This is a genomic window from Lacinutrix sp. C3R15, from assembly GCF_018860825.1.
Classification (GTDB): Bacteria; Bacteroidota; Bacteroidia; order Flavobacteriales; family Flavobacteriaceae; genus Oceanihabitans.
In genome coordinates this window covers 57,672-115,342 of sequence record NZ_JAHKPZ010000036.1, presented here as the reverse complement: position 1 = coordinate 115,342, position 57,671 = coordinate 57,672, and the positions used below count along the sequence as shown (strand labels likewise).

Genomic DNA, 57,671 nt, shown 5'->3' with positions numbered 1-57,671 from the left:
CTTACAATTGTAACTAATTCATTTCCTCTATAACCAACTGGACCTACGTTATCTTCAGATTCATTATGCATTCTTTCATCAAATATTAGGCAACAAATATTGTTTGCCTGAATCCATTCAAAATATTCAGTAAAATCCTGAGTATCAAAAGGAAAAATATCAATTACTTCTAGAGTAGACTCTCTATTTTCTAAGTGAGCCTCTAGAGCAAGTTGTAATGTTTCTCTTTGATCTTTATTATCATCAATAATTCCTATTCTATTCATTTTTTTTCTCTATTGGCAGCCATACTTTAAAGCGAGCTCCTTTTAATATTGGGTCTTGATCAAAGGATATTTCTCCTTTTAAATCTCTAACTATAGAGCTAACAACAGTTAACCCTAAACCTGTTCCTATACTTTTACTTCCTTTTGAAGGATTAAGTTTGGTTGAAAATAAAGGTTCAAATACTCTATGACTAAATTCTTTTGATACACCTGGTCCAGAATCTGAAACCGTTATCATATAGCCTTCTATAATTGATTTTTTAGATTTTTTCTTATCTTTAAAAGATAGAGTAATAACAATTTTTCTATCACCAGATTTTTGAGTTGCAGCAGTATAAGAATTAGTTAATAGATTTATTAGAATAGTTTCTATATCCATTTGATATGTATTGGAAAACATATTCTTCAATATCGAATCAATAGAAATAGAAGCTGCTGAGAAAGCAGGTTTTAATTCATTAACCACAGATTCTATTGTTCGTTTTATATTAGTATTTTTTTTGTTTCTTTTTTCACGCTGAACTCTTGTTAAAGCATAGGCACCCCAAGCAGCTACTCTTTTAGAATAACGAATTGCTTTGTCAAGTTCTGAAAGTGCTTTCTCTATGTTAGGCTCTTTTCTTTTTAATAATAATTTTGCAGTTGAAACAGAGCCTTTAAACTGAGTAATAGATCCTTCTGTTTCGTGACCAAACACTGCAGATGATATACCTATTGTTGCTAAACCACTCAAAGTTCTATTCCAGTTAAGTAAATCTGTAATAGTCTTTTCGACTTTACTAGTTGTACGACTTAGATTTGTAATGTTTTTCTGTACTTTTATTTTTGTGTCTACATCAATATCTTTACTGTCTTGAATATCAGAATTAATATCATCTAAATCTTGCTCAATGTTTGATAAAGCTTTTATTAATTTATCTGTCTGTGTTTCTGTTGAAGACTTCTTAGTACCTGCTTTTGAACTTTTAATTTTTGGAATCAACTTTGTTCTATATGATTCAAGCATATTTATTGAACCTAAAGTTAGGCTACGTAAATCATAAAAGGCTTCTGATTCTACTAAACCTTCTCTTGCAGCACTATCTGCCAATTCAACATTTGAGTCTCTTGTAATGAAAACACCGCCAACTAATTGATTAGGAGTTACCCTATAATTTTCTGCTCTACTTAAACCAGCTGGATCTTTTGCTTTTCTATCTGCTAATTCCAACCAATCATAACCAAATTGTGAACTAGGAAAACCATAAGGTTTTACAACAATCTTATCTCTATAGACTTTTATACCTGCATTATTATCCAAGAACTCTCTAAGCGAACTAAGGTTAAAATCCATATCTCTAACAGATGCTGATTCCCTTAAAAAGAAATATAATTTAAGTGTAACTGGACCACATCTCAATGAATCAGATAAATCGTGTGAATCTTTTAAATTAGATTTAGAAATTAGATTTTGCCAATCAATTTTTTCGATTATTTCTTTTTTATTATACTTGTCCCAATATGTATAAACTATTTCTGAACCTTTTCCATCATAATAAGCTTCAATTTCTATTTCTGCAGCATTTAAATAGTTAGTATCTATTTTTTCAGAAATAGTTGGCTGGATATCATTAATTAATGAAATATCAAAATCAACAACATCTTCAAATGGTGGTGTTAAAGCTGATAATTCTTGATATAGATTTTCAATATTATTTTTACTCCAAGGTTGTCTTTGTTTAGATATAAGAATTTCAGTACCAGTTTTTGCATCCTCTCCTAAAAGCTTGGGTAAACTTATTGAATCAGGTTTAAATAATTGCACTCTAATATCAGATATATTTTTACCTTCAACATCGAAATCATCCCAATTTAATTTTATCCCAGTCAGTTCAGAATCTTTTGATTTTGTTCTTATTTCTAGTTGAGAACCTAGTCTATCAGTTGAAATTCTTCCAATACCTTTTTCTCCAGTTTTTCTTCTTCCTAATTTGCTTTTTTTCTGCTGACGTTTCTCTGAAAAACCAATTCTTAACCAATTATTTTTCAATTCATCTTCGGTCATACCGAAGCCATTATCTGCTACTCTTATTGAATCTGTGGTTATAGAGAATATTTCAATGTCTACATTTTTAGCATCTGCATCATAACTGTTCTTTACTAATTCTAGTAGCGCAGTAGAATGATCTTTAATACTATCTCTTCCTAAGTGTATTAGAGTTTTTGCATCAACAAAAAATCTTTGATGATCTGGATCTAGTTTAGCTAATTCATTAGAAAGAGATAAAATCTTACCAAAATCAGGAGGATTTTTAGATAGTAAAGCTGTAAGCTCTAATTTTACATTGTCAATTTTACTACTCATTAGTTTTCGTTGAATTAATTAATTCTCTTACGTCCACATCTATAACATTAGCTATATCAATAAGGGTTTCTAAAGATGGTTGACTTTCATTCGTACACCAATTTGAAATGGTAGATTGACTTTTACCAAGTTCTTGAGCTAACCATTTATTCTTTTTATTTTTTTCAGCTAAAACTACTTTTATACGATTTATAGTCATAGAAGTACAATTAATTAGTGTATTAGACAAATATATTGAGTTGAAACCGAATAGCAATGCAAGTTTATAATTCTTTTAAACTCTCTTATCAACACTTTCCTTATCAAAAGCAACTAAATTAAATAATTCTCGCATTCGAGAACGTACACGATTACCATATCTTTCTTCTAATTCTTGTGCATTTAGGTTGGTTGTAGCGTGTGTTCTTATTTTTCTTTTTAGGAATAAATCGTAACGAGATAAAAGAATTTCTCCCATTACATTACAATCTTTACCAAAATGACGACCAGTTGATTCAACACCTAAATCATCAAAACAATAAAAACTACTATTACCATATTCTTCAATAGTTTTGTAACCAATATTATTAAATGCGAATGTGATATTTCTAGCAGGAATTAGTTCATACGGTTTTTGATGTGGTACCATAAACCTTAATAATTTCATTAAACTTGTTTTACCACAGCCTACAGGTCCCGATAATAATATCCCTTTGTTTGGATCTATTTCTAATTTTTTGCAAGCCTCAAAATCACTTATAAAATAGACACATAGTTTATATAAAATAACCTCATCTTCTTCATAGATTTTAAAGTTTTTACCAAAGAGCAGCTTTCCTTTTGCATCAAGATAAATTAATATTTTTTTGAAATCGTATGAAATATTATTGTTATTAAATTCTCCTAATTGGTATTGAACACCTCCTTCTTTTATAATATGTGGTTGTATCTTATTCATAGTTTTAGATAGTGAGTTACTGAAATAAGCGCCGTATGACGCAAAGCGTTATAAAGGCTCATTGTAGTTTTTGTTTTTACTTGTCTTTAGGTTGTCTTGATTTTGGCTAACTGCTTTTTGATTTATTTTTGTTTTTATTTCTTCAGCTTTTAGCATCCAATTTTTAGCAGTAGCTTGCCAATTGACAATTTTTGTTTTTCCACCTACTTTCCAACCAATACCTTGATAATGATTAAAAAATTTTTGAGCTTCAATTATTGGCCATTTTTCATTTTTAAAAAAAGTAATAACATCATTTTCATTTTTTGGCTGGTCAAGTTTATTAATGTTTTTATTAGTTTGTATATGTTTATTATTAGATACCAGTGCTTGTCCGTTTATAGGATTGTATGAGTCCATAACTTGTTTATAACTTGTCTCAAAATTGAACATCTTAATTTTACTTCCCTTAAATGGATTGTGTGATGGATAGTAAATAATATATTTCCAATGATTTAGCTCTTTAATACATTTATGATATGTTGATTTAGAGCCTATCTTTGAAAAGCTCATTACTTCTTCTCGATTGATATAAAATTCGTCTAAAAACCGATTGTTATTCCAGATTTGGAATAATGCTATATATAAACTTATATGTGTTGGATTTAAACGGTTGTCTTTAGAGAATTGAATAAATACACCTTTTAGGTGTTTTATATAATTAACTTTTTGCATAGAATAGGTGTTTTAGCTGCACTTAAAGTGGCATTAAAACTTGTTGTGTATTCTATTGTCTTGCATTACTTTTTGAATATCATCATAATCGTAATAAATAACACCACCAACTTTAGTGTATGGTAACGTTCCGTTAATTCGTAAGTTTTGTAATGTACCTGGTGAAATACTTAACAGGTCGCGAACTTCTGGTGATTTTAACCATTTTTTAGTGGCTAAACCTGTTTTGTTATTGATGATTGTTTTAATACCTTCTAATAATTCTAATTTGAATTCGTGAAGATCTTCGGTTGTAATAATTGTTGCTGCCATAGTAAACGATTTAAGTTAAAAACAGCTACCACATCAAACTTTCGTTATCAATGGCAGCTATTAAATTGATTTAATTCACGAGTTAGAATGTTTTTTTCAAATAGGTATTCGTGAATCTGTGATTTGACTTTCGTTTAGCAAATATGAAGTGAATTATTGAGTGTTTTTCACAAGTTACACCCAACTTGGGTGTTTTTATACGCTCATATTTAATGAGTTACATTGATTTGTTTTAATGTTTTACTTGTAAAACATAGGCAATAAAAAAGAGCAAATACTATGATAATTATTTGCTCTTTAAAACACCCAAGTTGGGTGTTTATTCATCAGATTCTAGCATTTTATCTACTAAAGACTCTTTTAGTTTATCAATGAATTTTGTTTGATTTATTTTGCGTGAACGGATTTCTAAAAAAGTTCTGTAATAATCGCCCAAACTAACGTTAAACATTTGTTCGCAAATTAAGGCTACCTCTTTAATATCTGCTGTTCCACTATTTATTACTCCAGAACTATGAAGTGCATAAATGAGTTCTATTAAATCTGTTTTATTACCTGTCCAAAATAATTTTGATTGCTTTTGAAAAGCGTTATAATTTGCTTCCATACCATTGTTATTTTCAAGTTTATCAATTTCAGTTTTTAAATAAATTATTAGCATATCATAAGCAAGAATTGTGGCTACAGTAGAATCGTGGCTTGTAGAAAATTTATCATCTGCGAAAAAAGAAAGAGAATCTGGAAATAAACGAATATTAGCTTTTCCTCTTATAAAATATTCGTTATCCAAAAAAGTAGCACCTCGTCTATAATAATGATAAAACTCTAAATTATCATTAAAATAATTTTGCAACCTATCTATATGTTTGTTAAAATACTTTACTTGAGATTTGTTACTACTTCTTGGTCTTTTACTTTCAATACTAAATAATTTCACATAATAAATTAATTTACTAAAAACTTGAGGCTTAATATTTTTGAAAAAATAGATTTCATCAGAAGTTGATGCTGATTTTCGTTTTAACAAAAGTTCTCTTATTTGTTCAAGAGCTCTTTGAGTTACCTTAATACCCTCTTCAGACTTCTCTAAAACGCCTTCAATTTCTTTTTCTAAAAAATCTAAATTAGAATCTAATTTTTTTACTATTCTTTCAATTTTTTTCAACTTACAGTAGTTATGAGGACAATAAATCTGGTTTGTTTAAAAATACTTTACTTTAAAAAAATTAAAATAAATACAATGACTTTAATTATTTAACGCCATTGCATTCGTTGTAATCTTACAGCATTCAAAATTGCTAATAACGCAACACCTACATCAGCAAATACAGCTTCCCACATTGTTGCTAAACCACCTGCACCTAATATTAAAACAACTATTTTAACACCAAAAGCTAAAATGATATTCTGCCAAACAATTTTTCGAGTAGAACGACTAATTTTTATTGCTTTAACTACTTTTGAAGGTTGGTCTGTTTGGATAATGACATCAGCAGTTTCAATGGCAACATCACTTCCTAAACCTCCCATTGCAATACCTACATCACTTGCTGCTAAAACTGGTGCGTCATTAATACCATCGCCAATAAAGGCTATTTTATTTTTGGAATTTTGTTTTAAAGTTTCAACTTCATTCAATTTATCTTCGGGTAATAAACCACCTTTTGCTTTTTCAATGTTTAATTGAGAAGCTACTTTTTGAGTAATGGAATCTTTATCCCCGGAAAGCATCATTATTTTAGAAATACCGACTTTGTGCAAATTGGTTATGGTTTCTTTGGCATCTTCTTTCAATTCGTCTGCAATGACAACATAACCAGCAAACTTATTACCAATTGAAACTAAAACAATAGATTCTACAATAGTGTCGATTTCTTTTGCAACTTCAATATTATTGGCAGTCATTAATGCTTTGTTTCCAACTAAAACAGTTTTTCCGTTTACAATTCCTTTTAAACCTTTTCCTGCTATTTCTGAAACTTTGGTAGCATTAAAATCTGCTCCATTTGCTTTGTATTCTAAAATGGCTTTAGCAATTGGATGCGTAGATTGCTCTTCCATCGCCATTAAGTATTTCATAAATTCAGTTTCTTCCCAACTGATTGCTTTTACTTTTTTGATTTTAAAAACACCTTTGGTAACTGTACCCGTTTTATCCATAACCAACGTATTAATTTTGGTCATAGCATCAAGAAAAGAAGCACCTTTAAATAGAATACCGTTTTTTGAAGCTGCTCCTAAACCACCGAAATAACCCAATGGAATTGAAATAACTAAAGCACAAGGACAAGATATTACCAAGAAAATTAAAGCTCTATACAACCAATCTCTAAAGACATAACCATCGACAATAAAATAAGGTAATAATGTAACGCCTATGGCTAAAAACACAACAATTGGTGTGTAAATACGTGCAAACTTCCTTATGAATAATTCGGTTTTAGATTTACGAGCTGTTGCATTTTGAACCATATCGAGAATACGAGCAATGGAACTGTCTTTAAATTCTTTGGTGGTTTCAATTTCTATAACACCATTGAGATTGATACTTCCTGCAAATACTTTTTCACCTTTGGCAATGGTATCTGGTTTACTTTCACCAGTTAAAGCTGCTGTGTTAAATGATCCTTTTTCAGACAAAAAAACACCATCTAAAGGTACTTTTTCGCCAACACGTACTTGTATCTTTTCGCCAATATTTACGGCTTCAGGATTTACAGAAACATAATCTTTATTTCGATAAACTAACGCTTCCTTTGGTCTAACATCAAGCAATGCTTTAATGTTTGATTTTGCTCTATTAACTGCTGTGCTTTGAAATAATTCGCCTACTGCATAAAATAGCATTACTGCAACACCTTCAGGATATTCACCAATAATAAACGCACCAATGGTTGCGATTGACATTAAAAAAAATTCTGTAAAGACATCACCTTTTTTAATACTTTTCCATCCTTCTTTTACAACAGGAAATCCAACAGGTATATATGCTATGATATACCAAACAATGCGAATCCAATCTCTAAAAAAATTAATATCAAAATAATCTAAAGTAATACCAATGATTAGCATTACAAAACTTACTATCGCTGCACTATATGCTTTAAAATTATTGGAACCTTTACTGTGATTATGACCATCATCGTGACTGTGTTCTTTTTCAGAATTAGGTTTTATATCTCTTAAATTGAGTTTCTTTTTTTTCATTGATACTTAAATTTAATTCAAAGATGCTTTAAAATTGACTGCAATGGAAGTGCATTGTTAGCTACTACATTTATCACAAATACCTTTTACAACCAAGTTGACGTTTTCAGAAACAAAACCATCAGGCACTTTTATTTGAGGTATTTTATGTTCTGTTAAACATATAGTTTCGTTACAATTATTACAATGAAAGTGTAAATGTAAATCGGTTTCAATTTCACAACTGCATCCTTGCTCACAAAGGGCATATTTAGTAATACCTGTACCGTCGTCTATTTGATGAACAATTGCTTTTTCTTCAAATGTTTTAACTGTTCTGTATAAGGTGGTTCTATCTGCTTTTTCAAAAGCATTTTCAATATCGCTTAATGTAACTGCTATTTGTTTTTGTGCAAGAAACTTATATATAAGTAATCGCATTGCTGTAACACGTATCTCTTTTGACTCTAATAATTGTTCTATAGTTTGCATAATTTAATGTTCGTGTTCTGCTTCACCTTTTTTCATTTCTGCAATAAGGTAGTAGGCATTATTATAAGCGAATTTTGTACTCGTTTCGATTTCTTTAGTAAACTCTACAGCTATCCAATTACCATCTTTAGCTCCTAAAATGACTTCGACTGGTTTGAAACTCCAATCTTCATTTTCCTTTTCTACAGAAAACACAAAATAGGTATCGCCTTCTTTTATAATGGCACTTTCTGGTAATGCTCTTGTTTTTGTATTTTCAACTTGAATTTTACCTTGGATATACATTCCTGGAATTAAATTACCTTTTTTATTTTCAATTTCTGCGTGAACGTGTACTGCTTTAGGGTTATCTTCGAATGTTTTGCTTACCGAATAGATTTCTGCAATTAATTCTTCATTTTGAGTAGATTGAACATTAAAGGTTACTTTTTGACCTTTTTTTACTTTATAAACATCTTTTTCGAAGACCATTAAATCTGCGTGGACGTGATGTGTATTTACTATTTCAAAGAGTTCTGATTGAGGTTCAACATACTGACCAGTTTTTACTTCTACCTTTTGAACAAACCCTTCAATTGGGCTACGCAATGCTACTTGTTGAGCTATTGTGCCATTACGAACCGATGTTGTACTGATATTTAGTAATTGTAGTTGAGCTGCCATTCCATTAACCATAGCCTTTGACGCTTCGTATTCTGCTTCTGCTTTTTGAAAATTTGCACCAGAGCCTACGCCAGCATTATATAATTTTTGTTGACGTTCATAATTTTTCTTTAAAAAATTGCTATTGCTATACGCATTGAGATAATTGGTTTGCATTTGAATGATATTAGGATGTGATAAATAAGCAACAACCTGACCTTTGTTTACTTTATCTCCTTCAATTACTTTAATGGAAACTACATTAGCTCCAATTACGGAAGTTATTGCTGCTTCATTTTGTGGTGGTACTTCTAACGTTCCATTGGCTTCAACATAACCACTCATATTTCGCAACGCAATGGTGTCAATTTTCATTTTTAAGGCTTCAAATTGTTGTGCTGATAGCATCACTTCTTCGTTTTCGCTATGCCCTTCATTAGTTTCAATTTTGGTTTCTTTATTATGAGAATGCCCATCTTCTTCGTTGTGTTTTTCTTTATTGCCACAGGCAGTTATTAAAAAGGTCAACATTACTATTATTAGGATATTATATGATCTGTTTTTCATAGTGTTATTATTTAAAATATTGTAATTCAAAAATGCTTTGTAAATAGTTTACCAATGCTGTTTGAGCTTCTAACTCTGATTGAATGGCTTGATTTATAAGTTGCGTAAAGGCAGAATAATCAATTTCGCCTTCTTTATAAGCAAATAAAGCGCCAGTTTTCTGTTCTTTAATAAGTGGTAATACTTCATCTTTATAAAATAGCCAAGACGTTTTCCATTTTTGGTAATTTTCTTTTGCTTGATTAAATTTAGATTGCACTTCCTTTTGTTTAAATAACATATTTACTTCTGCAATTTCTTTATTGAATTTTGCAGTTCTAATTTGTTTTCTTGTTGTACCAGAAAGAAATGGTATAGAAATACCGGCTTGATAAGTATAATAGCCTGAACTACCGTTTACTTTTTGTAAACCACCTTGAAGGTTAAACTTTGGTAAATTCTCGGCTTTAGCAGCTTTGTAATTTGCTTCTGCTTCTGCTATTTTAAGTTGAGAAACACCATACAAAGGATGAGCTTCTGCACTAAAGGCTGTTAAATCTATGTTGTTAAGGGTTTTAAACTCGTTTGGAACTGTATAGATTTTTTCAGAAACTAACCATAAATTTAATTGCTGTAAAGCAATGAGGTATTCGCTATAAGCTTGCTTTGTTTTATTTTTAATTTGTAAAGCTTGATTTTTAGCTGCTGAATATTCTAATTTTGATATAGCTTCTACTTCATAATTTAACTCAACAGCTTTTTTAAAATTGGTGTAAATAGCATTCAATTCTTTATACAGATTATAATTCCGTTTACTTTTAAAGGCATTAGACCAGGCTTTTTTCACCTCTAATTCTAACTCCAATTCTGAAAGTTGATACGCCTTTTGCGCTAATTGAATACGTTGTTCTAATAATTTTTGCTTTGGTGCAATACCAAACACATCTATATTTGATTGGCCAACACCAATAGTTGTGTAAATACCTGAACCATCTTTAATTTCCTCACCACCTGTAAAAATTTGAGTTGAGCCAAAATCGAAAGCAGTCCCTTTTAATTGTTGCTGTTTATCAATTTCTAACTGTCTTTGTTTTAAACTAGGATAGTTCTCTTTTGACATTTTTATAGCTTCTTGTAATGAAACAATAGGCAAAGAGTCGCTAACTTGTTGTGCATTTCCTGTTATTGGAAACAAAAACATAAAAACTATAATAGCTGTTGCAGTTGCAAATTTTTTGTTTGCTTTAAATTTAAAAGACTTGTTCTCTACCCAATGGTATAAAATAGGAAGCACAAACAAGGTTAATAATGTAGAAGTTAACAGACCACCAATAACTACCGTTGCTAAAGGACGTTGTACTTCTGCACCTGCCGATGCAGAGATAGCCATTGGCAAAAAGCCTAATACATCAGTAAAAGCTGTAAGCATAATAGGTCTTATTCTTCGTTTTGTACCTTCAATAATTCTATCTTTTAAATTGGTAACGCCTTCTTCTTTTAATTCATTTAAACCACTAATCATTACTAAACCATTTAAAACTGCAACACCAAAAAGGACAATAAAACCTACACCTGCCGAAATACTAAAAGGCATATCACGAAGCCATAAGGCTATAACACCACCAATGGTTGCCATTGGAATAGCGATGTAAATCATTAAAGTTTGTGGTAGTGATTTTAGCGCAAAATATATTAACACAAAAATAAGTAGTAATGCTATTGGTACTACAGTTTGCAAGCGATTACTGGCACGTTCTAAATTTTCGAAAGCACCACCATATCTAATAAAATAACCTGAAGGCAATTGAAGATTTGCATCTAATTTTGATTTGATTTCTACTACTAACGATTTTACATCACGACCTCTTACATTAATACCTACATAAGTTCTTCTGTTAGTATTGTCTCTACTTATTTGCATAGGGCCAGCTTTGTAGCTTACGTCTGCAACTTCACGAAGTGGAATTTGTGCACCAGAAGGCAAGTTGACAAACAAGTTTTGAACATCAGTTATGTCTTTACGATTATGAGAACTTAACCTAACCACTAAATCAAATCGTTTTTCACCTTCAAAAATAACACCTGCTGTACCTCCTGCAAAGGCAGATTGTACAATTTGATTTAAAGTATTTACTTGAAGTCCGTATTGTGCTAATTTACTTCGGTTATAGGTGATTGTCATTTGTGGTAAACCTGTGGTAGCTTCCGCTTTCATATCACCAATACCTTCTGTACCTGCAATTATTTTAGATATTTCTTCTGCTTTTTGAGACAGTACATTTATATCTTCTCCATAAAGTTTAATAGCTATGTCTTCTCTAACACCTTCGAGTAGTTCGTTAAAACGCATTTCAATAGGTTGAGTAAATTCATAGTTAACACCAGGAATTATTTCAACCGCTTCTTTCATTTCTTCAATTAAATCATCTTTAGATTTAGCTGTTATCCATTCGCTTTTTGGTTTCAGAATCACAATAACATCTGCTAAATCCATAGGCATTGGGTCGGTTGGTATTTCGGCAACACCAATACGACTCACTACTTTTTCGACTTCAGAAAAATTAGCTTTTACAATTTGCTCAATTTTTGTGGTTGTTTCAATGGTTTCAGAAAGTGAACTGCCTGGTTTTAAAATAGCGTGAAACGCGATATCACCTTCATCAAGTTGTGGAATAAATTCACCACCCATTCTAGAAAACATAAAAGCGGTAATTCCGAATAAAATAACTGCGATTCCAACTATTAGTTTTCCTCTTTTTAAGGCTTTTTCTAATAAAGGTTGGTATTTACTTTCTACCCAATGCACGAACTTATCGCCATAGGATTTTTTGTCTGATTTTGGTGCTCTTAAAATAAGTGCAGACATCATAGGAACATACGTCAAACAAAGTACCATTGCACCAATCATTGCAAAAATGAAAGTCAATGCCATTGGTTTGAACATTTTGCCTTCAATCCCTTCTAAAGCTAAAATAGGAAGGAACACAATTAAGATAATTAGTTGACCGAAAAATGCCGCATTCATCATTTTTTTTGAAGCATTTGCTGCAACATTATCACGTTCTTTAGAGGTTAGCTTCTTCTTTTTTAAGATTTGTGAAGCAATCAGGAAAACGGTACTTTCTACAATAATTACAGCGCCATCGACAATAATTCCGAAATCTATTGCCCCCAAGCTCATTAAATTTGCCCAAACGTCAAAGACATTCATTAGTATAAATGCGAATAATAAGGATAGTGGAATTGTTGAAGCTACTATTAAACCACCTCTCCAATTTCCTAATAAGAAAATAAGAACGAAAATAACTATTAAAGCACCTTCAATTAAATTGGTTGCAACGGTAGATGTTGTTTCACTTATTAGTTTGCTTCTATCTAATAAAGGTTCAATAATAACACCTTCTGGTAATGACTTTTCAATTTGCGCCATTCTTTGCTTGACATTCTCGATAACATCGTTTGAATTTGCACCTTTAAGCATCATTACCAAACCACCAACAACTTCGCCTTCGCCATCTTGTGTTAATGCACCATAACGAATAGCAGAACCGTATTGAACCGTGGCAATGTCGCCTACTGTAATTGGGATGCTATTTGTGTTTTTAACCGTAATCTTTTTAATGTCTTCTAAACTGCGTACTAAACCTTCACCACGAATAAAATTGGCTTGATGATTTTTTTCAATGTATGCACCACCAGTATTTTGATTATTGGCTTGAAGTGCATTGAAAATATCGGTAATTGTTAATCCAATGGCTTTTAGTTCGTTTGGGTCTACAGCAACTTCGTACTGTTTAATTTTGCCGCCAATTGCGTTAACCTCAACAACACCTTCTACCATTGCCATTTGACGTTGAACAATCCAATCTTGCATCGTTCGTAAATCTGTAATCGAATATTTGGCTTTATATTCTTGTTTTACTTTTAGCGTGTATTGATAAATTTCTCCTAATCCTGAAGAAATTGGTCCCATTGTAGGTTCGCCAAAACCACTTGGAATTTGTTCTTTGACCTCATTTAGTTTTTCCGCCACTAATTGACGAGGAAGGTAAGTACCCATGTCATCGTCAAAAACTATGGTAACTACTGATAAACCAAAACGGGAAACGGAACGAATTTCTTGAACATCTGGTAAGTTACTCATTGCAACTTCTACAGGATAAGTTACAAATTGCTCAATGTCTTCGGTACCTAAATTTGGTGCTTGGGTTATTACTTGTACTTGGTTGTTGGTAATGTCCGGAACAGCATCTATTGGTACTTTGGTCATACTCCAAATACCTGCTCCAATAATGGTAAGCGTTAGCAACCCAATAATGAATTTATTATTGATTGAAAAATCAATGATTTTATTAATCATATTAAAATGTATTAATTCAGTTAAAAAATATAAAAGTGTGTTCGTAATTCGATTTCGCTCAATATGAGCTTCTCGTAGCTATGCTACTCGAAGACGAAAACATTAAAAAAGGATATAGCTATCCTATGAAAACTGAATTATACCCGAGGTGGTTGTAAAATGGAAGTCGTAAAATCTTTTTCTATCCCATTGTGGTAGAAAAAATCTTGGGTAGAAATAAATGTTATTTCATATTTTATGTAAGAAAACTGAAAATATGTAGCGTTTATATGACAACATTGACATATACAAAAAGGTGAACATAAATCTGAATCTTGGTGCTGATGGTCATTATCCATAGCTTGTGAAATTTCAGTTTTAACATCATTATCAGACACATCAAAATCAGCACAAGGTGCTAGATTGAGTGCGAAAATATAAATTGATAATATGAATGCTAATAATTTCATTGTAGCAAATATATAAATTATTTAATGCAATGGTTGTGCAAATAATAGGCTTTACAATAATTAAAAGGTGTTTGGTTAGTTATATTTTATAGCAAAAGAAAAAACCTTAATTTTCCTTTTGCTATAAATTACATTAAAAAATCATACTTATTTATTGATTCATTTTCATTTCGTGGTCGTATTGACAACAACCTGGTAAATTTTTATAAGCTTCTTCGCTTCCTGCTACTTTTTCAGTATCATAACCAGAAGCTGCTATTGCTTTATGAATTGCCATTGCATTGGTTTTGGTATCATCAAAAGAGACATCGATTTTCTTTTTATCTACATTCCAATTTGCACTTGCAACACCTTCAACAGCATTTACTGCTTTTTCAATGGTTTTTTTACACATACCACAATTACCTCTTACACCAAAAGACAAATCCGTCATTGCCATATCCTTTGACATTTGTGTAGTGGTTGTTTTTGTTTCTTTTTTTGTTTCGTTTTTACAACTTGTAAAACCTAATACTGCAATTACGGCTACACTTAAAATTACTTTTTTCATTGTTTTAAAATTTAATTGTTATAGTTTGTATTTAATTATTCTATTACTTGTTTTACTTCTCCACAGGTTAGCATTGCTTCGCCAAAATATGGATTGATTACTTTTTCTTCTTTGCTTAACCAATAGGCACCTTTATTACTATCTGCCATTGGACAAAACTCTACATATACCTTTTCATTGATACCAAATAGTTGCACAGCTTTAATTAAATGCGAAGACAAATGTTTAAAATGATTTCTTTGCTCTTTTATATTTGCTGCTTTAGAAATAGCAATTGTTGAAGATTTAATTTCTTTTACTAATGACATCCAATGATTATGAGCTTCATCTTTAACTAATTTCATATCCACATTATTCAAATTATCAAGTAAACTATTTGCATTTTCTGATGCTTTACTTGAGTTATCTTTAACAAACGCATCCTTTAAATTAATATAGCTTTCAAATACTTTTTTTAATTGTTTCTGAAATGCTTTTGATACTTCCAACCGTTCATTCATATTGGTATGGTCTGTATTATTTTTTGATGAATTACTATCCATACCTAAATGCCCTTCGTGACCAGTCATTACTTTTCCACCATCTTTATTCATCATAGATTTTTTTCCTTGTAATTGTGCTGCTGCATCAACTGTAAAAGTTCCATTGGTTACAATTTCATCACCATTTTCTAAACCTTTTAATACTTTGTAATTACTACCTATTTGATTACCTAAAGTTATTTGACGCATTTCAAAAACTGGTTGGTCTGGATTGGTTTTTATATATACTACAGAGCGTTCACCTGTCCATAAAATGGCAGATGAAGGCACGAATAATGATTTTTCTTTATTAGAGGTTACCTCTTTAATTTTCCCTTCAATAAACATTCCTGGTTTAAATACTTCGTCTTTATTATTAAGCACTACTCTTAATTTAACAGTACGAGTTCTGTTATCTAAAATAGGGTCAATAAAATCTACTTTACCTTTAAATTTTTTATTAGGATAAGTATTTGTTGTTACGTTTATTTCTTGCCCTTTTTTAAATAAGTCTATTTGGTTTTCGTACACATCAAAGTTTCCCCAAACTGAATTTAAGTTTGCAATTTTTAATAGAGGTTGCCCTTGTTTTATATAATCGCCTTGCTCTACTAATTTTTCTGTTACAGTACCAGAGATAGTTGCGTAGACAGGAAAATTTTCTTTTATTTTTCCTGTTTGTTCTATTTTATTGATTTGCTTTTCAGAAAGTTTCCATAATTTTAATTTATTACGAACTGCTTTATATAATGCCGGTTGTGATTCCTTTAATGAAGCTGCTGTAATTAATTCTTGTTGTGCTGCATATAATTCTGGTGAATAAATGGTTGCTAATAATTGCCCTTTGTTTACTTTTTCTCCAGTAAAACTGACATTTAAGCGTTCAATTCTTCCAGAGAAATAACTGACTTGCACAGCATTTGCTTTTTCATTGGCAACAATTTTACCTGATAGTTTAATACCGTTATCGTCTGCTTTACTACTACCTACAATTGATGTTTGAATGTTGGCCAACGCCATTGCATTTTTTGTTAATTTGAATTGGTCTGCTGCTAAACCATCTGCTCCAGCTTCGGCAGGAATTAAATCCATACCACAAATAGGGCAATCACCAGGTTCTGGTTGCATAATTTGTGGGTGCATTGAGCAAGTCCATTTTTGATTGGTTTCTGCTATTTCATCGTGATTATGTTCAGTTTCTTTGTTTGATGAACTACCGAATAACAACCAACCTAATAATAAGCCAACTGCTAATATTACTATGTAAACTATATATTTTTTCATTTTTCTATATTTTAATATTTCTTAATCTTAATGCGTTTGCAATTACTGATACTGAACTAAAACTCATTGCTAAAGCTGCAATCATTGGTGAGAGTAATAACCCGAATATTGGGTATAAAACACCTGCTGCAATGGGCACACCCAATACATTGTATATAAAAGCAAAAAAGAGATTCTGCTTTATGTTTTTAACAACAGCGTGACTTAATTTTTTAGCTTTTACAATACCTTGTAAATCTCCTTTTACTAACGTAATTGAAGCGCTTTCAATAGCTACATCTGTACCTGTACCCATTGCAATACCAACATCTGATTGTGCTAAAGCTGGCGCATCGTTAATACCATCACCTGCCATTGCTACAACACTTCCTTTTTGTTGAAGTTTATCAATTTCATTCAATTTATCTTCTGGAAGACATTCTGCTTTATAGTGTTTAAGGTTTAATTGTTCTGCTACCGATTTTGCAGTATTTTTATTATCACCAGTTAGCATTATTACCTCAACACCATTATCTTGTAGTTGTTTAATAGCATTTTGACTTGTGGTTTTAATGGCATCGAAAATAGTTACATATCCAACAGCTTCATTATCTACTGCTATATACGATACTGTTTTACCTTGTTCTTGTTCTGCAACCACATTAGTTTCTAAATTTTTAGAAATAGTTATGGCAAACTGCTCTAATAACTTTGCATTACCTAAAGCAACTTTTTTGTTTTCAACAGTACCTATAACACCTTTTCCTGCTACAGCTTGAAAATCGTTTACTTTTGTAATTACAGTATTTTTAGATTTACCATAGTTTACAATAGCTTCTGCTAAAGGATGTTCGCTATATTGATTTAAGGAAGCAATGAAATGAAGTAGCTTTTCTTCTTTTAAATTATTAATTGAGATTACTTTTTCAACTGATGGTTTTCCTTCAGTAATCGTACCTGTTTTATCTACAATAAGCGTATCTACCTTATTCATTTTTTCTAATGCTTCAGCATTTTTAATTAATACACCAGATTGTGCACCTCTACCAACACCAACCATAACAGACATTGGTGTTGCCAAACCTAATGCACAAGGACAAGCAATAATTAATACAGCAATTGCATTTACAAAGGCAAAAACATAAGCAGGTTCTGGACCAAAAATAGCCCAAACTATAAATGTTATTACTGCAACAACTAATACAATTGGAACAAAGTATTTAGATATTCTATCTGCTAATTTTTGAATAGGTGCTTTTGAACGACTTGCATTATTTACCATATGAATAATTTGAGAAAGTAAGGTTTCGGAACCTACCTTTTCAGCTTTCATAATAAATGACTTTGTACCGTTAATTGTGCCAGAACTTACTTTATCGTCTATGCTCTTATCTACAGGAATTGGTTCTCCAGTAATCATAGATTCATCAATGCTACTATGACCTTCTACAATACTACCATCTACTGGAATTTTTTCTCCAGGCTTAACTCGTAATAAATTGTCTTTTTCAATTTTATCGATTGCAATAACTTTATCTTCTCCATTAGTAACCAATGTTGCTGTTGAAGGCACTAATTTTAGTAATTCTTTTATTGCGCCACTTGTTTGACTATGTGCTCTTGCTTCTAATAATTGACCTAATAATACTAATGTTAAAATTACCGTTGTAGCTTCAAAATAAACAAATACATTACCATCGGCTGTTTTAAAATCTTGTGGAAATACATCTGGAAATACCATTGCAAATACACTAAATAACCACGCGATACCCGAACCAATACCAATTAAAGTAAACATATTCAGGTTCATTGTTTTTATTGATGTGTAAGCACGTTTAAAGAACATCCAAGTTGCATAAAACACTACAGGGATTGATAATGCAAACTGAATCCAGTTCCATTGTTTTTGTTCTAAAACATTATATAAAGGATTATTATCTAATGCTTCTGACATTGCTATTAAAAATATTGGCACAGTAAAAATTACAGCTATCCAAAACTTTTTCAACAATTTTTTATAGGTTTTGTCTTCTTCTGAAATATCCGCTTCTAATGGCACTAAATCCATCCCACAAACAGGACAAGAACCTGCTTCGTCTTTAATTATTTCTGGGTGCATTGGACACGTAAATTGGCTACTTGTTGTAGTTAAACTTCTTTCTTCCACCAAGTCCATTCCACAAACAGGACAATCACCTGCTTTATTATATGTTTTGTCTTCTTCGCAGTGCATAGGACAATAAAATGTACCTGTTCCTTTGCCTTTAGGTTGTTCCTGCTTTTTTTCTTTATTAGGTTGGTGTTTACCTTGTTTATGAATACTATATCGACCACCATCATCTTTTAATGCTTTTTGAAATATTTCAATTGAAATATGTGATTGCATTTCAATAATAGCTTCTGATTTTTCTAAATTGACTTTTACGTTTGAAACATCATCAACTTTTGAAAGTGTTTCTTCTACGTGACTGCGACAACCGTTGCAAGTCATTCCGTGTATATGATATGTGTGTTTCATTATTTTATTTTTGTGCCTGACAAGGGAAGGGCTATTAACCAATTAATTAGTATTTCCTTCCCACATCAGGGCTTTATTTTAAATTGCCTTTTAGTTTCTTTATATAATCAATAACCAATGTCTTTTCAGATGTTGATAATTTTGCGTTTTTATGAATTAAGGTGTAAGATGAAAGTGGCATTTCATTGTTCTTAATCTGATTAATAATTGACTTTAATTTGCTATTCTTTCTTCTGGTTGAATACGTGTCCCAGTTATTAAAATTCAGCTCTTCTTTTCCATCGGCAATATGGTTTTCGAGAAACCAAGCAATGGGTTGAATTTTATTATACCAAGGATAGCTTGTATTATTACTGTGACAATCATAACAGGACGTTTGCAATAATGTATTGATATTTTTAGGTGTATTATTTACCAATAAAAAATCTGTTTTTGGTACGATATTACTTTGGTTTAGTTCTGTAGGCATAAACTGTATGCCTACAAAACACACCACTAAAACCAATGCTATGATTTTTACAATTTTCATTTAGTTAATCTCTTTTTGCACTTTACCACATTTCAGCATTTTACTACCGTAATAAGGATTTTTAATTTCCTTGTTCAAACTTAACCAAGCGCTGCCACCATCATACATTGGACAAAATTGTTGATATAAAGTATTTTTAGTACCGGTAATTGCAACCATATCCATAATATCCTTACTCAATGTTTTAAAATGTTCTCTTTGGTGATCTATTTCACTTCTACCAATATGTTCTGCGTGTTCTTTGGCATCTGTAATAATATCTTTAAGTTCTTTTTGCTGTTCAACAGTAAAACCATTTATTTCAAATTTGCTCAAAGTATTGTTCAATTTATCGCCAGCTTTAGCAGCTTTGTTTTTGTCGGTTTCTACTAAAGCATCTTTAAGTATCATATAGTCTGCTAACACTTTTTGAACACCTGAATTTTGTGAATTATCATCCATCATATTATTGGATTTATCCATTTTGTTATGGTTCATTTCTGAATGAACTATGCTGTCTTGAGTATTCTCCTTTTTTGCATCTTTACAAGAAATTATTGTAAGATTTATTAAAGAGATTACTAAAATTGCTACTATTGTTTTTAAATATTTCATTTTTATTGTTTTAAATTATACTTGTTTTTAGTTGCTTAAATAATTGATGATTGTGGTTTGTAAATAATAAGTTTTAATCGATTCTATTTGATTCATTTGAAACTTTAATTGCAGTTCTTGAATGTCTAAAACATCATTAAAATCAATTGTTCCTGTTTCGTAACTTTTGATTAATATTTGCTCTGCATCATTAGCTTGCTTCAAATTTTTGGTTTGAGTTTTATAACTTATTCTTGCAGACACTCTTTCTTTTATTGCTTTATCTAAAAGCGTTTCCAAAGTATTTAAGCGTTCTTGTTTTTGTGCAGTAATTTCCTGCTGTTGTAACTCGTTTTGCTTTGTTTTCGATTTATATTTTTTATTAAATATTGGTATTGATAAAGACACCATTGGCATTACAATATCTTTTCCATTATCGCTAAAGTCCATATTTGGACGTTTCGCCACATTGATATAATCTAATCCAAAACCAATCATAGGACTGCTTTCTTTTTGGTTTAATAATTCTGATTGTTCAATGGATTTAAAGAGTTTATCATATTTTAATAATTCAGGATGCAATGCTAAATTTTCAAAAGTGATTTCAAAATCTTCAGAAGGCATATTTAATTTATCAACAACAACTATAGAAACCTCTTTTTCTCTATTTAAAAGTTTATTTAAGGTTGTTTGTTCTGCTAAAAATTGTTGTTGCAACACTTCTTTTAATTGTTGTAATTCATTTTGACGCATCTGTAATCGTAACACATCTACTGCTGAAGCTTTGCCAACTTCGACAGAAGTTAAAGCCATTGTTTCGTAAGTTTTTAAGAGTTCGATATTGTTAGTTAATACTTTTTGTTTTGCTTTATTAGTATATAACTTGTAATACGATTGTGATACCGAAACCATTAATTTACGTTTGGCAATTACAATATCTTCATATTTAGTTTCAGCTAAAGAACTTACATAATTTTCTCTTGCTGTTATTGAGCCAAACCAAGGCAACATTTGTTTTGCAGAAACTTTAAAGCGTTGGGCTCCAGTTCTTGTTTCTGGCTCACTTACAAAATAACCTACTCCAAATTCGGTATTTGGAATGGTATTAACTTCATTTACTTTTTCTGAAACTCTCTTGTGCTGTAACTCGAATTTTTGAATCTCTGGATTGTTTACCAAAGCTTCATCGATTAAAGTTTGTAATTCTTGTGCATTTCCTTTGAGAACAAAGAGAAAAGAAAAAAGAAAAAAGATTGTTTTTATATGTTTCATTTTGATGTTCTTTTTAGTTGAGCTTCTGCTTTCCAGCTGTATAAAACTGGTACTACAAATAAGGTGATTAAGGCAATTAGCATACCTCCAAAACTTGGTATTGCCATAGGAATCATAATATCACTACCACGACCTGTTGAGGTTAATACTGGTAATAATGCCAATATGGTTGTTGCAGTAGTCATTAAACACGGTCTAATACGTTTTTCTCCTGCTTCAACAACAGCTGCTCTGATTTGCTTTTTGTTTTTTGGTGTATTCCTTTCAAATATTTGAGTTAAGTACGTTGCCATAACTACACCATCATCGGTTGCAATTCCGAAAAGTGCAATAAAGCCTACCCAAACAGCAACACTCAAATTAATTGGATGCATCTGAAATAAATCACGCAGATTTTCGCCAAAAAAGTTGAAGTTTAAAAACCAATCTTGACCATATAACCAGATCATTAAAAAACCACCTGCAAAAGCAACTGCAATACCAGTAAATACCATTAATGATGTACCTACTGAACGGAATTGAAAATAGAGTATTAAGAAAATAATAGCCAATGCCAAAGGCACTACAACCGATAAAGTTTTTTCTGCTCTTATTTGATTTTCATAGCTTCCTGTAAATTGATAATTAACCCCTTTTGGTACTACCAATTCGCCTGAATCTATTTTTTGCTGAATTAAAGCTTGTGCATTTTCAACAACATTTACTTCTGCAAAGCCATCCATTTTATCGAATAATACATAGCCTACTAAAAAAGTATCCTCACTCTTAATAACTTGTGGCCCTTGTTCATATCTAATGGTTGCCAATTCGCTTAATGGTACTGGACTGCCTTTTTCAACTGGCACATAGATTTGCTTTAAATCGGTTGGATTAGCTCTTAATTCTCTTGGGTATCTAACACGTACTCCATAACGCTCCCTACCTTCAACAGTTTGGGTTAAAACCATACCACCAACAGCTACTTTTAGCACCTCTTGTACATCTTGTATAGATATACCATAACGTGCAATTTTTTCCCTATCAATATCAATAAGTAAATAAGGTTTTCCTACAATACGGTCTGCAAAAACAGCTTCGTCTTTTACACCATCAGCTTGTTTTAAAATTCCTTCTAACTGTACACCAAAGGCTTCAATTTGTTTTAAATCTTGACCTTTAACTTTTATTCCCATTGGTGCACGCATACCTGTTTGCAGCATTACCAATCGTGTTTCAATAGGTTGTAGTTTAGGTGCAGAAGTAACGCCTGGTAACTTGGTAACTTTTACAATGTCATTCCAAATATCGTTTGGTGATTTTATTTCTGGTCGCCAGTTTCGATAAAATTCGCCATTATTATCTTCTATTAATTGCGACCTTTCTACAGCGCTCAAAGTGACATTTTCTGTATTATTAGGATTAGCGATGAAACGTCCATCTTTTAATTCAAATAAACCATCATTATTTACTTTGTAACGTTGACGTTCTCCGTTTTTATTCAGCATATATTCTGATTTATACTGAATAATATTTTCATACATAGACAAAGGCGCTGGATCTAAAGCTGATTCTGTACGACCTGCTTTACCAACTACGGTTTTTATCTCTGGAATACTTGCTACAGCCATATCTAACTGTTGTAAAACACGTTTGTTTTCTTCGACTCCAGAATGTGGCATTGAAGTTGGCATTAATAAAAAAGAACCTTCATTTAAAGATGGCATAAATTCTTTGCCTGTATTTTTCATTATGAAAAAACCTGCTATTACAATAGCTGTTGGTATGGATAAGAATATTAGTTTATTGTTCAAACACCATTTTAAAATACGTGTATAATACCTTATGAATAATGAGAAAACACCTAATAAACCAAAGCAAATAATACTTACAAAAATGAGATTCCAAAAGATGCTTTTATCTACACCTAAAGGTCTCCAATATTCAGCTAATAAAAACACAATAGCAGATACAGATATGATAATATTAATAAGATTTGCTTGTTTTTCGCTTATCATTTTTTGAACACTTAATAGTGTTGTAACTCCAAAAGCTACCAAGATTAAACCTAACCAATAACCATAGACTGTGGCAATAATTCCTAATGCTATTAAAACCCCATTTAAAACATATTTGAAATTGGTTTTAATGTTTTTCTTTTTAAATAAAAATGCAGCAAAGGGTGGAATTAAAAACAACGCTACAATAATTGAAGCTGTTAAAGCAAATGTTTTAGTAAAGGCTAATGGTCTGAATAATTTTCCTTCAGCTCCAATCATTGTAAATACAGGAATAAAACTTATAATGGTTGTCATAACTGCTGTTACAATTGCTCCAGATACTTCTGCTGTTGCGTTGTAAACCACATTATTTATAGGCAGTTTATCTTTGTTTTCATCTAAATGCCTAATGATGTTTTCTGAAAGTATTACACCTACATCTACCATTGTACCAATAGCAATAGCGATACCTGATAAAGCCACAATATTAGCATCTACACCAAAGAGTTTCATTGCTATAAAAACCATTAATACAGCAACTGGTAGTAAGCCAGAAATCAATACAGAAGCTCGAAGATTAAATACCATAATGATTATAACTAAAATAGTAATTAGTATTTCTAATGTTAGGGCTTCATTAAGTGTCCCTAAAGTTTCCTGAATGAGTTCTGTTCTGTCATAAAAAGGAACAATAGTTACTTGTGAAGTTCTGCCATCGGCTAATACTTTTGAAGGTAGTCCTGCGCTTAATTCGTTAATTTTTTCTTTAACATTATTGATAACTTCCATTGGATTCGCACCATATCGCGCTACTACGACAGCACCAACAACTTCTGCACCTTCCTTGTCCAGTAATCCTCTTCGAGTTGCAGGACCTAAAGACACTTTTCCTATGTCTTTAATTTTAATCGCTGTGTAATCTTCGGAAGTAACTACTGCATTTTCTATGTCGGAAATAGATTTTACATAACCTAAACCTCTAACTAAATATTCGGCTTGATTAATTTCTAAAGTTTGTGCACCAATATCTTTATTACTTTCTTTTACTGCTTTTACAATATGATGTAAACCAATATTGTATTGACGCATTAATTCCGGATTAACATCTACTTGGTATTCTTGTACATAACCACCAATTGATGCCACTTCTGATACGCCACTTGCAGACGATAGTGCATATTTAACATAGTAGTCTTGAATACTTCGTAATTCTTGTAAATCCCAACCACCTGTTACATTTCCGTTTTCATCACGACCTTCTAATGTGTACCAAAAAATTTGCCCTAATCCTGTGGCATCTGGACCCAAAGCAGGATTAACACCTTCGGGTAATAATCCGCTTGGTAACGAGTTGAGTTTTTCTAATATTCTACTACGACTCCAGTAAAACTCAATATCTTCTTCAAAAATGATATAGATACTTGAAAAGCCAAACATAGACGAACTACGAATGGTTTTTACTCCTGGAATACCGAGTAAAGATGTTGTTAATGGATAGGTTATTTGGTCTTCTATATCTTGTGGTGAACGACCATCCCATTTAGTAAATACTATTTGTTGGTTCTCTCCAATATCGGGAATAGCGTCTACAGCTACAGGGTTACTTGGTAAAAATCCTGTTTCCCAATTAAATGGTGCATTTACCGTTCCCCAGCCTATAAAGAGAACAAGTAATAATACTGCTACGAGTTTATTTTCTATTAAAAATTTGATGCTTTTATTTAGCATTGTCTTTGATTATTAAATAGTTAGACATAGGTGTTAAGAAAACACCGAATACAAAAAATCATCCTTATGACATACAGCCATAGGATAAAACAGTCTAATGTTTAAAAATCAAATTAAATAAGTCTCGTCAATCTTGAAGATTTGCTTGACGACAAGTGGTGGTTCGTATTCTTCGAAAGAAGATACGTTATTATCTAACCCTTCAAAAAGGTTAATGTAAGTATATACGAAAGAAGCAATAAATACCTGCTGCTCAAAAGTAATTTTATCAACTTGAAGTTGTAATTCATTTTGACCATCAACAGCTAATTGTTCATCACTACAACAATTCTTTTTTGTTATAGAACACCCATCAGTTAATGGGTTTTCCATTTCCATTCCACAGGTTTCTGCTTTATGGAATATAGCTGTATCCATTAAAGTATCTCCACAATAGTGCATATCTACAGTAAATGACATTGTAGAAAATAACACTACAAAAGCCATTAAAAGTGACATTATTTTATGGAATACTTGTTTCATATTGAAAACAAAGGTATAAAATTTAATTCAATTTGAATAGATTTTAACTTTGCTTTAAATAAAACTTGATTGGTTTTTGGTTGTTTTTACACCTTTCTCAAATTTTGCTCTTAATGTTTTCATATCATCACTTACCTTACGTTCAATCACTTTAGCATAAATTTGTGTTGTTGAAATGCGAGAATGACCTAAAAGTTTAGATACTGTTTCAATAGGTACGCCATTACTTAAAGTTACTGTTGTAGCAAATGTATGTCGTGCCAGATGAAATGTTAGATTCTTTTCTATTCTGCATAAATCTGCTATTTCTTTTAAATAAGCATTTAATTTTTGGTTTGACATTTTTGGAAATACAGTAGCATTTGCTAATGATTTTGGATTTTCTTTATACTTATTAATTAAAGTAAGTGCTTTAGGTAGTATAGGAATTCGTAAGGCATTGTTTGTTTTCTCTCTTTTCATAATTAACCACAACTCGCCATCTATACCATAATTAATATCACTTGCTGTTAAGTTTATTACATCAATATAACTCAAGCCGGTGTAACAGGCGAAAACAAATAGATCCTTTACTAATTGTAGTCTTTCAATTGAATAATCTTTTTCTTCAATTTCGTTCAATTCCATTTCAGTTAAATAGCCTCTTTCTACTTTTACAAATTTAGATTTGAAGTTTATAAACGGATCTCTTTCAATCCATTCCAGTTTATAAGATAGTGTAATCATTTTTCTAAAGCGTTCAATATGCTTCATTACAGTATTGTTACCCATTGGTTTTTGGTGATCTGTGGGTGTGAAATTTCTTAAGTATTTTTCAAACTTTAAAATGAAATTATAATCCAATTGCTTTAAATACATATCTGTAACTTTATATTTTACAAAAATGAAATCTGCAATGTACCCTTGTGTTGTGAAGTAATTTTTTTGAGTACCCCATTTGAGTTTCCCTACCATATCTTCATTATGATATTTTATGATATCATTTAAAGAATAATTTTGTTCATCTTCTTTTAGGTAACGAGCCTTAACGGTTTGAGCTGAAGTAATCTTACCTTCGGATTTTAATTCGTTTTTGGATTGGTGAAGCTCTGAAGATACCTGGTCCAAATATGCGTTAATAATTCGAGCCTCTTGGTTGGTTCCTTTTACTTTGTTTTTGGCAGAGCTCCAAAATTCAATTTTAATTTTTCGTTTGAGGCTAATTTCTGCTCTTTTCCCATTTACCGTTATACGTGCATAAAGAGGTGCTTTTCCATTTTTAGCTTTTGATAGTTTGAGCCAAAACAGAATACTAAACGTTGTCGAAGTTTTCATATCTTTCGTCTTTAGTTAAACATTTGTTTACTGACGAAAGTCAAATCAATAATTCGGTTACCTATATACCTATTATAAAATGGTAACCGAATAGGTCACTTTTTTAATCAAATAATATCAAATCTTATGATTGCTTAAAAATCATAAAACCTCGATAATCTTACGATTACCAAGGTTTTGATGTTAATTGATTATTAATTTTGTCGGGGTGGCAGGATTCGAACCTGCGGCCTCCACGTCCCAAACGTGGCGCGATAACCGGGCTACGCTACACCCCGAAAATGTTTTATCATTTAAGGACTGCAAATATATACTTTTTATTTAAAAACAAACAATAAAAAGAAGTAAATTATAAATAATTTTTAATTAGTAATTATGAAGCATCTTTTTTTTCTTTTTGCCACACTAATTTCTATTAGTTTTTACTCTTGTGCGCAAGATAAAACTCCTGTAAATACAAAGCATACCTATGAGATTATTGTTCCTGATTTAAAAAATCCATGGGGATTTACATTTCTTCCTGATGGCTCTATTTTAATTAATGAAAAATCTGGCAAAATGATTCTTTTTAAAGCAGGCACAAAAACAATGGTTTCTAATTTGCCAGAAATTGAAGTATTAGGGCAAGGAGGATTAATGGATATTGCATTACATCCAGATTATAAAAATAACGGTTGGTTATATATTTCTTATGCTTCTTCTAATGACGAAAATGATGGTGCACATACTACTATATTAAGAGCAAAATTAGAAGAAAACAAACTAGTAAACCAAGAAGTACTTTATAAAGCCCTACCAAATACTACTGCTGGACAACATTTTGGATCTAGAATAGCATTTGATAATGCTGGATTTTTATATTTTTCTATTGGTGATCGTGGTGAACGCGACATTAATCCACAAGATATAACTCGTGATGGTGGTAAAATTTATCGTTTGCATGATGATGGCACTATTCCTGCAGACAACCCTTTTGTAAATACTCCTAATGCAAAAAAAGCAATTTATTCTTATGGGCATAGAAATCCGCAAGGCATGACAAAACACCCTATTACTGGCAAAATCTGGACACATGAACATGGTCCTCGTGGTGGAGATGAAATCAATAGTATTGAATCTGGTAAAAATTATGGCTGGCCAAAAATCACTTATGGCATAAACTACCATGGTACAAAAATTACTAAGAACACAAAACTACCAGGAATGGAGCAGCCAATTCATTATTGGGATCCTTCAATAGCACCAAGTGGTATGGAGTTTATAACTAGCAATATCTACCCGAAATGGAAAGACAATTTATTAGTTGGCTCTTTAAAATTTCAATATTTAAACAGATGTGTTCTTAAAAATAATAAAGTAGTTTTAGAAGAAAAATTATTAGATGGTTTAGGCAGAGTTCGTAGTGTTTGCCAAGGTCTAGATGGTTATATTTACGTTGGAATAGAAAATGTTGGAATAGTTAAAATAATTCCGAAGAAATAATCTTAAATTTGCCTATCAAATCAAAAAAAACATTCATGCTTATTATAGGAATTGCAGGTGGAACTGGTTGCGGTAAAACAACAGTTGTAGACCAAATACTTAACGAATTACCAGAAGGAGAAGTTGGTGTAATATCACAAGATCATTATTATAAAGACACTTCACACCTAACCCTTGACGAAAGAACCAATATAAATTTTGACCATCCAAGAAGTATTGATTTTGATTTAATAGCTGAGCATTTAAAAGATTTAAAAGCAGGAAATGCTATAAATCAACCCGTTTATTCTTTTGTAAAGCATAACAGAACTGGTGACACTATACGTACCATGCCTAGAAAAGTAATGATTGTTGAAGGTATTTTAATTCTTACCAATCGTGAATTAAGAGACATGTTTGATATTAAAATATTTGTACATGCAGATAGTGATGAGCGTTTAATAAGACGTTTAAAACGTGATATTGCTGAACGTGGTAGAGATTTAGACGAAGTATTAACACGTTACCAAACCACACTTAAACCAATGCATCAACAATTTATTGAACCAATGAAAGAGTATGCAGACATTATTATACCTAACAACAAGTACAATACAGTTGCTGTTGATATAGTTAAAACCATTATAAACGAAAGAATTAGTTAATGCTAAAGTACTTTAAAAACATATTCCTTATTATATTTACAATATTCGCTATTTGGATGCTGTTTTTTGACGCAAACTCATTACTCATTCATAACGAATTAAATAATGACATTAACAATCTAGAAGACGAAAAAGATTTCTACCTTAAAGAAATTGAAAAAGATAATAAAGAACTAGAAAAATTAAGTACAGACGAAGGTCTAGAAAAATTTGCTCGTGAAGCTTATTATATGAAACGCGATAAGGAAGAAATTTATATTATTGAATACGAAGACAGTTTAAAAAACAATACAGATGACTAAAAAATTATTTAATGATTTTGAAAAAGTATCATCAAAACAGTGGAAACAAAAAATACAAGCAGACCTAAAAGGTGCAGATTATAATGATACCCTAATCTGGCAAACCAATGAAGGCATTGATGTAAAACCTTTTTATCATGCCGATGAATTTAAAGAACCTTTTACCAGCATTTCTAATTCGCAAAAATGGTCTATTTGCCAATCTATTTTTGTACAAGATGTAACTTTAAGCAATAAAAAAGCTACAGATGCACTAGAGCGTGGTGCAGAAAGCATTCAATTTATACTTCCTAACAACACTATTTTAGTAAGTGATTTACTAAAAAACATAGATTTAGATAAAACTACTGTATATTTTAAATTACAGTTTTTAGATGCCAATTTTGTAAAAACCCTTTCTTTAATTCCTGCAAAAGCAGGAATACATATTAATACAGATATTATTGGTAATCTTGCCAAAACAGGAAATTGGTTTACAAACTTAAAAGAAGACCACCAACAGTTTGATGCTATTGTAAAAAACACTACAAGTTTTAGTGTAAATCTTGACCTCTACCAAAATGCTGGCGCAACTATTACGCAGCAATTAGCTTATGCTTTAGCACAAACTAATGAGTATTTAAATCATTTAGAAAATACAGACAAACAAACACTTCTAGTTACTTTTTATGTATCAGTAAATACCAATTACTTTTTTGAAATTGCCAAACTTCGTGCTTTACGCTTACTATTTCATAGCCTAGTTAAAGAATATAATATAGAAGCTAGTTGTAATATTTTTGCTACACCAACAAAACGCAACAAAACTATTTATGACTACAATACCAACCTACTTCGTACCACTACAGAATGTATGAGTGCTATTCTTGGTGAAGCAGATACTATATGTAATTTAGCTTATGATGCCATTTACCATAAAGACAATGAGTTTGGCGAACGTATTGCAAGAAATCAATTATTAATTTTAAAGCACGAAAGCTATTTTGATGTTGTAGAAAATGCTTCAGAAGGATCTTATTACATAGAAACCTTAACCAAGCAACTTGCAGAAAAAGCACTAGAGTTATTTAAAGACATTGAAACTAATGGAGGGTTTTTAAACCAGTTAAAAGAAGGCACCATACAAAGAAAAATAAAAGAAAGTGCTGCTAAAGAACAAGAGCAATTTGATGCAGGAGAAATTGTTTTATTAGGAACCAACAAACACCCTAATAAAAACGATAGAATGAAAGACGATTTAGAACTCTTTCCTTTTGTAAAAACAAATATTAGAAAAACGTTAATACAACCAATTATTGAAAAGAGATTGGCAGAAAACATAGAACAAGAAAGATTAAAAACCGAAAATTCAACAAATTAAAACATGAAAAACATTAGCATTAAAATTTTAGTAGTAATCTTAACTGTTAACTTTTTAAGTTGTAAAAAGGAACAATCTTCATTTGCAGATTATCAGTTTGCAGAAAAAACACCAGTAATAACTTGTACCAACATAGATAACAAGTTACTAAATGAAGCTTTATACTCTTTTGAAAAAGATATAGTTGCTCATTTTGATAAACAACAACAAAACGAAAATCGTGCCTACAATTTTTTTGCAAAACAAGCGGTTAGCAGAAAAACAGACGTAACAAAATATGCCTCTAAACATTCTGTAGTTCTAGCAAGTGCTTTAAGAGACGCTGGAATTATAGCAGAAAAAGGATTAATTTACAGCAATCCTTTAATACCTTGTATTGCTGAAAACATGAAAAAAGACGATTTAAAAACCACCTTTAATGCTTTAGTTTCTACTAACAGCTTAAGTAAAGAACTATTTCAACCTGCATTACAAATAAAAATTCACAAAATACATGCAGATAAATATTTATCAATGTATGTTGCTTTAGAGTATTTTTATGCAGAAATATTAAAAACAGACTTTACTAATGTAGATTTTAACAGAACCGAACCTGCAAAAACAGAAGTAAAAGAAAATATAAACAACCCTAAAGTAGATTTTAATAAGCGTCCAAGAAAACAATAAACTTTATTCATGCGCAAGAACATTCAACATATTACGTTAAAAAAGGAAGCCAAAAGTCAAAAACCAAAAGCGAATACCCTTTTTAAAACAGCCGAAGATATTATTGTAAAATCTAATTACAGTAAAGAAGATATACAAGATGTAGAACATATAAACTTTGTTGCTGGTCTTGCACCAAATCTTCGCGGACCATATTCTACAATGTATGTAAGAAGACCATGGACTATTAGGCAATATGCTGGATTTTCTACTGCAGAAGAAAGTAACGCTTTTTACAGACGTAATTTAAAAGCAGGACAAAAAGGACTCTCTGTAGCTTTTGATTTAGCAACACACAGAGGCTATGACTCAGACCATGAACGCGTTGTTGGTGATGTTGGTAAAGCAGGAGTAGCTATTGACTCTGTTGAAGATATGAAAGTACTCTTCAACCAGATTCCCTTAGACAAGATGAGTGTTTCCATGACTATGAATGGTGCCGTTTTACCTATCATGGCATTTTATATTGTTGCTGCAGAAGAACAAGGAGTACAACCACAACAACTTGCAGGAACCATTCAAAATGATATCTTAAAAGAGTTCATGGTACGTAACACCTACATCTTTCCTCCTACACCATCCATGAAAATTATTTCAGATATTTTTGAATACACAAGTAAAAACATGCCTAAATTCAATAGCATTAGTATTTCTGGATACCATATGCAAGAAGCTGGAGCCACTTGTGATATTGAATTAGCTTATACTTTGGCTGATGGTTTAGAATATATACGAAAAGGATTAGATGCAGGAATGGATATTGACACCTTTGCTCCTAGACTTTCGTTCTTTTGGGCTATTGGTATGAACCATTTTATGGAAATTGCCAAAATGCGAGCTGCAAGAATGCTTTGGGCTAAATTAGTAAAGCAATTTAACCCTAAAAACGAAAAATCTTTAGCTCTACGTACACACTGCCAAACCTCTGGATGGAGTTTAACAGAACAAGACCCTTTTAATAATGTTGCCAGAACAACTATTGAAGCTGCTGCTGCTGCTTTTGGTGGTACACAATCTTTACACACTAATGCTTTAGATGAAGCTATTGCATTACCAACAGATTTTTCTGCACGTATTGCAAGAAATACTCAAATATTTTTACAGGAAGAAACCAATATAACAAAAACGGTAGACCCTTGGGCAGGAAGTTATTATATAGAAAAACTAACGCAAGATATAGCTCAAAAAGCATGGTCTTTAATTGAAGAGGTTGAAGAACTTGGTGGTATGACAAAAGCCATTGAAGCCGGAATACCTAAAATACGCATTGAAGAAGCAGCTGCACGTAAGCAAGCAAGAATAGACTCTGGCCAAGACATTATTGTTGGTGTAAATAAATATAGACTAGCACAAGAAGATGCTATTGCTACTTTAGAAGTAGATAACCAAACCGTACGCCTACAACAAATTGAAGGTTTAAATAAAATTAAAGCAGAAAGAAATACCGAAAAAGTAAACCAAGCTTTAGCTAATTTAACAAAAGCAGCTAAAACAGGTGAAAATAATTTACTAGCTTTAGCAGTGATTGCTGCTCGTGAAAGAGCAACCTTAGGCGAAATTAGCGATGCTTTAGAAGCTGTTTTCGGGCGTTATAAAGCACAAATAAAATCCTTTTCTGGCGTGTATAGTAAAGAAATTAAAGACGATAAATCTTTTGCCAAAGCAAAAGAACTAGCAGATAAATTTGCAGAACAAGACGGAAGACGTCCTCGAATTATGATTGCAAAAATGGGACAAGATGGCCATGATCGTGGCGCAAAAGTAGTTGCAACTGGGTATGCAGATGTTGGTTTTGATGTAGATATTGGTCCGCTTTTTCAAACACCAAAGGAAGCTGCAAAACAAGCAGTAGAAAATGATGTACATATTCTTGGTGTTTCATCATTAGCTGCAGGACACAAAACATTAGTTCCGCAAGTTATTGAAGCACTTAAAAACTATGGTCGTGAAGATATAATGGTTATTGTTGGTGGTGTAATACCAAAACAAGACTACCAATATTTATTTGACGCTGGAGCGGTTGCCGTTTTTGGCCCTGGAACTAAAATTAGTGATGCTGCTATTCAGATTTTAGAGATATTAATCGATTAAATTTTAGTCCTTTTAAATCACAGATTAAATTACTATAATCACCTTTAAAATTATAAAAAGTTTACTAATATGTAAATATTAATAAATTCTATTTTGTAAATATCTGAATTTTCTTACTTTAGCGTTTCAAAAAACTCAAAAACAACTAATTATGAAGAAGTTAATTTTTATTTTCTTTTTATTTATTGCTGTAAAATCTTTTAGTCAAAATTTAAAACTTTCTTATACAAATGGTACTACTTCAAGTATAGAAGGAAAACTAAAAGCAGATAAATATGGGTTTTATAATGAAATCATTACAAAAGACAACAACAACATTAATGTTAACGTTTTAACAACTATTTCCAAAGCAAAAAAAAAGTATGTAGTTAAAAAATTTAATGCGAACTACTATGCCTTTCAAAGCATAATAGAAAATGATAATATATCTTTATATAAAAGTAAAAACAAGTACTATATAGAAAGTAATGATTACCAATTTGCAGAAATCCCTTTTAAAGAAAAAGACGGATACACATTTAGTGTTTTTGATGCTGGTATTTTAGGCGTTTATGTAAATAAATGTCAAGCTACGCAAAATTATATTCATGATAATTTTTACACCATTAGAGTTTCCGATTTAAAAAAAATAATAAATACGTACAATTCTTGTAATTTAGAAAACACATCTACTGTTTCTAATGAAGCTATAAAAGAAGCAAACCAGCCTAGCGAAGTAGTTAATTTTGGTATAACTGTAGGAAATTCATTTTTAAACATAGACTATAACGGCATGTCTGTAGACCATAAACAAAAATACAGCATGTTTAATGTTGGTGCAATAATAACTTTTAAACCAAATATTTTAAAAAGAAAACTAAATTACAGTTTTGCTTTAAACTATATGTTTAGCAAAGAAGCATCTTTTTACGCAAGTAGTAAAAACGTAAGAACAAACCATGGTTATATAGAAACAGTACTTGGTGCTAATTACTTATTTTTAAAAGCAGACAGTAAAATAAATCCTTATATTGGTATAGCAGGAGGATTATTATTTAACAATGGAACTCAAGTAAATGTAAGACCAGCAGTTTTAGGTGCTTCAACTACTATTTATAAAGGAAACTCTGATCTTATTTACAACATCAATGCAGGAGTTTTATTTACTGCTTTAAATCAAAAATTTAATTTTAATGTAGCCTACATTCCAAGTACAAAAACAGGATTAGAAACTAAAAATAATTTAGAATCTAACGTAAAGTACTACAATTTAACAGGAATAAACATAAGATTATCTTATTATTTTTAGTGAAAAATTACAAGTATTTACTTTTAACCAACTGTTAACAACTTCCATTTTATAAACCCATAAATAATCGTATTTTTACGGTGAATCAATTTTGGTTTTTAGGATAAAATAAAAAGTAATGCTTTTGTTTTAAAATGAAAGCTTTTTGAGTTTTACAGGTAGTCTGTAAACCAACAAAAAAGCTAAACATTAGAGCAAAGCACAGCATTATAGCCTATACCAAAAAATTAAAACGGTTTCACAAACAAATAACCAAATTAAATTAATGGGTAAAATAATAGCTATTGCTAATCAAAAAGGTGGTGTAGGTAAAACAACAACCTCTATAAATTTAGCAGCTTCACTTGGTGTACTTGAAAAAAAAGTACTCCTTATAGATGCAGATCCACAAGCCAATGCAACTTCTGGGCTTGGTATTGATGTAGAAACTGTAGAAATTGGTACATACCAACTTTTAGAACATACCAATACTGCTAAAGAAGCCATTGTTAAAACAGAAACTCCCAATCTAGATATTATACCTGCGCATATTGATCTGGTAGCAATTGAAATAGAACTTGTAGATAAAGAATCTAGGGAGTATATGCTTAAAAATGCCATACAGGAAATAAAAGACGATTACGATTATATATTAATTGACTGTGCTCCTTCTCTTGGTTTATTAACTTTAAATGCACTTACCACTGCAGATGCTGTTATTATTCCTATTCAATGCGAATATTTTGCATTAGAAGGTTTGGGTAAATTATTAAACACCATAAAAAGTGTGCAAAAAATTCATAACCCAGCATTAGATATTGAAGGCTTATTACTTACTATGTATGATTCGCGTTTAAGATTATCTAACCAAGTGGTAGAAGAAGTACAAAAGCACTTTAACGATATGGTTTTTAAAACCATTATACAACGTAATGTACGTTTAAGTGAAGCTCCTAGTTATGGTGAAAGCATCATTAATTATGATGCTGCTAGTAAAGGAGCAAGTAATTATTTAAGTTTAGCAAAAGAAATTATTACAAAAAACTCTTAGTTTATGGCGAAGGCAACCAAGAAACAAGCTTTAGGTAGAGGGCTTTCTGCTCTTTTAAAAGACCCAAGCAACGACATACAAAATGCAGAAGATAAAAATGCCGATAAAGTAATTGGTAATATTGTAGAATTAGAATTGGATTTAATTGAAATGAATCCCTTTCAACCACGTACTAATTTTAATGAAGAATCACTTCGTGAACTCGCTTCTTCTATTAAAGAGTTAGGTGTAATACAACCAATAACAGTAAGAAAATTAGGCTTTGAAAAATACCAACTTGTTTCTGGAGAACGTCGTTTCCGTGCTTCTAAACTAATAGGATTAGAAACCGTTCCTGCATACATACGTATTGCTAACGACCAAGAAAGCCTTGAAATGGCCTTGGTAGAAAATATTCAACGTCAAGATTTAGACCCAATAGAAATTGCTTTGTCTTACCAACGCCTTATTGATGAAATTCAATTAACACAAGAACAAATGAGTGAACGTGTTGGTAAAAAAAGATCTACTATTGCTAATTATTTACGTTTATTAAAACTAGATCCTATTATTCAAACAGGAATGCGTGACGGATTTATATCTATGGGTCATGGTCGTGCAATTATTAATATTGAAGACCAATCTATTCAATTAGATATCTACGAAAAAATATTACAAAACAAGCTATCTGTTAGAGATACAGAAACCCTTGTAAGAAATTATAATTCTACCCAAGAAGTAAACCTTCCTAAAAAAACAAAAGCAGAAATGCCAAAGTTTGTTAAAAAAGGAATTCAAGATTTTTCGGAATACTTTGGTAATAAAATAGACGTTAAAGTTTCTAGTAATGGTAAAGGAAAAATTACAATTCCTTTTCATTCTGAAGAAGATTTTAATAGAATTAAAAAGTTAGTACAACGTGAAAAATAAACTTTTCATATCTATAGTATTAAGCATTTGTTTTAGTTTTCTTTCTATAGCACAAGAAAAAGAACTTAATAAAGAAAAAAAACAACTTGCAGATGAGGGGATAATTATTGATGGTGAAATTAACCAAAGTAAAACCATAGACCCTTTAACTCCTGCTCGTGCTGCCTTTTACTCTGCCGTTTTACCTGGTTTAGGACATATACACCTTAAGCAATACTGGAAAGTTCCTGTTATTTATGCAGGATTAGGAGCTGGAATGTATTTTTATATAGACAACCAAAAAACCTACAATCGTTATCGTGATGCCTACAAACGTAGATTAGCAGGTTATACAGATGATGAGTTTTATGGCTCTATTACAGATGATGGTTTAGAAGAAGCACAAAGTACACTACGAAGAAATAAAGAATTATCTCTTTTAGTTACTGCTGGAATTTATATACTTAATATTGTTTGGGCTAATGTAGATGCACATTTACTGCAATTTAATGTAGATGAAAACCTAACTTTTATGCCACATTATAAAATTAACGAATTTGACAATACTGGAGATTTAGGTCTCACTCTTAATTTTAAATTTTAAATAATGAAAATTGCACTTCTAGGCTACGGAAAAATGGGTAAAACCATAGAGCAAATAGCTTTACAACGAGGCCACACTATTGTTATAAAAGCAACAAACAATAATTACAATATTACCGAAGCAGATATTGCTATAGATTTTAGCACTCCTTCTGCTGCTTATAACAATATTTCTAATTGCATAAAAAACAACATTCCTGTTATTTCTGGAACAACCGGTTGGTTAGAAGATTATGATAAAATAGTTGCTTTATGCCTAGAAAAAAAAGGAGCCTTTATCTATGCTTCTAACTTTAGTTTAGGTGTAAATGTTTTTTTTGAACTAAATAGCTACTTAGCTAAAATGATGAATACTTTAAAAGATTACAAAGTATCTATGGAAGAAATTCATCATACACAAAAACTAGATGCTCCTAGCGGAACAGCAATTACACTTGCTAATGATATTATTAAAGAACATACTAGTTATAATACATGGAGCCTAGAGCAAGAGAAAGAAAAAGCCTTACCTATTACTGCAAAAAGAATAGAAGATGTTCCTGGCACACACAGCATTACCTACAAAAGTGATGTAGACACTATAGACATAACACATACAGCACATAACAGACAAGGTTTTGCTCTTGGTGCTGTTATAGCAGCAGAATGGCTTTATGGTAAAACAGGAGTTTTTACAATGAAAGACGTGTTAAATATTAGTTAACCATTTATTTAATTGTAACATTTAAACACTAGCAACAACTAACAAAAAATAATAAATTGCTACAGGCAATTAGCACCTTATAAATTATGACGTTTACACAACTATTTTTAATATTCTTTATAATTCAAATTATTCACGGGTTAGGAACCTGGAAACTATATATAAAAGCCGGAAGACAAGCCTGGGAAGCTTTTGTACCTGTTTACAATGCTGTTGTTTTAATGAAAATTATTAACAGACCTTGGTACTATACCATACTTCTGTTTTTACCTATTGTTAATCTTATCATGTTTCCTGTAATATGGGTAGAAACTGCTAGAAGTTTTGGTAAAAACCAATATTTAGATACTTTTTTAGCCATTATTTCTTTAGGTTTTTACAATTACTATCTTAATTATGTAGCAGATGTTGCATATGTAACAGACAGAAGTTTACACCCTAAATCTGCTTCAGGAGACTGGGTAAGTTCTATATTATTTGCTATTGTTGCTGCAACTGTGGTACATACTTATTTTATGCAACCATATACCATTCCTACTTCTTCTTTAGAAAAATCTCTTTTAGTTGGTGACTTTCTATTTGTTAGTAAGTTTCATTATGGAGCAAGAGTACCAATGACTACTGTTGCTGCTCCTATGGTTCATGATACGATTCCTTTTATAAAAAAGAAATCGTATTTATATGATGATAAATTAGAAAACAAAAACACATCATTTATTAACAAATTATCTTTACCATATCTTCGCCTTCCTGGTTTACAAAAAATAAAACGTAATGATATTGTAGTATTCAACTGGCCTATTGACACCTCATACAGCATGTCTGTACCAAAACCAGATAGAAACTACTACAAACCAATTGATAAGAAAACAAACTACGTAAAACGTTGTGTTGGTTTACCTGGAGATTCTTTATCGGTTCGTGATGGATATGTTTATATTAACGGAAAACAAAACGAATTACCAGATAGAGCCAAACTACAATTCTCTTATTTAGTTAAAACAAAAAACAATCAGGATTTTAACCTACAATATCTACATGATAGATATGACATGAACCCAAATAGAGTTGGTAAGGTAGATCGTGATGTTTATAAATTTATGGGTATTTATAAAGGCGATTTAGAAAAATTTAAAAACAACCCAAAAATAGATCAAATTGTACCTTTAAAAGAAGAAGAAGGAAAACGTGACCCTAGTGTTTTTCCGCACGATGCTAATTATAACTGGAATAACGATTATTTTGGAAACCTATACATACCTGAAAAAGGCGCTACAGTAGCCCTTAATTTAGAAGTATTACCAATTTACAAACGTATTATTACAGAATACGAAAACAATACCTTACAAGTAAAAGGAAACCAGATATTTATTAATGGTACACTTGCAACAAACTATACCTTTAAACAAGATTACTACTGGTTAATGGGAGACAACAGACATGACTCTCAAGATTCTAGAACTTGGGGATTTGTTCCTTTTGATCACGTGGTTGGTAAGCCTGTTTTTATATGGTTTAGTTGGGATGCCAATGGTCAAGGTTTAAAAAACAAAATACGTTTTGATCGTTTATTTACAACGGTAGGTGGTAGCGGAGAACGTGTTTCGTATTTAATACCGTTTTTAATTTTATTACTTGGTTGGTATGGTTATGGTAAATGGAAAAAGAAAAAAGCACTGAATAGTTAATACGTTTTATTATCATTCCTGCAAAAGGAGAAATCTATACATTTTAAAATAAGCATAACCTGTGGCTTCCTGCTTTCGCAAGAATGACAACAACTAGAAATGAACCTAATAATACATCCAACATACTTTCCTAACATAGCACACTTTGCTGCCATGCTACAAGCAAAAGAGGTAGTGTTAGAAATGCATGATAATTACCAAAAACAAACCTATAGAAACAGAACTTTTATTTATGGTGCTAATGGTAAATTACAATTAAGTGTACCAGTAGTTTATTCGCAAAAAGAAAGACAAAAGTATCAGGATATTAAAATTCATAATAATGAAAAATGGCAATCTCTACATTGGAAATCTTTAGAGTCTGCCTACAGAACTTCACCTTATTTTGAATTTTATGAAGATGAACTTAAACCCTTATTCACTCAAAAAGTAGAATATCTTTTAGACTTTAATTTAAAATGTTTTGAAACTATTTTAGAGTGCTTACAGCTGGATCTTTCTATTTCTGAAACAAAAGATTTTCAAAAAGAAACTTTAGATAACAAAGACTTTAGATATTTAGTAAACTCTAGAAAAGAACCACACTTTAACTTTGATACCTACACACAAGTATTTGGTGAGAAACATGGTTTTATAAGTAATTTAAGTATTTTAGATTTACTTTTTAATGAAGGCACAAACGCTTTAAGCTATTTAGAGAATCAGTTTAACCATTTATAATGCTGCAAAATATTCTACATTATGGCATTCACTTTGTTTTTCCTTTTCTAGTAGCACTACTCTTTTTTAAAAACAATTGGAAAATAGCTTATTTAATTATGGCTGCAGCTATTTTAATAGATGTAGATCATCTTCTTGCTACGCCAATGTTTGATGCAACAAGATGCAGTATTAACTTTCACCCTTTACACACGTATTACGCAATGGTAGTTTACGTGTTATTATTACTTCCTAAAAAAACAAGATTAGTGGGTCTTGGTTTATGCATTCATATGCTTGCAGATTATACAGATTGTGCTTTTATGTAAAAAAGTAAAAAAAAACACGCAACCAATTTGTACTTTTCACATCTAATCAACAGACTATAAAAAACTTAAATACAAAAAACTAATAAATTAATTGTATGTATCTTGACTTGTTTTAGTTTGCTTGCTTATTGCAATGAGGAAAAAAGATAACACTAGAAATCATGAAAATTAAAACTTTAATCATTGTATTGTCTATCCTGACTTTTAATTGTAATTCTGATAATAACACTACAAATACAGAACAAGAAATTTCGTCAACATTAATTTCTAAAGACAATCTCTATGGCAATGGACAAGAAGGAATTACAGAACAAAATATGGTAATACAAAACCAAACCGATTGGAACAATTTACTAACACAAATAGATGCCGTAAACAACACAACCAATACTTTTACCGAAACTGATATTGACTTTTCTCAATACACTATAATAGCTGTATTTGATCAAATTAGAGGAAATGGTGGCCATAGTATAGATTTAAATATTACTACCAATCAAGAAATTATTACAGTTACTATTATACATATTAATCCTGAAGGAGGTGCAACAACTGTAATTACACAACCATACCATATTGTTAAAATAGAAAAAAGGGATTTACCTATATATTTTGAATAATATAGAGGTTAATTTTCTAAAAAGGAGAGTGTAGCCATTACCGGAAAATGATCAGAATAATGCACATCAAAGGTTTTAAAAGCTTCTACAACAAAACTTTTATCTACTAGAATAAAATCTATTCGTGTAGGAAAAAATTTAAAATCAAAGGTTCTACCAAAACCATTACCTGCTACTTTAAAAGCATCTTGTAAGCCTTCTTTTATTTCTTTATAAACATAAGAAAATGCCGTATTATTAAAATCGCCTGTAACCACCACTTTATATTTACATTGTTTTTTATGCTTTAAAAACAATTCGGTTTGTTCTTGCTGCATGATAAAAGACTTACCAATACGTTTTACCAATCGCTCAGACTCTTCTTGCGAAATAGTTTCTACATTGGTATCTAATTTTAAGGATTGTAAGTGTACATTATAGATACGAATAGTATCTTTTTGTTTTACAATATCTACAAAAATAGCATTGTTAGAAGTATTAGGAAAAGCAATAGAACCAGAGTTTATTATTGGGTATTGCGAAAAAATAGCTTGTCCGAATTTAATTTTATTACCTGTTAACTTTTCAAATTTGTATTTAAAAAAAGATAAATCTATATTTTTATGTGGATGATATTCTTGAAAACTAACTACATCTGGTGCTTTTTCTTTAATAAAATCAATGAGTTTAATATTTGTACTAGCGTCTTCAATCCAATTATATAAATTAAAAAGCCTAACATTATAATTCATAACTGTTAGGCTATTTTCTTTTGTTGCCTCTTTTTTACTTGAAAATTTATACAAAGAACCAAAAGACAAATAACCAATGATTAAAACAACAAAAGATAAAAAAAACTGTTTTTTAATTTTTAATAACCAGTACAGAAAAAACAATACGTTTACTATAATTAAAAAAGGAACACCTAAACTTAAAACCGATAAAATAGAAAAGTTTTTTGGAGCAACAAATGGCAATATATAAGAAAGCAATAACAAAGTAGCTGCAACAGAGTTGAAGAAGAATACTATTTTATTTAAAAAACTTAATTTTTTCATGCTTTGTGTTAAATGACTAATTACAGGTTATTAAACACTGTAAACGTTTATGTAAAACATTAGTTGCGTATTTAAGCAACTAATTTAGCAAATACAAACTGAATAGAAAGTCCGTGAGGATTTTTATAAGTAATCTTGCTCTGGCAATTCATTTTATATAATGTTGCATCTAGTAGTTTTAGCTATTTTACAATTTCAGGAAATGCATATAACAATTGTCTTTTTATAACTCTTCCTGTAGCTTGTCTGGTACCAGAAAATCCATTAAACTCACTTGGTGCACCTTTTTCCCATTCAGAATCAAATACGTTTTCATTAGATACTAAATGGATTACTTTAAGTTTAACTTTTCTTTTTGTAATCATATACTTTATTGCTTGCATATCAATTACAAAATCGGCGTCCTCCATTGAGTTTACTATTTTACATGCTGCTAAATTATTTATTTCTCTTCTCAAGATATTCAGTGCATCTATTTTATTTACATTTTTCTTCTTTTCAGTATTTGAAAATTGTAAATATATCTTTGAGTTTGCTATTAAGTTTTTATCTTCTTGACGCGCATTTTTTTTGGTAAAAACCTGAGTGTCTCCATTTTTAAAATTAATCTTTTCAACGTCCTCCTTTTCAATTATAAATAATGCGCCATCTTGATAATTGAATTTTTTATATTTTATTTCGGAAGAGTTAATTTCTATGATTTTTGAAATAATAGGCGTCTTTTCTTTTTTTAGGTATATTGTATCTTGACTATATGTCTTCAAAATTCCGCATAAAAAGAGGATAAAAAATAATGTTTTTTTCATTGATTTTGTTATTTAGGCATTGCGTTTCTGTTACGTAACTGCTTATTAAAATTATTATATAATTACTAATTCCTGTTGACTTAACACTACTTGCCTGCCCTAAACAACAATTCTTTTTCTTCTTTGGTTAAACTTTCATAACCGCTTTTACTTATTTTATCTAGTATAATATCAATTTGTTTTTGGTTGTTAAACTCTTTAAACTCCTCTTTAGTATAACCAGCAACTTTACTTTTTCTTTTATGTACTGTTTTTAAGTGAGATGGTTTCTTTTTAAAAAGTGTGGTTAAGCTATCCATAAAACGCTCAAAACCTTTACCAATATCTTTTCCTTTAGTTAATTGTGTTGCATAAAAATAACCAAGAATAGTTCCTCCAAAATGTGCAAGGTTCCCTCCTGCATTACCACCAAAAAGGCCAATAAAATCTAAAATAACAATAGCAAAACCAACATGTTTTAGTTTAATATTAAAGGTAAAAAAACGCAAATCCATATTAGGCATATAGGCACACATAAATATAAGTAATGCTCTAACTGCAGCAGATGCACCAACTAATCTATGACCTGCACTAAAAATATTTGGCAGTAATGCATAACCTAATAAAAAAACTAAACCTCCAGAAATAGCACCAAGAAAGTACACATTTAAAGCCAGCTTGATATTAAATAAATTAATAAACATTCTACCTATAAAGTATAACCAAAGCATATTAAATAGCATATGAATAAAATCATAATGCACAAAAGCATAACTAATAATACTCCAAGGCTGTTTTAAAAAAGCAAAAAAATCGCTTGGCAATTCTAACCAAGACATGCTTGAGCTGGTATTTAAAACAAATCTTAAAATTTGCGCTACAATAAAAACAAGAACATTAACAGCTATAAGTTTTTCAAACACATTAAGCTGTGTCAATTTTTGTTTAATATCTTGATTTAGATTTGTCATTAATCCCAACGGTTTTGATTAAACTGATTTTTTTTCCAGTACCACATGATTATAAATCCTGTAATTGCACCTCCTACGTGAGCCATATACGCTGTGTTACTTGGACTAAAGAAAGATTGACCAGATAACGCAGAAATAACATCTAATAATATAATTCCTGGTATAAAATATTTAGCTTTTATAGGGATTGGCAAAAAGATCATCATCAACTTCGCTTCTGGATTCATCATACCAAATGCAGCAAGAATACCCATAATACAACCAGATGCTCCTACCATAGATGCATTATAAATAGGAAAAGCTTCTTTTAGATTTATTAATTGTGACTCTGTAATGCCTGAAATAGTTTGATTAGAGGTAAACATATGTACCAATTGCTCATTAGTTAAACCAGAACCAATAAGTTCATCATATAAAGGTATATAATTAAAATAATAGTACCCAAGCTGAAATAGTACAGCTCCTAAACCTGCAGAAATATAGATAAATAAAAATTTCTTACTTCCTAAAACCTGTTCTACAGAGGTACCAAACATCCATAAGGCAAACATATTAAAAAGTATATGTGTAATACTTCCATGCATAAACATGTGTGTAATAACTTGCCAAGGTTGAAATGCTTCGTTTTTAGGAAAATACAAAGCAAACCATTCATAAAAAGATTGTCCTCCTCCAATAGTTAAAGTACCAATAAACATAATCACATTTATAATGATTAAATGTTTTACTGTATCTGTTATTCTATTCATATTTATTTTCCACGAAAGTGGGAATTTGTTTTTAGTTAAACGTATATCATTCCCTTAAAAAAGAGAATTTATTTTTATATTTTTTATAAAAACTTTCTATCCAATTCATCCATTGTCATGGTAACAAAAGTAGGTCTGTTAGTTGGTGAAACATTAGGTTCTTTACAAGCAAAAAGCTTATTTACCAAATGCTCTTGTTCTTGTAAGCTTAAACTCTGCCCTGTTTTTATTGCTAAACTTTTAGACATGGATTTTGCTAATAAATCGGTAGCACTAAAATTACTATCTGGTACTTCATTTTCAACATCACTAATTAATTGTTCTAAAATAATAGAAACCTCACTTTCTGGTACACTAACCGGAACTCCAGTAATTTCAATACTATCTTTGTTAATAGAAGCAAACATAAAACCTGTATGCTCTAAATCTTCTTTAACCTGGTGAATTATAGTAATTTCTTGTGCTGAAAAATGCAACTGTAACGGAAACAGTAATTGTTGGCTCATGGCTTCTTTTACTGTTAAATTTTTCAGGAAATCTTCGTATAAAATACGTTGATGTGCTCTATGTTGATCTATAAGTAGCATTCCAGATTTTACCTTACTAATAATATATTTATTATTTAATTGGTAGGTAGATTGCTGCTGTTCAATTTCGTTTTCATTAGTAAATATGGAAGCCGTTTGCTCATCACTTTCAAATTGTACCTCGCTAAAATCTTGTTGTGTTTTGGTACTTTTAGATTCTAAACCTACATACAAACCTTCCCAACTTCCTGCTGTTTCTTTTTTATAGCTAGTAGTCTGTGGTTTTGCTACAGGTATTTTTTCTGCTTCAAAAGGATTAAAACTTCTATCTACTTCAATAGTTGGTGTACTTGCTCCTTTATTTTTAAAACCATAAGGTGTATCAAGATTAGCATCGCGATCAAAATCAATAACAGGAGCTATGTTAAATTGCCCTAAACTGTGTTTTACTGCAGAACGCAAAATAGCATATAAGGTGTGCTCATCATCAAATTTAATTTCAGTCTTAGTTGGGTGAATGTTAATATCAATAGTTTGCGGATCTACTTGTAAATTTAAAAAGTAGCTAGCATGTGCACCATCTTTTAACAAACCTTCAAAGGCAGAAGCTATTGCATGGTTTAAATAAGCACTTTTTATAAATCTATCATTTACAAAAAAGAACTGTTCTCCTCTAGATTTTTTAGCGTATTCTGGTTTACCAACAAACCCTGAAATCTTTAATACTTCGGTATCTTCTTCAACAGGAACTAGTTTTTCATTGGTTTTATTACCAAATATATTAACAATTCGTTGTCTGTAATTACTTTCTGGTAACTGAAAAGACTCCGAACCATTGTGGTACATTGCAAAAGAAATATTAGGATGCGCTAAGGTTACACGATGAAACTCATCAATAATATGACGTAGTTCTACCGTATTTGATTTTAAAAAATTGCGTCGAGCAGGTATATTAAAAAACAAGTTTTTAACAGCAATAGAAGTTCCTTTTGGTGTAACAACTACTTCTTGTTCTACAATTTCACTTCCTTCTATTATAATACTAGTACCAACTTCTTCTTGTTCTTGTTTGGTTTTTAACGCTACATGAGCAATAGCTGCAATACTAGCCAAAGCTTCACCACGAAAGCCTTTGGTATTTAATTTAAAAAGATCATCTGCTGTTCTAATTTTTGAAGTTGCATGACGCTCAAAACTTAAACGAGCATCTGTTGTGCTCATTCCTTTTCCGTCATCAATAACCTGAATTAAGGTTTTACCAGCTTCTTTTACTATTAGTTTAATGCTTGTTGCTTGTGCATCAATAGCATTTTCTAGTAACTCTTTTACTACAGAAGCAGGGCGTTGTACTACCTCACCAGCTGCTATCTGGTTAGCAACATGATCTGGTAAAAGTTGAATAATGTCTGCCATAAATTATTTTGAAAAGAATATAGATAAGTCAAAATCTATAATAAACAAAAATACAAAGATGAGAATAGCAAGAATAATTAAAACACGTTTATTTGCGGTTTTATCTTCATTATTTTTATAGTCATTTAATGCAGAAACTAGCTTGGTTTTTATTCCTCCTTGACTACCAACAGTTTGTCTGTGTTCATCAAATTTGTGCTTTATTTCATAAGGATTTCCTTCGCCTTTATAAAAACGAGGTTCATAACCAAATCTTTTATTTTTTCTTGTTTTAAAAATACCCATAATCTCTTGCTTTATTGGTAACCACCTAAAATGTATAACAGTACTAATACAGCTATCAAAAATAACACCATTATAGGTAGGCTTGAAAAAAAACTTCCTTTTCGTTTAGATGTACCTCTTATTTCTTCCCATTTTGAAGCTAAGTCTTCTTTTTTGGCTTGTTCCTGTTCTCTAAGGTGTCTTGGAGTATAGTTAAACGATTTATTTTTGCGTTGCTTGAATATCACTATAAATTAAAAGTATGTGTTACCTTCAAATTTACTTAATTTACAAGGAAATATTGGTTTGAAAGTGCTAAAAATTGTTAACATTTTGTATTGCTAGCCTGAAAACGGAAACAATTGTAACAAAGCCCTTAAGGCACAAATTTAATGGAAAAAAAATATTCACTTAAAGCGAATACCTTATTGAAGACTGCTTAGCAAGCATAGAAGTAGCGCTTGCAAACACAAAGCTACGATTAAAAAATATTTACTTTAAAGAAACCACTTACTAAGCCTACACGTTTACAAAAAAACTAAAGTGTATTTAAGTGTGCCATTTTAATTGCTGCCACAGCAGCTTCGGTTCCTTTATTACCATGAATACCTCCAGAACGCTCAATACCTTGTTGCATGTTCATATCTGTAAGTACACAGAAAATAACAGGAACATCATGTAAAACATTTAAATCTTTAATTCCTTGTGAAACTGCTTCACAAACAAAGTCAAAATGTTTGGTTTCGCCTTGAATAACACTACCAATTGCAATTACAGCATCTACTTTGTATTGTTGCATTTTTTTGCAACCAAAAATAAGCTCGTAGCTTCCTGGAACATTCCAACGAAGAATATTATCTTCTTCTACACCATTTTCAATTAGTGTATTAAAAGCTCCATTAAATAAGCCTTCGGTAATATTATTATTCCATTCTGAAACAACAATCCCAAACCGAAAGTTTTTCGCGTTTGGGATTGTGTCTTTATCGTAATCAGATAAATTTTTATTTACTGTTGCCATGTTTCTTTTCCGCGAAAGCGGTAATTTATTTATTTGCCAACACTTCTGCTTTACCTATAAATACATCAATATTTGTAGCTTCTGTTGCAGAAGGGTATTCTTCTTTAATTGTAGTAAAATATTTTAATGCATCACCTGCTTTACCTAAATCTAAAGCTATTATACCTGCTTTATATAAGTACATTGGTGTAGTTAAGGCATTGTTACGCATATCTGCAGCTTGCACATAATAACCTAAAGCGTCTTCTTTTTGGTTTAATTGTACAAAAGCATCACCAATAGCTCCTTTAGCAATAGGTCCTGTAGCTTCATCTTTACCAGTATAATCACTTAAATACGAAACTGCATTCTTGTAATCTTTCATGTTTAAATAAGCCATTCCTGCATAGTAATTTGCAAGGTTAGCAGCTTCTGTTCCGCTGTGTTCAGATATAATATCTAACATACCATACTTACCTTCTCCTCCATTTAATGCTAAATTAAATAAAGAATCTTTTTCGGTTCCTGTTACAGCTTCGTTATAGTATTTTTGCGCTTGAAACATATCGTTCATCGCTTCAGTTTGTGCTGGTTTAGCTACAAACTCTTTATAACCTAAGTACCCTAAAACACCTACAGCTACTATACCTATGATTACAAAAATGTATTTTTGGTTTTTAACAACCCAGTCTTCTGTTTTTGAAGCTGTTTCATCTAATGTATTAAAAACTTCTGCAGTTGTTGAGTTTTCTTCTTCAACATGCTCTACTTCTTCTTTCGTTTTCGGTTTATATCCTCTTTTCTTGTACGTTGCCATATATTATTAATTATTGCGTGGCAAAAATAAAATTTTTCTTCAGAAATAAGGATTATTTATTTGTTATTTTTCAATATTTTGCAAGACATTTTAAGAAAACAACTTCCTGAATTACGTTTATCTCCCTTTTTTATGATTTTAAAATCACTTTCTTTGCTCAATTACAAGAATTTTGACAGCATTAGCTTTACCTTTAATGAAAAGATAAATTGCATTGTTGGTAATAATGGTATAGGAAAAACCAATGTACTAGATGCTATTTACCATTTATCTTTTGGCAAAAGTTACTTTAACCCTGTTGCATCGCAAAATATAAAGCATAACGAAGAATTTTTTGTGATTAATGGTGATTATGAAAAAGAAAACAACATCGAAAAAATTGCCATTAGTTTAAAAAGAGGGCAAAAAAAAGTTATTAAACGAAATAATAAAGCCTACGAAAAATTTAGCGAGCACATTGGCTTTTTACCTTTGGTTATTATTTCGCCAGCAGATAGAGATTTAATTACCGAAGGAAGTGATACTAGACGTAAATTTATAGATAGTGTGATTTCGCAAAGCGATAAAACGTATTTAGATGATTTAATTAAGTACAACAAGATTTTAGCGCAACGTAACTCTTTATTAAAGTATTTTGCTCTAAACAACACTTACAATCAAGATACCATTGAGGTGTATAACAACCAATTAACCGATTATGGAACCCGAATTTTTAAAAAACGAGACGCCTTTTTACAAGAGTTTATTCCTATATTTAAATCGAGATACAAAGCCATTAGCAATAACAATGAAGCTGTAGAATTGGTGTATAAAAGTGATTTATTTGAAGCAGACCTCAACACGCTTTTAATGCGAGTAATTAACAAAGACAAAGCGTTACAGTATACCAGTACTGGTATTCATAAAGACGATTTAATTTTTAATATTGAAGAACATCCTATTAAAAAGTTTGGAAGTCAAGGGCAACAAAAATCATTTTTAATTGCTTTAAAATTGGCACAATTCGATTTTATTAAAAAACAAAGTGGAGTAAACCCTATTTTGCTTTTAGATGATATTTTTGATAAGTTAGACGAACAACGTGTTGCGCAAATTATTAAGTTGGTGGATGATGAAAATTTTGGACAACTATTTATTAGCGACACACATGCTGAACGTACAGAAAATGCAGTAAAACAAGTACACCAATCTTTTGAAATTTTCAAGTTATGAAACAATACGCATTACTATTATTAACACTACTTATTTTAAGCTGCTCACCAAACCCAGAAACACTTATAAAACATATAAATGGTTACTGGGAAATTGATGAAGTAACCCTTCATGACGGAAGCAAAAAAAACTACAACTACAATGACACTATTGATTATTTTGAAATAAACGATAGTCTTACTGGTTTTAGAACAAAATTAAAACCTAATTTTTCTGGCACTTTTGAAACATCAAAAGACACCGAAAACATTAAGATGGCAATAGAAAATGACACATTAAACATATACTACACCACCGCATTTGCTACCTGGAAAGAAAGTATTTTGTTAGCAACTAAAGAGCAACTTAAAATAGTAAACCAAAATAAGGACGTATATTTATACAAGCGCTATAAACCTTTAGATTTAGAAGGATTAAAATAAAAATTAAATAAAAGAGATTTTCGCTTTCGCGGAATACAAAACATGGCAAAACGTAATAACGAAAACTTAAGCATAGCAGATGCTTTAAAAGAATTTGTAGAAACAAATAAATTAGAACGTGGCTTAGACAAAGTTAATGTAGAAGATGCTTGGGCTAATTTAATGGGAAACGGAGTAAATAACTACACAACAGCTGTAAAACTAGATAGAGAAACCCTATACATACAACTAAGCTCTAGTGTTTTAAGGGAAGAATTAAGTTATGGCAAGGAAAAAATCATTAAAATGCTTAATGAGAGCCTAGGTAAAGAGGTTATAAAAAAACTAATTTTAAGATAAAACACAAATAAATACAACTTATTCAATTTATTGGCACTATATTTGTCCTAACATAAATAATTAATATTTAATATTTTAACAATGAGTAAAGGAACAGTTAAGTTCTTCAACGATACCAAAGGATTTGGTTTTATCACAGAAGAAGGTTCAAACAAAGAACATTTTGTACACATTTCGGGATTAATCGATGAGATTCGTGAAGGCGATGAAGTGGAGTTCGAATTAACAGAAGGAAAAAAAGGATTAAACGCAATAAACGTAAAAGTTATCTAATATATACGCTTATCTTTTTAGGACAAAAACGCAACCAATTTGGTTGCGTTTTTTTGTTGGTTACATTTTGTTTTAAATCTTACATACGCGATTAGCTCAAGATATAAAGCAAAGTAAATACAGAAATAAATACCCATAATAATACTGCAAACAAAAAAGGCTTCGTACCAGAAGTTTTTATATCTTTTATAGATATTGTAGATCCTACTAGAAATAGCGTAATTACTAATAAGCGTTTAGCCATAAGCACAACAAAACTGGTAACAGTAGCAGGCAACAAAGCGTAACTGTTTATTACAATAGCAGCTATAAACAAAATAATAAAATAAGGAATCTTTATTTTTTCGCCTTTTGTTTTAAACAAAAACATAGATAAAATAGATAAAGGAATAATCCATAAGGTTCTAGACAGTTTAACCGTAGTTGCAATTTTTAAGGCTTCATCTCCATAACCTAAAGCTGCTCCTACTACAGAACTTGTATCATGTATTGCAATGGCACACCACAAACCAAATTGCTGTTGTGTCAAATTTAGCACATGACCAATTACCGGAAAAACAAACAAAGCAATAGCATTTAATAAAAACACAACACCTAATGCTATACTTATAGTTTTGTTTTTAGCTTTAATTACTGGTGATATTGCTGCTATAGCACTACCACCACAAATAGCTGTTCCTGAAGTAATGAGGTGCCCTAATTGTAAATCTAATTTTAAAATTCTTGCTAAATAATATCCTAAAGTTAGCGTTAAAAAAATAGAAAGCATTGTTAACAACAACCCCTCTTTACTAGTTTCTATGGTTTCATTAATATACATACCAAACCCTAAACCAACAACAGATATTTTTAAGAATAACTGAAATGCTTTCTGACTATAAGCTCCATAAGGGTTATTAAAAAACAATGTAAACATAAAACCCAAAACCAAAGCTGTAGGACTATTTATTACACCCAAAAGAGCAATAAGAATAATAAAGAAGTAAGTGATTTTTGAAAATAGGTCTTTCATAGCATTCATAATTATGAATACAAAAGTAACCCTTAGAGATAACCTGTAAGCAATTTAATTTGTTATCCGCAATAACTATAAGTTATAACTAGTGCGAATAAATTTTTCTAAATAATCTATAGTTTTAGATTGATAACCCGTTCTTTTTATAAAGTAAAACCACCTTTCTATACTTAAATCTTTAATATCAATAATTTTTAATTTATTATTAATCAAATCATTTTGAATAGCATGTATAGATAATAGTGCATAATGGTCTGAGTGATACAAGTAGTTTTTAATTGCCTCTGTACTATTTAAAGAAACTACGCTTTTTAAAGCTTTAATATTATTTTTTAATAAAAACCTATCTATAATCTCTTTGGTACCAGAACCTTTTTCGCGTTCAATTATTGGTATTTTTTGTAAGGTTTGTATATCTATACTTCCTTTTGTAAAAAGCTGGTTATGTACATTGGTTACTAATACAATTTCATCTTTTATAAATTTATCAAAATGTAATTTAGGATTAGAGATACTACCTTCTGTTATACCAAAATCGATTTCTTCGTTTAAAATAAAATCTTCAATATGCTCAGAATTATCACTAATAATATTAAATTTTATTTTTGGGTATTGCGCTCTAAATTTTGCAATTATTTTAGGAATAATATAATTAGATAATGTGGTACTTACACCTAAATTAATAATTTCAGGAAAAACATCTTTTTTATGTAAAAACCGTTCCTCCATTTCAGAAAAAACAGCTAGTATTTTATTGGCGTACAAAAGAAAAGCTTTCCCTTCTTGGGTAAGCGCTATAGAGTTTCGTTTTCTAGTAAAAAAGGTTGTTTTATATTCTTCTTCTAAATTTTTTATAGACTTAGATATTGCTGGTTGCGAAACAAACAACTGCTCTGCTGCTTTAGTAAAACTTAAATGCTTAGCAACCACTTTAAATATCTGTAACTTGGTTTTCATTTTCTCTAATATATCAAAAACATAAAAGCACAACCTAAACCTGTTGCGCTTTTATAATTTTATTTTTATGTATACTTATTCTTTAATAAGTTTTATAACTGTTTTACTTTCTGCAGTAGTAATAGTCATAAAATAAATACCAGAAGCAAAATCTGCAATATCTAATTGCTTTTCTTCTTGCATAGCACTTAAATCTATTTGTTTAATAAACCTTCCATTAATAGTATGAATACGTGCAGTTTGTAAATCTATATTTTGCGTTTTTAGTATAGTAAACAATCCATTGGAAGGATTAGGATATACTTTTATACTACTATTTAAAGTTTCAAATGCTGTAACAGACAAGACTCTAGCGCAGTTATAAACTACAACATCATCTAAATACCAACCATCTAAACCATTACATCCATCTGTACCAATTTCCCATTTAAATTTTACAGTACTATTGGCTCCTAGACCAATGGCAGATAAATCAATAACGCTTGTTCCCCAACTACCTGTAACAGCACCACCATCTGATCCTGTAAAAGCTTCTTCTCCTTGCATTGGGTTATCATTACCTTCTGCACTTGAATTTAAAGTATTATTATAAGCATTATAGGTAAACGCAGAACCAGGAACAATATTCCAGAAAAGACCATTAGTAACACTGTATTTTAAATTACCACCATCCCATTGAGACTCTGTTGCCACATAATGATCAAAAGCCATTTCATAAACACCATCTGTAAAATCTGGCAATGTAATTAACGGACTTTCAAGACTTATGATTCCGTTTTGTAAATCGGTAACACAATCTCCATTTACAGGATCTGAACCAAAAACTCCTTGTCCTTCTCTGTCACTTGGTAAATTTGTATTTATACCCCAAGGTCTAGACTCCCAAGTAGCAGCATTACTTGGTGTTTCAGCAACTAGCCAATCTCCTAAACCAGACTCCCAATCTTCAAAAAACACAGGATTACTACTTGCAGCTTCGCATAATGTTGGAGTTTCATTTAAAATAGCCTCAAAATCACATTGATCAGGTGCTATACGTAATTCTACCGCTAAAAGCGCTTTCACTAATTCATTGTAATCAGAAGCGCTAATAATTTCTCCAGATGCTCCTGCAGGAGTACTTGTTGTTGTAATTCCTTCAAGGTTTATACCTATTAAATCTGTACAAGAAGTTTCTAAAGCATCTGCTAAAGCAGCAAAATCACTTGTAGCTGTAAGATATGTACTTTGTGCTCTCCAAAAAATATGAGCTGCTTTGGTAAAACCAATTCCGTTGATGGTTTGCCCATTATATGTACCACCATCAACCAACAAAGCATAAGCATGATTTGGTATTCCTGAATTTACATGTACACCACCAGAATCACTATCACTGCAATAATATTGAGAATCTGTAAGTTTTCCAGGATGTCCATTACAAGTAGGATCCCAAAGATCACGAATTGGAGCACTAAAAAAAGTAGCATCTTCTCCCATGCGCCATCTATCTGAACTACCACAACTCGTTCTTAAAGAAAAATCTTCGCCTGCATCTTCATAACTATTCAGTAAATCTACCGTTTCTCCCCAAATATCAGAATAAGCTTCATTAATTGCTCCTGGTTGCCATGCATAAACCAAACCACTAGTGTATTCTGTATATGCGTGTCCCCATTCATGAGCAATAACATCATCTGCTGCTGTACCATCTCTATAGTTTGTAGTAGATCCGTTCCAGCTAGCATTTGCTACGTTAGGATCATTATTAACAGTTTGCATTTGTGCTCCTGCTCCATCATAAGATTCATGTCCAAAAGTATTATAAAACATATAATATACTTGCGCAGAAGTTTCTACTTCATTTATTTGCCAGCTAGTTAATGTTCCTGGTAAAGCATCACCTTCTTCCCAAATGATATTACTAGTGTCTTCTTCATACACAATTCTATGAAGCGCATGTGCCATACCTGTAAATTGTTCTATAATTTCTTGTGTGTGCGCATCTACAAAAACAAATTCTCTTACATCTTTATCATTACGTACTTCTACTTCATATGCAAGATGTTTAGATGTAAAATCTCCTTGCACCAAGCCTTTTTGAAAAATATACAAGGTGCTTTTATTAACCTTTAAAGGCACTCCTAAAATGTTTATTTTTTGGTTATTTACAACCTGAATAGCTATACTATTTGCTTCTGCTACTGAAACACTTGGTGTAGCTTGCAGCTTTATAAAAGGCATATAATTTCCGTTAATAGCAGTTAATTTATTATCTCTATTAAAATGAAACTTTAATTTACCATCATACACAGAAACACCATTATACACTTGATTTAAGCTAAGATGCTTAAAACCGTAGGTATCTGTTTTTAATTCTCCTACCTCATAAGATTCGCTTACAGAATACATGTTAAAGATGTCTTTATACATTTCTAAAAATGAAAAAGCTTTATCTTCTAAGGTCAAACCTTCTACTGTTAAAGCGTTATTAGCCGGAAATTTTATAAAATTAGGAATCTTAGTATTTTTATTAAGAGAAACAGTAGCATTGGTCTCTTTTATAAAAGAAGTTATTTTTTGCTGAGATTCTTGCGCATAAGTAGTAAGAGCAAACAAGAGTATAACAAATAAAAGTTTGGTAGAATTTTTCATTATTTTTTTTTTATAAATATACTACAGTTATTTTAATTGTATTGTATACTACAGTATAGAAACAAAAAAAGCCTGCAAACAGCAGGCTTTTAATATTAAATATTTTAGATGTTCTAGAACATTTCTCTTCCAGAAAAATGAAAAGCACCTTCAATAGCTGCATTTTCATCGCTATCACTTCCGTGAACAGCGTTTTCACCAATAGAAGCTGCATACAATTTACGTATAGTACCTTCTGCTGCATCTGCAGGATTGGTAGCTCCAATTAAAGTTCTAAAATCTTCAACCGCATTGTCTTTTTCTAAGATTGCAGCTACAATTGGTCCACGTGTCATATACTCTACTAACTCCCCAAAGAAAGGACGTTCGCTGTGTATTGCATAAAATGCTTGCGCATCTGCAGTGGTCATTTGTGTTAATTTCATAGCTACAATTCTAAATCCTGAAGCTGTAATTTTCTCTAAAATTGCACCAATATTCCCTTTTTCAACAGAATCTGGTTTAAGCATTGTAAATGTTCTATTTGTTGCCATTTTTTTATTTTAAATTTTTGGCAAAAGTAATGTATTTCTTCTTAAAAACCATATAATCCAATATTAAAAAATTGTATCTTCGCTACCTATGAAAAAACAAGATATCAACAACATAAAAATACTTTTACAATCGCCTAAAAAAATCGTGATTGTTCCTCATAAAAACCCTGATGGAGATGCTATAGGATCTACCTTAGGTTTGTATTTTTATCTTTTAAAATATAAGCACCAAGTACGCGTTATTGCTCCTAATGATTATCCTGATTTTTTAAAATGGATGCCTAGCGAAGACACTATTTTAAAATATGACATGCAAACCGAAGAAAGCGAAAGCTTAATTAATGAGGCTGAAATTATTTTTACTTTAGATTTTAATGCTTTAAATAGAACTGGAGACATGGAAACCATTCTAGAAAAAAGTGAAGCTATAAAAATAATGATAGACCATCACCAGCAACCAGACAATTACGCTCTATATACTTATAGTGACGTAAGTATGAGTTCTACCTGTGAAATGGTCTATAATTTTATTGCAATGCTAGATGATGTAGATAAAATAGATACAAATATTGCTACCTGTTTATATACAGGTATTATGACAGATACAGGTTCTTTTAGATTTTCTTCTACCACATCTACAACCCATAAAGTAATAGCAGACTTAATAGATAAAGGGGCTGAAAATGATAAAATACATAATGCCGTTCATGACACCAATAGCTACAACCGACTGCAACTACTAGGCTGTGCCTTAAGTAATTTAAAAGTTTTACCAGAATACAGAACAGCATATATAACACTTACGCAAGAAGAATTAAATAGTTTTGATTTTAAAAAAGGAGATACAGAAGGCTTTGTTAACTATGCGCTTTCTTTAAAAAACATAATATTTGCAGCTATTTTTATTGAAGATCACAAACAAAACATCATTAAAATATCTCTACGCTCTAAAGGAGATTTTTCTGTAAATGAATTTTCAAGAGCGCATTTTTCTGGAGGAGGACACACAAATGCTGCTGGAGGAAAAAGTGATTGCGATTTAAACAAAACCGTTGAAAATTTTATTAGTATATTACCAAGCTATAAAAAAGCTTTAAACAATGAATAAGTTTTTAATTATACCTTGTACCTTATTACTACTAGCTTCTTGTAAATCACCAGAAGCAAGAAGGCCTGTTTCTGCTACCTCAGGATCTTTTATTGAAGAATCTGTAGAACGCAACAAAGAGCTTTATGCTAAAGAAAAAATTAGTATTGAAGCTATAATGAACAAAAATCCT

Annotated in this window: 55 protein-coding genes and 1 tRNA gene (2 of these 56 cut by a window edge); 21 read left to right on the top strand and 35 right to left on the bottom strand. The window is 31.0% G+C overall.

What is annotated here, in order from left to right:
* From KO494_RS14515 to KO494_RS14415, 22 genes are all read right to left on the bottom strand, one after another.
* Positions 1 to 266, bottom strand: the beginning of a protein-coding gene (locus KO494_RS14515) for a hypothetical protein (RefSeq protein WP_215968341.1). 394 nt of this gene lie to the left of the window's left edge; only the first 266 of its 660 coding nucleotides appear in the window; the start codon lies at positions 264 to 266; the stop codon falls past the left edge of the window.
* Positions 259 to 2,610, bottom strand: coding sequence for an ATP-binding protein (locus tag KO494_RS14510; RefSeq protein ID WP_215968340.1), 2,352 nt, complete (start codon positions 2,608 to 2,610; stop codon positions 259 to 261). The genes KO494_RS14515 and KO494_RS14510 overlap by 8 nt, the downstream gene beginning before the upstream one ends.
* Positions 2,603 to 2,809 (bottom strand): helix-turn-helix transcriptional regulator, encoded by a 207-nt coding sequence (locus KO494_RS14505; RefSeq protein WP_215968339.1) that lies wholly within the window; start codon positions 2,807 to 2,809, stop codon positions 2,603 to 2,605. Before KO494_RS14505 ends, KO494_RS14510 begins: the two co-directional genes overlap by 8 nt.
* A 75-nt stretch (positions 2,810 to 2,884) precedes the next feature.
* Positions 2,885 to 3,547: an ATPase gene (locus KO494_RS14500; protein WP_215968338.1), complete on the bottom strand. Its 663-nt coding sequence runs from the start codon at positions 3,545 to 3,547 to the stop codon at positions 2,885 to 2,887.
* Positions 3,548 to 3,595: 48 nt separating this feature from the next.
* Positions 3,596 to 4,261 (bottom strand): hypothetical protein, encoded by a 666-nt coding sequence (locus KO494_RS14495; RefSeq protein WP_068704637.1) that lies wholly within the window; start codon positions 4,259 to 4,261, stop codon positions 3,596 to 3,598.
* Positions 4,262 to 4,294: 33 nt separating this feature from the next.
* Complete coding sequence (locus KO494_RS14490) at positions 4,295 to 4,573, bottom strand: helix-turn-helix domain-containing protein (RefSeq protein WP_068704635.1); 279 nt, start codon at positions 4,571 to 4,573, stop codon at positions 4,295 to 4,297.
* A 319-nt stretch (positions 4,574 to 4,892) separates the two neighbouring features.
* Positions 4,893 to 5,738: an RteC domain-containing protein gene (locus tag KO494_RS14485; RefSeq protein ID WP_215968337.1), complete on the bottom strand. Its 846-nt coding sequence runs from the start codon at positions 5,736 to 5,738 to the stop codon at positions 4,893 to 4,895.
* A gap of 89 nt (positions 5,739 to 5,827) precedes the next feature.
* Positions 5,828 to 7,780, bottom strand: a complete 1,953-nt coding sequence (locus tag KO494_RS14480) for a heavy metal translocating P-type ATPase (protein ID WP_215968336.1) — start codon at positions 7,778 to 7,780, stop codon at positions 5,828 to 5,830.
* A 57-nt stretch (positions 7,781 to 7,837) separates the two neighbouring features.
* The gene (locus tag KO494_RS14475) at positions 7,838 to 8,251 is read right to left on the bottom strand and encodes a Fur family transcriptional regulator (RefSeq protein ID WP_215968335.1); all 414 of its coding nucleotides are present in this window, start codon (positions 8,249 to 8,251) and stop codon (positions 7,838 to 7,840) included.
* A gap of 3 nt (positions 8,252 to 8,254) precedes the next feature.
* Positions 8,255 to 9,460 (bottom strand): efflux RND transporter periplasmic adaptor subunit, encoded by a 1,206-nt coding sequence (locus KO494_RS14470; RefSeq protein ID WP_215968334.1) that lies wholly within the window; start codon positions 9,458 to 9,460, stop codon positions 8,255 to 8,257.
* A gap of 7 nt (positions 9,461 to 9,467) precedes the next feature.
* Positions 9,468 to 13,799: a CusA/CzcA family heavy metal efflux RND transporter gene (locus tag KO494_RS14465; RefSeq protein WP_215968333.1), complete on the bottom strand. Its 4,332-nt coding sequence runs from the start codon at positions 13,797 to 13,799 to the stop codon at positions 9,468 to 9,470.
* 137 nt (positions 13,800 to 13,936) lie between these two features.
* Complete coding sequence (locus KO494_RS16120; protein WP_068704622.1) at positions 13,937 to 14,248, bottom strand: DUF6660 family protein; 312 nt, start codon at positions 14,246 to 14,248, stop codon at positions 13,937 to 13,939.
* Positions 14,249 to 14,399: 151 nt separating this feature from the next.
* Positions 14,400 to 14,798, bottom strand: a complete 399-nt coding sequence (locus KO494_RS14460) for a heavy-metal-associated domain-containing protein (RefSeq protein WP_215968332.1) — start codon at positions 14,796 to 14,798, stop codon at positions 14,400 to 14,402.
* Positions 14,799 to 14,833: 35 nt separating this feature from the next.
* On the bottom strand, positions 14,834 to 16,603 hold the full coding sequence (locus KO494_RS14455) for an efflux RND transporter periplasmic adaptor subunit (protein ID WP_215968331.1): 1,770 nt from the start codon (positions 16,601 to 16,603) through the stop codon (positions 14,834 to 14,836).
* Positions 16,604 to 16,607: 4 nt separating this feature from the next.
* Positions 16,608 to 19,100, bottom strand: a complete 2,493-nt coding sequence (locus KO494_RS14450; protein ID WP_215968330.1) for a heavy metal translocating P-type ATPase — start codon at positions 19,098 to 19,100, stop codon at positions 16,608 to 16,610.
* 73 nt (positions 19,101 to 19,173) lie between these two features.
* Complete coding sequence (locus KO494_RS14445; protein ID WP_068704614.1) at positions 19,174 to 19,629, bottom strand: heme-binding domain-containing protein; 456 nt, start codon at positions 19,627 to 19,629, stop codon at positions 19,174 to 19,176.
* The gene (locus KO494_RS14440) at positions 19,630 to 20,223 is read right to left on the bottom strand and encodes a DUF3347 domain-containing protein (RefSeq protein WP_068704612.1); all 594 of its coding nucleotides are present in this window, start codon (positions 20,221 to 20,223) and stop codon (positions 19,630 to 19,632) included.
* A 27-nt stretch (positions 20,224 to 20,250) separates the two neighbouring features.
* Positions 20,251 to 21,474 (bottom strand): TolC family protein, encoded by a 1,224-nt coding sequence (locus tag KO494_RS14435; RefSeq protein WP_068704610.1) that lies wholly within the window; start codon positions 21,472 to 21,474, stop codon positions 20,251 to 20,253.
* The gene (locus KO494_RS14430) at positions 21,471 to 25,178 is read right to left on the bottom strand and encodes an efflux RND transporter permease subunit (RefSeq protein WP_068704609.1); all 3,708 of its coding nucleotides are present in this window, start codon (positions 25,176 to 25,178) and stop codon (positions 21,471 to 21,473) included. Before KO494_RS14430 ends, KO494_RS14435 begins: the two co-directional genes overlap by 4 nt.
* A 108-nt stretch (positions 25,179 to 25,286) precedes the next feature.
* Complete coding sequence (locus tag KO494_RS14425; protein ID WP_068704607.1) at positions 25,287 to 25,700, bottom strand: hypothetical protein; 414 nt, start codon at positions 25,698 to 25,700, stop codon at positions 25,287 to 25,289.
* A gap of 54 nt (positions 25,701 to 25,754) precedes the next feature.
* Positions 25,755 to 27,014, bottom strand: coding sequence for a site-specific integrase (locus tag KO494_RS14420; protein ID WP_068704605.1), 1,260 nt, complete (start codon positions 27,012 to 27,014; stop codon positions 25,755 to 25,757).
* 203 nt (positions 27,015 to 27,217) lie between these two features.
* Positions 27,218 to 27,292, bottom strand: a tRNA-Pro gene (locus tag KO494_RS14415).
* 97 nt (positions 27,293 to 27,389) lie between these two features.
* Here KO494_RS14415 and KO494_RS14410 point away from each other — a divergent pair.
* From KO494_RS14410 to KO494_RS14340, 15 genes are all read left to right on the top strand, one after another.
* Positions 27,390 to 28,496 carry a PQQ-dependent sugar dehydrogenase gene (locus KO494_RS14410; RefSeq protein WP_215968329.1) on the top strand — a complete coding sequence of 369 codons (1,107 nt, stop codon included), beginning with the start codon at positions 27,390 to 27,392 and terminating at the stop codon, positions 28,494 to 28,496.
* Between the two features lie 35 nt (positions 28,497 to 28,531).
* Complete coding sequence (udk, locus tag KO494_RS14405) at positions 28,532 to 29,140, top strand: uridine kinase (protein ID WP_215968328.1); 609 nt, start codon at positions 28,532 to 28,534, stop codon at positions 29,138 to 29,140.
* The gene (locus KO494_RS14400) at positions 29,140 to 29,442 is read left to right on the top strand and encodes a septum formation initiator family protein (RefSeq protein WP_215968327.1); all 303 of its coding nucleotides are present in this window, start codon (positions 29,140 to 29,142) and stop codon (positions 29,440 to 29,442) included. The genes udk and KO494_RS14400 overlap by 1 nt, the downstream gene beginning before the upstream one ends.
* Complete coding sequence (locus tag KO494_RS14395) at positions 29,435 to 30,802, top strand: methylmalonyl-CoA mutase subunit beta (RefSeq protein ID WP_215968326.1); 1,368 nt, start codon at positions 29,435 to 29,437, stop codon at positions 30,800 to 30,802. The genes KO494_RS14400 and KO494_RS14395 overlap by 8 nt, the downstream gene beginning before the upstream one ends.
* A 3-nt stretch (positions 30,803 to 30,805) precedes the next feature.
* A complete protein-coding gene (locus KO494_RS14390; protein ID WP_215968325.1) occupies positions 30,806 to 31,468 on the top strand; it encodes a hypothetical protein in 663 nt (220 codons plus the stop codon).
* A gap of 9 nt (positions 31,469 to 31,477) precedes the next feature.
* Complete coding sequence (scpA, locus tag KO494_RS14385) at positions 31,478 to 33,598, top strand: methylmalonyl-CoA mutase (RefSeq protein WP_215968324.1); 2,121 nt, start codon at positions 31,478 to 31,480, stop codon at positions 33,596 to 33,598.
* 151 nt (positions 33,599 to 33,749) lie between these two features.
* Positions 33,750 to 34,886: a hypothetical protein gene (locus KO494_RS14380; RefSeq protein ID WP_215968323.1), complete on the top strand. Its 1,137-nt coding sequence runs from the start codon at positions 33,750 to 33,752 to the stop codon at positions 34,884 to 34,886.
* A gap of 265 nt (positions 34,887 to 35,151) precedes the next feature.
* Positions 35,152 to 35,916 carry a ParA family protein gene (locus KO494_RS14375; protein WP_215968322.1) on the top strand — a complete coding sequence of 255 codons (765 nt, stop codon included), beginning with the start codon at positions 35,152 to 35,154 and terminating at the stop codon, positions 35,914 to 35,916.
* 3 nt (positions 35,917 to 35,919) lie between these two features.
* On the top strand, positions 35,920 to 36,825 hold the full coding sequence (locus KO494_RS14370; RefSeq protein ID WP_215968321.1) for a ParB/RepB/Spo0J family partition protein: 906 nt from the start codon (positions 35,920 to 35,922) through the stop codon (positions 36,823 to 36,825).
* Positions 36,815 to 37,408: a DUF5683 domain-containing protein gene (locus KO494_RS14365; protein WP_215968320.1), complete on the top strand. Its 594-nt coding sequence runs from the start codon at positions 36,815 to 36,817 to the stop codon at positions 37,406 to 37,408. The genes KO494_RS14370 and KO494_RS14365 overlap by 11 nt, the downstream gene beginning before the upstream one ends.
* 3 nt (positions 37,409 to 37,411) lie before the next feature.
* Positions 37,412 to 38,110 carry a 4-hydroxy-tetrahydrodipicolinate reductase gene (gene dapB / locus KO494_RS14360; RefSeq protein ID WP_215968319.1) on the top strand — a complete coding sequence of 233 codons (699 nt, stop codon included), beginning with the start codon at positions 37,412 to 37,414 and terminating at the stop codon, positions 38,108 to 38,110.
* Between the two features lie 86 nt (positions 38,111 to 38,196).
* A complete protein-coding gene (lepB, locus tag KO494_RS14355; RefSeq protein ID WP_215968318.1) occupies positions 38,197 to 39,798 on the top strand; it encodes a signal peptidase I in 1,602 nt (533 codons plus the stop codon).
* A 99-nt stretch (positions 39,799 to 39,897) separates the two neighbouring features.
* Positions 39,898 to 40,518 carry a WbqC family protein gene (locus KO494_RS14350; protein WP_215968317.1) on the top strand — a complete coding sequence of 207 codons (621 nt, stop codon included), beginning with the start codon at positions 39,898 to 39,900 and terminating at the stop codon, positions 40,516 to 40,518.
* Positions 40,518 to 40,826 carry a DUF6122 family protein gene (locus tag KO494_RS14345; protein WP_215968316.1) on the top strand — a complete coding sequence of 103 codons (309 nt, stop codon included), beginning with the start codon at positions 40,518 to 40,520 and terminating at the stop codon, positions 40,824 to 40,826. Before KO494_RS14350 ends, KO494_RS14345 begins: the two co-directional genes overlap by 1 nt.
* 161 nt (positions 40,827 to 40,987) lie before the next feature.
* On the top strand, positions 40,988 to 41,446 hold the full coding sequence (locus KO494_RS14340; protein ID WP_215968315.1) for a protease complex subunit PrcB family protein: 459 nt from the start codon (positions 40,988 to 40,990) through the stop codon (positions 41,444 to 41,446).
* Between the two features lie 8 nt (positions 41,447 to 41,454).
* On the opposite strand, the gene KO494_RS14335 is transcribed toward KO494_RS14340, so the two are convergent.
* The 9 genes from KO494_RS14335 to KO494_RS14295 form a co-directional block, all read right to left on the bottom strand.
* Complete coding sequence (locus tag KO494_RS14335) at positions 41,455 to 42,483, bottom strand: endonuclease/exonuclease/phosphatase family protein (protein ID WP_215968314.1); 1,029 nt, start codon at positions 42,481 to 42,483, stop codon at positions 41,455 to 41,457.
* Positions 42,484 to 42,665: 182 nt separating this feature from the next.
* Positions 42,666 to 43,289, bottom strand: a complete 624-nt coding sequence (locus tag KO494_RS14330) for a hypothetical protein (RefSeq protein ID WP_215968313.1) — start codon at positions 43,287 to 43,289, stop codon at positions 42,666 to 42,668.
* Positions 43,290 to 43,375: 86 nt separating this feature from the next.
* Complete coding sequence (locus KO494_RS14325) at positions 43,376 to 44,239, bottom strand: rhomboid family intramembrane serine protease (RefSeq protein WP_215968312.1); 864 nt, start codon at positions 44,237 to 44,239, stop codon at positions 43,376 to 43,378.
* A complete protein-coding gene (locus KO494_RS14320) occupies positions 44,239 to 44,988 on the bottom strand; it encodes a rhomboid family intramembrane serine protease (RefSeq protein WP_215968311.1) in 750 nt (249 codons plus the stop codon). The genes KO494_RS14325 and KO494_RS14320 overlap by 1 nt, the downstream gene beginning before the upstream one ends.
* A gap of 83 nt (positions 44,989 to 45,071) precedes the next feature.
* The gene (gene mutL, locus KO494_RS14315) at positions 45,072 to 46,928 is read right to left on the bottom strand and encodes a DNA mismatch repair endonuclease MutL (RefSeq protein ID WP_215968310.1); all 1,857 of its coding nucleotides are present in this window, start codon (positions 46,926 to 46,928) and stop codon (positions 45,072 to 45,074) included.
* A 3-nt stretch (positions 46,929 to 46,931) separates the two neighbouring features.
* Entirely contained in the window at positions 46,932 to 47,213 is a 282-nt protein-coding gene (locus KO494_RS14310; RefSeq protein ID WP_215968309.1) for a riboflavin synthase subunit beta, read from the bottom strand.
* Between the two features lie 11 nt (positions 47,214 to 47,224).
* The gene (locus KO494_RS14305) at positions 47,225 to 47,440 is read right to left on the bottom strand and encodes a hypothetical protein (RefSeq protein WP_215968308.1); all 216 of its coding nucleotides are present in this window, start codon (positions 47,438 to 47,440) and stop codon (positions 47,225 to 47,227) included.
* A 290-nt stretch (positions 47,441 to 47,730) separates the two neighbouring features.
* A complete protein-coding gene (gene ribH / locus KO494_RS14300) occupies positions 47,731 to 48,213 on the bottom strand; it encodes a 6,7-dimethyl-8-ribityllumazine synthase (protein WP_215968307.1) in 483 nt (160 codons plus the stop codon).
* A 25-nt stretch (positions 48,214 to 48,238) separates the two neighbouring features.
* Positions 48,239 to 49,009, bottom strand: coding sequence for a tetratricopeptide repeat protein (locus KO494_RS14295; protein ID WP_215968306.1), 771 nt, complete (start codon positions 49,007 to 49,009; stop codon positions 48,239 to 48,241).
* A 132-nt stretch (positions 49,010 to 49,141) separates the two neighbouring features.
* On the opposite strand from KO494_RS14295, the gene KO494_RS14290 reads away from it, so the two are divergent.
* From KO494_RS14290 to KO494_RS14275, 4 genes are all read left to right on the top strand, one after another.
* Positions 49,142 to 50,221 carry a DNA replication/repair protein RecF gene (locus tag KO494_RS14290; RefSeq protein ID WP_215968392.1) on the top strand — a complete coding sequence of 360 codons (1,080 nt, stop codon included), beginning with the start codon at positions 49,142 to 49,144 and terminating at the stop codon, positions 50,219 to 50,221.
* A complete protein-coding gene (locus tag KO494_RS14285; protein WP_215968305.1) occupies positions 50,218 to 50,643 on the top strand; it encodes a hypothetical protein in 426 nt (141 codons plus the stop codon). The genes KO494_RS14290 and KO494_RS14285 overlap by 4 nt, the downstream gene beginning before the upstream one ends.
* A gap of 42 nt (positions 50,644 to 50,685) precedes the next feature.
* A complete protein-coding gene (locus KO494_RS14280; RefSeq protein ID WP_215968304.1) occupies positions 50,686 to 50,982 on the top strand; it encodes a DUF721 domain-containing protein in 297 nt (98 codons plus the stop codon).
* 81 nt (positions 50,983 to 51,063) lie between these two features.
* On the top strand, positions 51,064 to 51,255 hold the full coding sequence (locus KO494_RS14275; protein ID WP_183488476.1) for a cold-shock protein: 192 nt from the start codon (positions 51,064 to 51,066) through the stop codon (positions 51,253 to 51,255).
* A 91-nt stretch (positions 51,256 to 51,346) separates the two neighbouring features.
* Here the strand turns inward: KO494_RS14275 and KO494_RS14270 are convergent, their stop codons facing one another.
* The 4 genes from KO494_RS14270 to KO494_RS14255 all read right to left on the bottom strand — a co-directional run bounded on the left by KO494_RS14270 (position 51,347) and on the right by KO494_RS14255 (position 56,391).
* Entirely contained in the window at positions 51,347 to 52,267 is a 921-nt protein-coding gene (locus KO494_RS14270; protein WP_215968303.1) for a YeiH family protein, read from the bottom strand.
* 75 nt (positions 52,268 to 52,342) lie between these two features.
* Positions 52,343 to 53,227: a LysR substrate-binding domain-containing protein gene (locus KO494_RS14265; RefSeq protein ID WP_215968302.1), complete on the bottom strand. Its 885-nt coding sequence runs from the start codon at positions 53,225 to 53,227 to the stop codon at positions 52,343 to 52,345.
* A 75-nt stretch (positions 53,228 to 53,302) separates the two neighbouring features.
* Entirely contained in the window at positions 53,303 to 55,858 is a 2,556-nt protein-coding gene (locus tag KO494_RS14260) for a M4 family metallopeptidase (RefSeq protein ID WP_215968301.1), read from the bottom strand.
* Between the two features lie 113 nt (positions 55,859 to 55,971).
* On the bottom strand, positions 55,972 to 56,391 hold the full coding sequence (locus KO494_RS14255; protein ID WP_215968300.1) for a nucleoside-diphosphate kinase: 420 nt from the start codon (positions 56,389 to 56,391) through the stop codon (positions 55,972 to 55,974).
* 88 nt (positions 56,392 to 56,479) lie between these two features.
* Between KO494_RS14255 and KO494_RS14250 the strand changes: the two genes are divergently transcribed.
* Both KO494_RS14250 and gldI read left to right on the top strand, forming a co-directional pair.
* Positions 56,480 to 57,499 (top strand): bifunctional oligoribonuclease/PAP phosphatase NrnA, encoded by a 1,020-nt coding sequence (locus tag KO494_RS14250; protein ID WP_215968299.1) that lies wholly within the window; start codon positions 56,480 to 56,482, stop codon positions 57,497 to 57,499.
* A protein-coding gene (gene gldI / locus KO494_RS14245) for a gliding motility-associated peptidyl-prolyl isomerase GldI (RefSeq protein WP_215968298.1) crosses the window boundary here: on the top strand, positions 57,492 to 57,671 show its 5' portion. 366 nt of this gene lie beyond the right edge of the window; the window shows 180 of its 546 coding nt (coding positions 1–180); the start codon lies at positions 57,492 to 57,494; its stop codon lies beyond the right edge, outside the window. Before KO494_RS14250 ends, gldI begins: the two co-directional genes overlap by 8 nt.

Bases quoted from the DNA above. Each gene is read 5' to 3' on its own strand.
- KO494_RS14510 (WP_215968340.1), bottom strand. From the start codon at position 2,610: ATGAGTAGTAAAATTGACAATGTAAAATTAGAGCTTACAGCTTTACTA.
- KO494_RS14505 (WP_215968339.1), bottom strand. From the start codon at position 2,809: ATGACTATAAATCGTATAAAAGTAGTTTTAGCTGAAAAAAATAAAAAG.
- KO494_RS14500 (WP_215968338.1), bottom strand. From the start codon at position 3,547: ATGAATAAGATACAACCACATATTATAAAAGAAGGAGGTGTTCAATAC.
- KO494_RS14495 (WP_068704637.1), bottom strand. From the start codon at position 4,261: ATGCAAAAAGTTAATTATATAAAACACCTAAAAGGTGTATTTATTCAA.
- KO494_RS14490 (WP_068704635.1), bottom strand. From the start codon at position 4,573: ATGGCAGCAACAATTATTACAACCGAAGATCTTCACGAATTCAAATTA.
- KO494_RS14480 (WP_215968336.1), bottom strand. From the start codon at position 7,780: ATGAAAAAAAAGAAACTCAATTTAAGAGATATAAAACCTAATTCTGAA.
- KO494_RS14475 (WP_215968335.1), bottom strand. From the start codon at position 8,251: ATGCAAACTATAGAACAATTATTAGAGTCAAAAGAGATACGTGTTACA.
- KO494_RS14470 (WP_215968334.1), bottom strand. From the start codon at position 9,460: ATGAAAAACAGATCATATAATATCCTAATAATAGTAATGTTGACCTTT.
- KO494_RS14465 (WP_215968333.1), bottom strand. From the start codon at position 13,799: ATGATTAATAAAATCATTGATTTTTCAATCAATAATAAATTCATTATT.
- KO494_RS16120 (WP_068704622.1), bottom strand. From the start codon at position 14,248: ATGAAATTATTAGCATTCATATTATCAATTTATATTTTCGCACTCAAT.
- KO494_RS14460 (WP_215968332.1), bottom strand. From the start codon at position 14,798: ATGAAAAAAGTAATTTTAAGTGTAGCCGTAATTGCAGTATTAGGTTTT.
- KO494_RS14455 (WP_215968331.1), bottom strand. From the start codon at position 16,603: ATGAAAAAATATATAGTTTACATAGTAATATTAGCAGTTGGCTTATTA.
- KO494_RS14450 (WP_215968330.1), bottom strand. From the start codon at position 19,100: ATGAAACACACATATCATATACACGGAATGACTTGCAACGGTTGTCGC.
- KO494_RS14445 (WP_068704614.1), bottom strand. From the start codon at position 19,629: ATGAAAATTGTAAAAATCATAGCATTGGTTTTAGTGGTGTGTTTTGTA.
- KO494_RS14440 (WP_068704612.1), bottom strand. From the start codon at position 20,223: ATGAAATATTTAAAAACAATAGTAGCAATTTTAGTAATCTCTTTAATA.
- KO494_RS14435 (WP_068704610.1), bottom strand. From the start codon at position 21,474: ATGAAACATATAAAAACAATCTTTTTTCTTTTTTCTTTTCTCTTTGTT.
- KO494_RS14430 (WP_068704609.1), bottom strand. From the start codon at position 25,178: ATGCTAAATAAAAGCATCAAATTTTTAATAGAAAATAAACTCGTAGCA.
- KO494_RS14425 (WP_068704607.1), bottom strand. From the start codon at position 25,700: ATGAAACAAGTATTCCATAAAATAATGTCACTTTTAATGGCTTTTGTA.
- KO494_RS14420 (WP_068704605.1), bottom strand. From the start codon at position 27,014: ATGAAAACTTCGACAACGTTTAGTATTCTGTTTTGGCTCAAACTATCA.
- KO494_RS14410 (WP_215968329.1), top strand. From the start codon at position 27,390: ATGAAGCATCTTTTTTTTCTTTTTGCCACACTAATTTCTATTAGTTTT.
- udk (WP_215968328.1), top strand. From the start codon at position 28,532: ATGCTTATTATAGGAATTGCAGGTGGAACTGGTTGCGGTAAAACAACA.
- KO494_RS14400 (WP_215968327.1), top strand. From the start codon at position 29,140: ATGCTAAAGTACTTTAAAAACATATTCCTTATTATATTTACAATATTC.
- KO494_RS14395 (WP_215968326.1), top strand. From the start codon at position 29,435: ATGACTAAAAAATTATTTAATGATTTTGAAAAAGTATCATCAAAACAG.
- KO494_RS14390 (WP_215968325.1), top strand. From the start codon at position 30,806: ATGAAAAACATTAGCATTAAAATTTTAGTAGTAATCTTAACTGTTAAC.
- scpA (WP_215968324.1), top strand. From the start codon at position 31,478: ATGCGCAAGAACATTCAACATATTACGTTAAAAAAGGAAGCCAAAAGT.
- KO494_RS14380 (WP_215968323.1), top strand. From the start codon at position 33,750: ATGAAGAAGTTAATTTTTATTTTCTTTTTATTTATTGCTGTAAAATCT.
- KO494_RS14375 (WP_215968322.1), top strand. From the start codon at position 35,152: ATGGGTAAAATAATAGCTATTGCTAATCAAAAAGGTGGTGTAGGTAAA.
- KO494_RS14370 (WP_215968321.1), top strand. From the start codon at position 35,920: ATGGCGAAGGCAACCAAGAAACAAGCTTTAGGTAGAGGGCTTTCTGCT.
- dapB (WP_215968319.1), top strand. From the start codon at position 37,412: ATGAAAATTGCACTTCTAGGCTACGGAAAAATGGGTAAAACCATAGAG.
- lepB (WP_215968318.1), top strand. From the start codon at position 38,197: ATGACGTTTACACAACTATTTTTAATATTCTTTATAATTCAAATTATT.
- KO494_RS14350 (WP_215968317.1), top strand. From the start codon at position 39,898: ATGAACCTAATAATACATCCAACATACTTTCCTAACATAGCACACTTT.
- KO494_RS14345 (WP_215968316.1), top strand. From the start codon at position 40,518: ATGCTGCAAAATATTCTACATTATGGCATTCACTTTGTTTTTCCTTTT.
- KO494_RS14340 (WP_215968315.1), top strand. From the start codon at position 40,988: ATGAAAATTAAAACTTTAATCATTGTATTGTCTATCCTGACTTTTAAT.
- KO494_RS14335 (WP_215968314.1), bottom strand. From the start codon at position 42,483: ATGAAAAAATTAAGTTTTTTAAATAAAATAGTATTCTTCTTCAACTCT.
- KO494_RS14330 (WP_215968313.1), bottom strand. From the start codon at position 43,289: ATGAAAAAAACATTATTTTTTATCCTCTTTTTATGCGGAATTTTGAAG.
- KO494_RS14325 (WP_215968312.1), bottom strand. From the start codon at position 44,239: ATGACAAATCTAAATCAAGATATTAAACAAAAATTGACACAGCTTAAT.
- KO494_RS14320 (WP_215968311.1), bottom strand. From the start codon at position 44,988: ATGAATAGAATAACAGATACAGTAAAACATTTAATCATTATAAATGTG.
- mutL (WP_215968310.1), bottom strand. From the start codon at position 46,928: ATGGCAGACATTATTCAACTTTTACCAGATCATGTTGCTAACCAGATA.
- KO494_RS14310 (WP_215968309.1), bottom strand. From the start codon at position 47,213: ATGGGTATTTTTAAAACAAGAAAAAATAAAAGATTTGGTTATGAACCT.
- ribH (WP_215968307.1), bottom strand. From the start codon at position 48,213: ATGGCAACAGTAAATAAAAATTTATCTGATTACGATAAAGACACAATC.
- KO494_RS14295 (WP_215968306.1), bottom strand. From the start codon at position 49,009: ATGGCAACGTACAAGAAAAGAGGATATAAACCGAAAACGAAAGAAGAA.
- KO494_RS14290 (WP_215968392.1), top strand. From the start codon at position 49,142: ATGATTTTAAAATCACTTTCTTTGCTCAATTACAAGAATTTTGACAGC.
- KO494_RS14285 (WP_215968305.1), top strand. From the start codon at position 50,218: ATGAAACAATACGCATTACTATTATTAACACTACTTATTTTAAGCTGC.
- KO494_RS14280 (WP_215968304.1), top strand. From the start codon at position 50,686: ATGGCAAAACGTAATAACGAAAACTTAAGCATAGCAGATGCTTTAAAA.
- KO494_RS14275 (WP_183488476.1), top strand. From the start codon at position 51,064: ATGAGTAAAGGAACAGTTAAGTTCTTCAACGATACCAAAGGATTTGGT.
- KO494_RS14270 (WP_215968303.1), bottom strand. From the start codon at position 52,267: ATGAAAGACCTATTTTCAAAAATCACTTACTTCTTTATTATTCTTATT.
- KO494_RS14265 (WP_215968302.1), bottom strand. From the start codon at position 53,227: ATGAAAACCAAGTTACAGATATTTAAAGTGGTTGCTAAGCATTTAAGT.
- KO494_RS14260 (WP_215968301.1), bottom strand. From the start codon at position 55,858: ATGAAAAATTCTACCAAACTTTTATTTGTTATACTCTTGTTTGCTCTT.
- KO494_RS14255 (WP_215968300.1), bottom strand. From the start codon at position 56,391: ATGGCAACAAATAGAACATTTACAATGCTTAAACCAGATTCTGTTGAA.
- KO494_RS14250 (WP_215968299.1), top strand. From the start codon at position 56,480: ATGAAAAAACAAGATATCAACAACATAAAAATACTTTTACAATCGCCT.